The organism is Streptococcus agalactiae ATCC 13813, from assembly GCF_000186445.1.
Lineage (GTDB): Bacteria > Bacillota > Bacilli > Lactobacillales > Streptococcaceae > Streptococcus > Streptococcus agalactiae.
On sequence record NZ_GL636070.1, the window covers coordinates 1,134,337 to 1,192,007 of the forward strand.

General features: G+C 34.1%; 53 protein-coding genes and 3 pseudogenes (1 of these 56 running past the window's edge). 46 read left to right on the forward strand and 10 right to left on the reverse strand.

Annotation, left to right across the window (positions count from 1 at the left end; genetic code table 11):
* The first annotated feature begins 298 nt into the window (after positions 1-298).
* From HMPREF9171_RS107735 to HMPREF9171_RS107530, 43 genes and pseudogenes are all read left to right on the forward strand, one after another.
* Positions 299-832 carry a hypothetical protein gene (locus HMPREF9171_RS107735; protein WP_001872272.1) on the forward strand — a complete coding sequence of 178 codons (534 nt, stop codon included), beginning with the start codon at positions 299-301 and terminating at the stop codon, positions 830-832.
* 347 nt (positions 833-1,179) lie between these two features.
* Positions 1,180-1,503 (forward strand): hypothetical protein, encoded by a 324-nt coding sequence (locus HMPREF9171_RS107730; RefSeq protein WP_001057652.1) that lies wholly within the window; start codon positions 1,180-1,182, stop codon positions 1,501-1,503.
* A gap of 85 nt (positions 1,504-1,588) precedes the next feature.
* Complete coding sequence (locus HMPREF9171_RS107725) at positions 1,589-2,272, forward strand: lipoprotein (protein ID WP_000814338.1); 684 nt, start codon at positions 1,589-1,591, stop codon at positions 2,270-2,272.
* A 239-nt stretch (positions 2,273-2,511) separates the two neighbouring features.
* A pseudogene (locus HMPREF9171_RS1000000113475) lies at positions 2,512-2,692 on the forward strand (DUF4176 domain-containing protein); the annotation flags it as partial.
* Positions 2,693-3,159: 467 nt separating this feature from the next.
* Positions 3,160-3,282, forward strand: a complete 123-nt coding sequence (locus tag HMPREF9171_RS1000000113480; RefSeq protein WP_000472358.1) for a lipoprotein — start codon at positions 3,160-3,162, stop codon at positions 3,280-3,282.
* Between the two features lie 536 nt (positions 3,283-3,818).
* On the forward strand, positions 3,819-5,558 hold the full coding sequence (locus HMPREF9171_RS107720; protein ID WP_000171911.1) for a sensor histidine kinase: 1,740 nt from the start codon (positions 3,819-3,821) through the stop codon (positions 5,556-5,558).
* Between the two features lie 11 nt (positions 5,559-5,569).
* Positions 5,570-6,304 carry a response regulator transcription factor LtdR gene (ltdR, locus tag HMPREF9171_RS107715; protein WP_000866961.1) on the forward strand — a complete coding sequence of 245 codons (735 nt, stop codon included), beginning with the start codon at positions 5,570-5,572 and terminating at the stop codon, positions 6,302-6,304.
* Positions 6,305-6,458: 154 nt separating this feature from the next.
* A complete protein-coding gene (locus tag HMPREF9171_RS107710; RefSeq protein ID WP_000256021.1) occupies positions 6,459-7,943 on the forward strand; it encodes a carbon starvation CstA family protein in 1,485 nt (494 codons plus the stop codon).
* 200 nt (positions 7,944-8,143) lie between these two features.
* Complete coding sequence (locus HMPREF9171_RS107705) at positions 8,144-8,716, forward strand: L,D-transpeptidase (RefSeq protein WP_001231650.1); 573 nt, start codon at positions 8,144-8,146, stop codon at positions 8,714-8,716.
* Between the two features lie 275 nt (positions 8,717-8,991).
* On the forward strand, positions 8,992-9,843 hold the full coding sequence (gene ylqF / locus HMPREF9171_RS107700; protein ID WP_000201277.1) for a ribosome biogenesis GTPase YlqF: 852 nt from the start codon (positions 8,992-8,994) through the stop codon (positions 9,841-9,843).
* Complete coding sequence (rnhB, locus tag HMPREF9171_RS107695) at positions 9,830-10,591, forward strand: ribonuclease HII (RefSeq protein ID WP_000201088.1); 762 nt, start codon at positions 9,830-9,832, stop codon at positions 10,589-10,591. The genes ylqF and rnhB overlap by 14 nt, the downstream gene beginning before the upstream one ends.
* A 20-nt stretch (positions 10,592-10,611) precedes the next feature.
* Positions 10,612-11,160: a sugar O-acetyltransferase gene (locus HMPREF9171_RS107690; protein WP_000136510.1), complete on the forward strand. Its 549-nt coding sequence runs from the start codon at positions 10,612-10,614 to the stop codon at positions 11,158-11,160.
* A gap of 239 nt (positions 11,161-11,399) precedes the next feature.
* Positions 11,400-12,362: an ABC transporter permease gene (locus HMPREF9171_RS107685; RefSeq protein ID WP_000735587.1), complete on the forward strand. Its 963-nt coding sequence runs from the start codon at positions 11,400-11,402 to the stop codon at positions 12,360-12,362.
* Positions 12,359-13,332, forward strand: a pseudogene (locus HMPREF9171_RS107680) (iron chelate uptake ABC transporter family permease subunit). The gene HMPREF9171_RS107685 and the pseudogene HMPREF9171_RS107680 overlap by 4 nt, the downstream one beginning before the upstream one ends.
* Positions 13,329-14,090: an iron ABC transporter ATP-binding protein gene (locus tag HMPREF9171_RS107670; RefSeq protein ID WP_000614753.1), complete on the forward strand. Its 762-nt coding sequence runs from the start codon at positions 13,329-13,331 to the stop codon at positions 14,088-14,090. The pseudogene HMPREF9171_RS107680 and the gene HMPREF9171_RS107670 overlap by 4 nt, the downstream one beginning before the upstream one ends.
* Positions 14,091-14,150: 60 nt before the next feature.
* Positions 14,151-15,179 carry a siderophore ABC transporter substrate-binding protein gene (locus tag HMPREF9171_RS107665; RefSeq protein ID WP_000162769.1) on the forward strand — a complete coding sequence of 343 codons (1,029 nt, stop codon included), beginning with the start codon at positions 14,151-14,153 and terminating at the stop codon, positions 15,177-15,179.
* A gap of 136 nt (positions 15,180-15,315) precedes the next feature.
* A complete protein-coding gene (gene dprA / locus HMPREF9171_RS107660; RefSeq protein WP_001015247.1) occupies positions 15,316-16,158 on the forward strand; it encodes a DNA-processing protein DprA in 843 nt (280 codons plus the stop codon).
* Positions 16,159-16,252: 94 nt separating this feature from the next.
* Positions 16,253-18,373 carry a type I DNA topoisomerase gene (gene topA, locus HMPREF9171_RS107655; protein ID WP_000246607.1) on the forward strand — a complete coding sequence of 707 codons (2,121 nt, stop codon included), beginning with the start codon at positions 16,253-16,255 and terminating at the stop codon, positions 18,371-18,373.
* Between the two features lie 136 nt (positions 18,374-18,509).
* Positions 18,510-19,211, forward strand: a complete 702-nt coding sequence (locus tag HMPREF9171_RS107650) for an ABC transporter ATP-binding protein (RefSeq protein ID WP_000120351.1) — start codon at positions 18,510-18,512, stop codon at positions 19,209-19,211.
* Positions 19,212-19,222: 11 nt separating this feature from the next.
* Entirely contained in the window at positions 19,223-21,853 is a 2,631-nt protein-coding gene (locus tag HMPREF9171_RS107645; RefSeq protein WP_000520607.1) for an ABC transporter permease, read from the forward strand.
* 105 nt (positions 21,854-21,958) lie between these two features.
* Complete coding sequence (locus HMPREF9171_RS107640; protein WP_001232128.1) at positions 21,959-22,837, forward strand: CPBP family intramembrane glutamic endopeptidase; 879 nt, start codon at positions 21,959-21,961, stop codon at positions 22,835-22,837.
* Positions 22,838-22,943: 106 nt separating this feature from the next.
* Positions 22,944-23,534: a restriction endonuclease subunit S gene (locus HMPREF9171_RS107635; protein ID WP_001135929.1), complete on the forward strand. Its 591-nt coding sequence runs from the start codon at positions 22,944-22,946 to the stop codon at positions 23,532-23,534.
* 33 nt (positions 23,535-23,567) lie between these two features.
* Positions 23,568-24,839 carry a DUF2130 domain-containing protein gene (locus HMPREF9171_RS107630; protein ID WP_001002583.1) on the forward strand — a complete coding sequence of 424 codons (1,272 nt, stop codon included), beginning with the start codon at positions 23,568-23,570 and terminating at the stop codon, positions 24,837-24,839.
* Between the two features lie 12 nt (positions 24,840-24,851).
* Positions 24,852-25,283: a GNAT family N-acetyltransferase gene (locus HMPREF9171_RS107625; protein WP_000702701.1), complete on the forward strand. Its 432-nt coding sequence runs from the start codon at positions 24,852-24,854 to the stop codon at positions 25,281-25,283.
* 91 nt (positions 25,284-25,374) lie between these two features.
* Positions 25,375-26,259 carry a tRNA pseudouridine(55) synthase TruB gene (gene truB / locus HMPREF9171_RS107620; protein WP_001872285.1) on the forward strand — a complete coding sequence of 295 codons (885 nt, stop codon included), beginning with the start codon at positions 25,375-25,377 and terminating at the stop codon, positions 26,257-26,259.
* 12 nt (positions 26,260-26,271) lie between these two features.
* On the forward strand, positions 26,272-27,204 hold the full coding sequence (locus HMPREF9171_RS107615) for a bifunctional riboflavin kinase/FAD synthetase (protein WP_000690921.1): 933 nt from the start codon (positions 26,272-26,274) through the stop codon (positions 27,202-27,204).
* Positions 27,205-27,246: 42 nt separating this feature from the next.
* Positions 27,247-27,660, forward strand: coding sequence for a Spx/MgsR family RNA polymerase-binding regulatory protein (locus HMPREF9171_RS107610; protein ID WP_000631264.1), 414 nt, complete (start codon positions 27,247-27,249; stop codon positions 27,658-27,660).
* Positions 27,653-27,934: a UPF0223 family protein gene (locus HMPREF9171_RS107605; RefSeq protein ID WP_000625901.1), complete on the forward strand. Its 282-nt coding sequence runs from the start codon at positions 27,653-27,655 to the stop codon at positions 27,932-27,934. The genes HMPREF9171_RS107610 and HMPREF9171_RS107605 overlap by 8 nt, the downstream gene beginning before the upstream one ends.
* Positions 27,924-28,688, forward strand: a complete 765-nt coding sequence (locus HMPREF9171_RS107600) for an inositol monophosphatase family protein (RefSeq protein WP_000338948.1) — start codon at positions 27,924-27,926, stop codon at positions 28,686-28,688. The genes HMPREF9171_RS107605 and HMPREF9171_RS107600 overlap by 11 nt, the downstream gene beginning before the upstream one ends.
* A gap of 67 nt (positions 28,689-28,755) precedes the next feature.
* A complete protein-coding gene (locus tag HMPREF9171_RS107595) occupies positions 28,756-30,066 on the forward strand; it encodes an RsmF rRNA methyltransferase first C-terminal domain-containing protein (protein WP_000775407.1) in 1,311 nt (436 codons plus the stop codon).
* A gap of 178 nt (positions 30,067-30,244) precedes the next feature.
* Entirely contained in the window at positions 30,245-31,111 is an 867-nt protein-coding gene (locus tag HMPREF9171_RS107590; RefSeq protein WP_001872286.1) for a phosphate ABC transporter substrate-binding protein PstS family protein, read from the forward strand.
* 45 nt (positions 31,112-31,156) lie between these two features.
* Positions 31,157-32,074: a phosphate ABC transporter permease subunit PstC gene (pstC, locus tag HMPREF9171_RS107585; RefSeq protein ID WP_000795717.1), complete on the forward strand. Its 918-nt coding sequence runs from the start codon at positions 31,157-31,159 to the stop codon at positions 32,072-32,074.
* Positions 32,064-32,951 (forward strand): phosphate ABC transporter permease PstA, encoded by an 888-nt coding sequence (gene pstA, locus HMPREF9171_RS107580; RefSeq protein ID WP_000992187.1) that lies wholly within the window; start codon positions 32,064-32,066, stop codon positions 32,949-32,951. The genes pstC and pstA overlap by 11 nt, the downstream gene beginning before the upstream one ends.
* 11 nt (positions 32,952-32,962) lie before the next feature.
* Positions 32,963-33,766 (forward strand): phosphate ABC transporter ATP-binding protein PstB, encoded by an 804-nt coding sequence (gene pstB, locus HMPREF9171_RS107575; RefSeq protein WP_000852850.1) that lies wholly within the window; start codon positions 32,963-32,965, stop codon positions 33,764-33,766.
* An 11-nt stretch (positions 33,767-33,777) separates the two neighbouring features.
* On the forward strand, positions 33,778-34,536 hold the full coding sequence (gene pstB / locus HMPREF9171_RS107570; protein ID WP_000193363.1) for a phosphate ABC transporter ATP-binding protein PstB: 759 nt from the start codon (positions 33,778-33,780) through the stop codon (positions 34,534-34,536).
* 33 nt (positions 34,537-34,569) lie between these two features.
* Positions 34,570-35,223, forward strand: coding sequence for a phosphate signaling complex protein PhoU (gene phoU, locus HMPREF9171_RS107565; protein WP_000946330.1), 654 nt, complete (start codon positions 34,570-34,572; stop codon positions 35,221-35,223).
* Positions 35,224-35,368: 145 nt separating this feature from the next.
* Entirely contained in the window at positions 35,369-37,918 is a 2,550-nt protein-coding gene (locus tag HMPREF9171_RS107560; protein ID WP_000859376.1) for a M1 family metallopeptidase, read from the forward strand.
* A gap of 161 nt (positions 37,919-38,079) precedes the next feature.
* Positions 38,080-38,760 (forward strand): response regulator transcription factor, encoded by a 681-nt coding sequence (locus HMPREF9171_RS107555; RefSeq protein WP_000590620.1) that lies wholly within the window; start codon positions 38,080-38,082, stop codon positions 38,758-38,760.
* Complete coding sequence (locus HMPREF9171_RS107550) at positions 38,744-40,057, forward strand: sensor histidine kinase (RefSeq protein ID WP_000042576.1); 1,314 nt, start codon at positions 38,744-38,746, stop codon at positions 40,055-40,057. The genes HMPREF9171_RS107555 and HMPREF9171_RS107550 overlap by 17 nt, the downstream gene beginning before the upstream one ends.
* An 89-nt stretch (positions 40,058-40,146) precedes the next feature.
* On the forward strand, positions 40,147-40,479 hold the full coding sequence (locus tag HMPREF9171_RS107545; RefSeq protein ID WP_000402075.1) for a putative DNA-binding protein: 333 nt from the start codon (positions 40,147-40,149) through the stop codon (positions 40,477-40,479).
* A 17-nt stretch (positions 40,480-40,496) separates the two neighbouring features.
* Positions 40,497-42,062 carry a signal recognition particle protein gene (gene ffh / locus HMPREF9171_RS107540; RefSeq protein WP_000863593.1) on the forward strand — a complete coding sequence of 522 codons (1,566 nt, stop codon included), beginning with the start codon at positions 40,497-40,499 and terminating at the stop codon, positions 42,060-42,062.
* Positions 42,063-42,128: 66 nt separating this feature from the next.
* On the forward strand, positions 42,129-42,815 hold the full coding sequence (locus tag HMPREF9171_RS107535; protein WP_000280308.1) for a SatD family protein: 687 nt from the start codon (positions 42,129-42,131) through the stop codon (positions 42,813-42,815).
* Positions 42,805-43,578: a DUF3307 domain-containing protein gene (locus HMPREF9171_RS107530; protein WP_000622398.1), complete on the forward strand. Its 774-nt coding sequence runs from the start codon at positions 42,805-42,807 to the stop codon at positions 43,576-43,578. The genes HMPREF9171_RS107535 and HMPREF9171_RS107530 overlap by 11 nt, the downstream gene beginning before the upstream one ends.
* A gap of 32 nt (positions 43,579-43,610) precedes the next feature.
* Here the strand turns inward: HMPREF9171_RS107530 and HMPREF9171_RS107525 are convergent, their stop codons facing one another.
* Positions 43,611-45,272, reverse strand: a complete 1,662-nt coding sequence (locus HMPREF9171_RS107525) for a peptide ABC transporter substrate-binding protein (protein ID WP_000093973.1) — start codon at positions 45,270-45,272, stop codon at positions 43,611-43,613.
* 458 nt (positions 45,273-45,730) lie between these two features.
* Here HMPREF9171_RS107525 and xerS point away from each other — a divergent pair, with 458 nt between their 5' ends.
* A complete protein-coding gene (gene xerS / locus HMPREF9171_RS107520) occupies positions 45,731-46,801 on the forward strand; it encodes a tyrosine recombinase XerS (RefSeq protein ID WP_000817924.1) in 1,071 nt (356 codons plus the stop codon).
* Positions 46,802-46,843: 42 nt separating this feature from the next.
* Here the strand turns inward: xerS and HMPREF9171_RS107515 are convergent.
* From HMPREF9171_RS107515 to HMPREF9171_RS107495, 5 genes and pseudogenes are all read right to left on the reverse strand, one after another.
* A pseudogene (locus HMPREF9171_RS107515) lies at positions 46,844-47,672 on the reverse strand (sensor histidine kinase).
* Entirely contained in the window at positions 47,669-48,337 is a 669-nt protein-coding gene (locus HMPREF9171_RS107510; RefSeq protein ID WP_000076365.1) for a response regulator transcription factor, read from the reverse strand. The pseudogene HMPREF9171_RS107515 and the gene HMPREF9171_RS107510 overlap by 4 nt, the downstream one beginning before the upstream one ends.
* A 109-nt stretch (positions 48,338-48,446) precedes the next feature.
* Positions 48,447-50,402 carry an FtsX-like permease family protein gene (locus HMPREF9171_RS107505; protein ID WP_000499554.1) on the reverse strand — a complete coding sequence of 652 codons (1,956 nt, stop codon included), beginning with the start codon at positions 50,400-50,402 and terminating at the stop codon, positions 48,447-48,449.
* A 1-nt stretch (position 50,403) separates the two neighbouring features.
* Positions 50,404-51,156, reverse strand: coding sequence for an ABC transporter ATP-binding protein (locus HMPREF9171_RS107500; protein WP_000923535.1), 753 nt, complete (start codon positions 51,154-51,156; stop codon positions 50,404-50,406).
* 25 nt (positions 51,157-51,181) lie between these two features.
* Complete coding sequence (locus HMPREF9171_RS107495) at positions 51,182-52,144, reverse strand: S41 family peptidase (RefSeq protein WP_001253130.1); 963 nt, start codon at positions 52,142-52,144, stop codon at positions 51,182-51,184.
* Positions 52,145-52,309: 165 nt separating this feature from the next.
* On the opposite strand from HMPREF9171_RS107495, the gene HMPREF9171_RS107490 reads away from it, so the two are divergent.
* The gene (locus tag HMPREF9171_RS107490) at positions 52,310-52,798 is read left to right on the forward strand and encodes a PASTA domain-containing protein (RefSeq protein WP_001140791.1); all 489 of its coding nucleotides are present in this window, start codon (positions 52,310-52,312) and stop codon (positions 52,796-52,798) included.
* A 31-nt stretch (positions 52,799-52,829) separates the two neighbouring features.
* Here HMPREF9171_RS107490 and HMPREF9171_RS107485 read toward each other — a convergent pair whose 3' ends face one another.
* The 4 genes from HMPREF9171_RS107485 to HMPREF9171_RS107470 form a co-directional block, all read right to left on the reverse strand.
* On the reverse strand, positions 52,830-53,678 hold the full coding sequence (locus tag HMPREF9171_RS107485; RefSeq protein WP_000694284.1) for a MetQ/NlpA family ABC transporter substrate-binding protein: 849 nt from the start codon (positions 53,676-53,678) through the stop codon (positions 52,830-52,832).
* A 132-nt stretch (positions 53,679-53,810) separates the two neighbouring features.
* A complete protein-coding gene (locus tag HMPREF9171_RS107480) occupies positions 53,811-54,554 on the reverse strand; it encodes a GNAT family N-acetyltransferase (protein WP_000559004.1) in 744 nt (247 codons plus the stop codon).
* 77 nt (positions 54,555-54,631) lie between these two features.
* Positions 54,632-55,966 (reverse strand): methylenetetrahydrofolate--tRNA-(uracil(54)-C(5))-methyltransferase (FADH(2)-oxidizing) TrmFO, encoded by a 1,335-nt coding sequence (trmFO, locus tag HMPREF9171_RS107475; protein WP_000083746.1) that lies wholly within the window; start codon positions 55,964-55,966, stop codon positions 54,632-54,634.
* Between the two features lie 113 nt (positions 55,967-56,079).
* Positions 56,080-56,778, reverse strand: coding sequence for a GntR family transcriptional regulator (locus HMPREF9171_RS107470; protein ID WP_000936162.1), 699 nt, complete (start codon positions 56,776-56,778; stop codon positions 56,080-56,082).
* 212 nt (positions 56,779-56,990) lie between these two features.
* Here HMPREF9171_RS107470 and guaA point away from each other — a divergent pair, with 212 nt between their 5' ends.
* Positions 56,991-57,671, forward strand: partial view of a glutamine-hydrolyzing GMP synthase gene (gene guaA / locus HMPREF9171_RS107465; RefSeq protein WP_000129869.1) — the 5' end (the start) only. It continues 882 nt past the right edge of the window; the window shows 681 of its 1,563 coding nt (coding positions 1-681); the start codon lies at positions 56,991-56,993; the stop codon falls past the right edge of the window.

Consider the following 57,671-nt stretch of genomic DNA (forward strand, 5'->3'; position numbering starts at 1 on the left):
ATTTGATGACTTTATTATCGGAGCAATGGATACTAAAGAATTAAAAAATTAAAAGTAAAAAGTTATTTATTAAAACATCCGGAAACTGAGTTGAAAGATATAACATATGAATTGCCGACACAGTCGAAGCTTATTAAAAAATGAGAGATAAATTTAAAATATCTGATATTAAGGAAGCAGATATTACTTTTACAAAAAGTGGAAAAAATAATTTTGACTATACACTAAGGATAAAAACTAAAAACAAGAGATACTATTTGGGTGAGACCTATAGTTTTAGAAAATAAACGGAGAAGTTATGGGAAATGATAATGTAACTATAAAACTAGAACATCGGGTTAAAACATCAGCAGATTTATCACATTATGTATACAAATATGAGAGGGCTTATACAGATGCTTTAAATAATGGTGATGACATAAAAGAAGCAAGTGAAAGTACTAAAAAAGAGTTAAATCAACTAATTGATAGAACTGATTTAACTTATAGTGACGGTATGTATGACAAAGAGACTGGTATTGCAGCTATTGCTGTAAAAGATAAAAATACTGGTGAGACTTATATAGCTTATGCGGGTACTAATAAGGATGCTGATGGGGCAACCGACTTTATTTCAGATGCAAATATCGGTGCTAATAACTCTGCTTATTTAAAACGATTAGGAGACAAAGCTACTAGCTTTTATGATCGTGTTCAAAGTAATGGCGATAATATTACTGTCACAACAGGTCATTCTTATGGTGACTTTCTCGCTTCTAGAGTGGCAATTGAGCTAATTCCATTCTTTATTAACTTTAGAAAAGTTAATGATTCATTTCACTTTTGTTATTAGCTTGTGATCACTTATAAAGTGACAGCTAGTTCATGAAATCTCTTAGGAGTTTTCTGGCATTAAAGGTAACCTATGATTTAAAAAATATCTCATGGAATTCAATGCGGAATCCTCAACAGTCTTTTGTGGACTAACAGAAGTTCAGGATGTCGTTTCGGCAGGCCTTAACTATTCTCAGAAGGTTTTGGAAATTTCAATGGTACATTTGATACCTCAGGTAAGGGATTAGAATGGACAAAAACAATTCAAACAGGTATGAAAAAACGAGAAGAAGATGCTAAACAGTTGAGAAAAAAGCTTTAGAAGATTCAAATAAGCTCAGAAAAATTGCGTCAAAAGGAGTTACTTTGAATAATGCAGCAATAAAATCCCTTAAAAATGAAGTCCTTGAATTAAATCCCCAAAATGCTTTTAAAGGATGGGGAAAATTAGGAAGAATTGCTAAAGCTGGTAAAGTATTAGGTTGGACTGGGAAAATAGTCAATATAGAAACTAATGCCAAAAAAGACTTTTTTGATGATAAGACTTCTACACTAGATCAAAAAATCAAAAACTTTGCTATAGATTCAGGTGTAGATGCATTGTCCGGTGCAGCAATAGGAACTTTGGTAGGAGGACCTGTGGGAACCGTTGTTGGAGCAGTGCAGGGCTGGCATTTGATTTTGCTTTGAATTTTAAAGTTAAGGAGTTGGGTAATGAATCAATTACAGGTTTTGCTAAAAAAGGATTAAAAGATTTATTTGGAGGGTAAAATTTTTGAAACAGAGCAACCATAGATATCATGGACCGTTAATTGAGTTTGAAATAGAATATTCATATATTAAAATTTTTCCATGGATTGGACTATTTATATCTTGCATAGGGTTATATGCAAGTAATTTTGGTGATCCTTTAGGTTTTATAAAATTCATATTTTCTGTATGCATTTTTGTTAATTTGGTCTCAATAATTATTTCGCTTTTTTTTAAAAAAATATCTAATTTTTTAAAAAAAATTTCTTATATTTTATTATCATTAGTATTCCTAACACTTATTATAGGTTTTGATTTTATAGGCTTGGCAATGTTTTTAAATAATAGAAATTTTGGACATGTTCAATCAATTTATTATACTGAGATGGCAAAAATGTATATTATGATAATGTTAATTATTTTTATTGTATTTTCTGGAATATATTATTTCTATTATTTACCAAAAAATCAGGGGAAAAAATGGAAATTTAATCAGTGGAAATTACAAAAAGGAAAAAAGGAACAATTAAAAATTAATTATGGAATTATTTTTGGTTTAGTGATGCTTTCTCCAGTCTTTCTTGTAGGTAGTATTGAAAATATTTTTGGTTTGATTGGAGGTGTATTATTTACGGCAACTTTTCCAGCTCTGATTGTCGATTCCCTTTATGCAGCATATTATATTCATAAGCATCCCGAATATGAGTGATAAATTAATTAATTTAAGGTAGGAGCAATAAATATCTAGAAAAAATGAAGTAGGTAGAATAGTCTCTACGCTTGCTGAGAGTGTTTTTGTAGTAATCATAACAGCTCCAATTTGTACCAGTAGTAGCAGTTGTTATAGGTACTTTGGCCATTGTGGAGTAAAAGCACTCTATGAAAATGTTAAAGATGTAAGAAATTTTGTGGAGCCATTTCATGAGCAAATATTATTGATCAAGATGATATTTTGATTATCTGGCAGGATTTTTTCCAGAGAGCTCAATTTAGAACAAGTATATTATTTCAATGAGGAAGATATTGATGAAGTAATTTTTGGAGGTACCATGACGAAGAGAAAGAAAGAGTAGCTCGTGTCATTGAAAATTGGAAAAATATTTCTAAGGGTAAGACTAGTGTAGAATAGAAATAATACACAAAAAGGGAAATTAAATCTCATGAAATTAAGGGAAATAGTAAAAATATTTTTTGATTTTTTATCGTTATGTTTTATAAATACTCTGGTGATATTGATTTTTTTAACAGATAATAGAATTCATATTCAGTTTCTAATACCAAAACCTATGCCATGCTTCAAGCGCGATGATGCCATTAATTGATGGAATGACCCTCTGTAGGATTTAAAGTACTTTGTTTAACTATTGATACGAAGGAGTGGGAAGAAAGAATCAGTCTAGAAAAAGTAGAAGAAGGTTTTTTTGTGAAATCAAAAATAGCTAATCCTGAATATCATACAAATAATATGAATTTAAAAATCTTGATTCTTACATTGATATGTATACCATAACTATATTGCATTGAGTTGGTTGTTTGCGATAGCAACGTCAAGACAGCAATAAAATTGAAAAAATCAATAAGATAAGAGGAAAAGTGATGTTTAAAGGATTTAAAAAATTGATTATTATTATGGGAGGGATAAGCTTAATGATGATTTTAACAGCATGTGACTTAGTAAAAAAAATCACCAATGGGTTCAAGAACATTGAAAATACTTAGAAGCTGGATCAAAAGTTATCAAAGAAGTCAGCCAAAACATTCAACCAGTTATTTCTGATCTGAATAGCTATCTCAATGGAGCGGCAAGTGCTTTTGAGCAATCGGATTCGAGTGCAGCTACTCATATTAAAAATAACACCATCGCCCAATTTTAAAAAGCAGTACCAAATCGTGTGAGAAATTACCAGGCTAATTGTGAGTGAGAATCTATTGTTCTCACTTTTTTATTATCAAAACGCTTAAATTCTTTACTTAGACCTCACCTACACACTTCAGATAATGGGTGTTACCATATTAATTAATAAATATGTAAAAAATAATATTTGATATGCTATAATAATAATATATTTGATTAATCAAAATTTTTTAGTGAAAGTATCTATCATCCTTAAGTAGTTGTTTTCATAATAGTTGTTGATGGATATCCCCTTAATTGTCTTGAGAATACTTGATAGAGAGACATTTTAAATGAGTAATGAAATGAATCATTTTATACCTATGTTATAACGGACTAATTAATACTTTGGAGAGATTTAATGACACTCTTTTTAATTATGATGGAGCGAGCGGGGTTAATCATATTATTAGCCTATGCCTTTGTGCATATCCCCTTTATAAAACAAACTTTGAAGCAACCCGAATTAAAAAAACACCAGTATATTCTGCTTATCTTATTTAGCTTATTTGCTATTATTTCTAATTTTACAGGGGTAGAAATTCAGTCAGATTTATCTATCATTCCACAAACTCTTAATCATATAGCAGATCAATCATCGGTTGCCAATACACGTGTTTTAACCATTGGTGTATCAGGTCTAATCGGTGGCCCCATAGTCGGTATTATAGTTGGTCTCTTATCTGTATTCGTTAGGTATTTGCAAGGAGGATTAGCCCCTCATATTTATGTCATTTCTTCCTTACTAATTGGTTTATGCTCTGGATTATCAGGCAATTATCTTCGTAAAAATTATAATAAAATTCGTGTTTTAGATGCAATGGTTGTTGGTTTCGGTATGGAAATTCTACAAATGATCTGTATCCTCATTTTTAGTGTTGACTTTAATCAGGCGCTTCGCTTAGTATCTTTTATCAGCATGCCAATGATTTTAAGTAATACTTTAGGTTTAGGTATATTTATATCCATTATTTCATCTACTCAAAAATTAGAAGAATATGCTAAAGCATTTCAAACCCATCAAGTACTTGAATTAGCAAATTTAACCCTTCCTTACCTTAGAAAGGGACTGACAACAGAATCTTGTCAACCAGTAGCTGAAATTATTCATAAACATATGGATGTGAGTGCTGTTAGCCTGACTAGTCAATCAGCCATTTTAGCCTATGTAGGAGATGGAGCTGACCATCATCTTCCTAATACTCAAATATTAACAAAGCTTGCTAAAAGAGCAATAGATACTGGTAAAGTTAGTGTCGCAACTGATAAAAGTGAAATCGAATGCGACCATAACAATTGCCCACTTAGTTCAGCAATTGTTATTCCATTACACATCCACGATGTTATAGTGGGTACTTTGAAATTATATTTTTCAGACGCACAACATATGACTTACGTTGACCGTCAATTAGCTGAAGGATTAGGCAATATCTTTTCCACTCAGTTAGCTTTGGGACAAGCTGAGGAAGCAACAAGGTTACTACAGGATGCGGAAATGAAGTCTCTCCAAGCGCAGGTTAATCCGCATTTTCTTTTTAATGCACTTAATACTATTTATGGTTTAATTCGCATGGATAGCGAAAAAGCAAGAAAGCTCGTCCAAGATTTTAGCAAGGTTATTCGTGCTAATCTTCAACGGGCAAAGCAAAATTTAATTCCTCTTCATGATGAATTGGAACAGGTTAACGCCTATTTAGCCCTTGAAGAAGCAAGATTTCCCAACATGGTGGCCTTTAATTTAGACAACCAAACAAATTCAGATGACAACTTAATGATTCCTCCCTTTACATTGCAGGTCTTGATTGAAAACTCTTATAAACACGCTTTTAAGCATGTTAATAAAAATAACCAGCTAAAGGTTACTATTGCAAGAAATAATGATAGGCTTCATATCATTGTCCAAGACAATGGTATTGGGATTCCAAAAGAAAAATTAATAACGCTTGGAAAAAAAACTCAAATTTCAAAACAAGGTTCTGGTACAGCTATTGAGAATCTCGTTCGTCGCTTGAATATTATTTATGATGGACAAGCAAGTTTAAAATTTGAATCAAATGATTCAGGAACTTGTGCTATTGTTAATATCCCCATTAAAAATTAGAAAGGTATTGTATGAAAGTTTTAGTAGTTGATGATGAACCAGTTGCACGTAACGAATTAATTTACCTTCTTAATAAGTATGATTCTAACCTCGTTATAGCAGAGGCGCATGATATGGCTACTGCATTAGCTATTTTACTTAGAGAAACTTTTGATGTAGCACTGTTAGATATCCATCTCAGAGATGATTCTGGGTTGCAATTAGCAGAGTATATCAATAAAATGCCCAAACCACCATTATTGATATTTGCGACTGCTTATGATCAATACGCTATTCAGGCTTTTGAGCATGATGCGCGTGATTATTTGTTAAAACCCTATGAGTTTGATAGGCTAAAGCAAGCTATGGATAGAGTAAAAGGAGCGCTAAGTACATCTACAATTATAGAGAGCGTAACTTCCGGTCTTCTCTTCAAGCAACAGTATCCATTGACAGTAGAAGATCGAATCTATCTGGTGTCGGCGGATGATATCCTTTTGATTGAAGCTATGCAAGGAAAACTGATTATACAAACACCTGATAAAAATTATGAAATTGATGGCTCTCTACAACAATGGCAAGATAAACTACCATCATCTCAATTTGTACGGGTACATCGCTCTTACATTGTGAACATTAATGCTATTAAAACGATTGAACCTTGGTTTAACCAAACACTTCAGTTACACCTTTGTAATAAAATAACAGTTCCTGTTAGCAGAGCAAATGTAAAACCCCTAAAACAAATGTTAGGCATATCTACCTAACTAGTGAAAAGTTATTCATCATAAAACTTAGACTATTCATTTCTAAAAAACAACCATTCATCTTGAAAATAGGAAATTTCAATTTTTCAATGCTATACTAAAGTCATGAAAACGCTTAATAAAATTAAGCAAAAAATTTTTAGGAGGCAGTGATATGGTAACATTTTTAGGAGGGGTAGCCCTTTTAATTGTTGGTTATTTCACGTACGGTAGATACATTGAAAAGAATTTTCAAATTGATGAAAATCGCCAAACACCTGCAGAAGCATTAAGGGATGGATATGATTTTGTTCCTATGCCAAAATGGAAGAATGGGATGATCGAGTTATTGAACATCGCAGGAACCGGACCTATCTTTGGACCTATTTTAGGAGCACTCTATGGTCCAGTTGCTTATATCTGGATAGTCTTAGGATGTATTTTTGCAGGGGCTGTTCATGATTATATGATTGGAATGATTTCTCTTAGAAATAATGGTGCATATCTTCCTGAATTAGCTAGTCGCTATCTTGGAAAGTCAATGAAGCATGTGATCAACATTTTTTCAATGCTATTACTTATTTTAGTTGCAACCGTATTTGTGGTAACTCCAGCTAATCTTATCCTAAGTATTTTACCAGCTGGGACACTATCTTTACCTTGGATAATCGGTCTTATTTTCGTTTATTACCTTATTTCTACAGTCTTACCTATTGATAAAGCACTTGGTAAAGTTTATCCTGTATTCTGCGTCATCTTAATGGTTAGTACGGCAGCAGTTGGCTTCCGTTTATTAACTGGTGGCTTTGATATGCCAAACTTAACTTTTGAAACCTTTAAAAATATGCATCCAGCTGGGCTTGGGATATTCCCTGCTTTATTCTTTACCATTTCATGTGGAGCCATCTCTGGTTTCCATGCTACCCAAGCACCTATGGTCTCAAGAACAACTGTTAATGAGAGAGAAGGGCGTTTCACTTTCTACGGCATGATGATTGCAGAAGGAGTAATTGCAATGATTTGGGCAGGTGCTTCAATGAGCTTGTTCAAAGGTCAAAATCTCTATGAAATGATTGCTGCTGGGACACCTTCTGCAGTTGTCAATCAAGTAATGTTAATGTTACTCGGTAGTGTAATTGGAACTATCGCTATCATTGGTGTTATTGTTCTCCCTGTTTCATCTGGTTTATCAGCTTTCCGTAGCTTACGTACTATCGTTGCTGATTATATCCATGTCAAACAAGATACTCTTCCAAAAATCTTTGCTGTAACTATCCCATTATATGTTATTTCATTTGTCCTTACACACGTTGATTTTAATCTCCTATGGCGTTACTTTAACTGGGCAAATCAAGTAACTGCTGTTATTGGTTTATTAGTTGCTACAAGATATCTCATCCTAAAAAGACGAAATTATTGGGTAACATTTGTACCAGCTATGTTCATGTTGTATGCAGTAGTTGTTTATATTTTATCTCAACCAATTGGATTTAATATGGGCTTAGGCATCTTAACTTATTCACTTGCTTTAGTGTTAACAGGTATTCTTGTTGGACTTTTCTGGAAATCTGGTCAAAAACAATTAAAAACTGTTCATCCTGAAGCATTCCTGTTTAACGATCATAGACCAATTAATTATTACAGTAGTTTAGATTCTTAATATTATTTTGAAGCCATGTTATTAAGACTTACAGTTATCACAATAACCTCGAATGAAGTATCATTCGAGGTTATTTTTCTACTAAAAATTCCAGTAAATATTTCTGTTTGATTACAAATGTTACAAAAATATTTGACAACCTTCTTTCAGAAACTTATAATAGATTTGTCCATAACAGAGCAAAAGAGAGAGGATAGTACATGAGAAAACGTTTAATTTTGCCAATATTAGCTGTCTTATTTGTTTTCATGAGTATCTTTAGCGTATATTCTATTTTTCGTGGTGATAAAGCCAAAGAAAAAGCAAGTGTCATAAAACAAGCATCTCAAACAAGTCAAACTTCAAAAAAAGAGGTCTTACAAAAGAAGACTTATCCAAATCTAAATAAATATTCAAATCTAGAAATTCATGTTTCATCTACGAGGCAAACAATGACAATAACCTCGAATGACAAGGTCATCTTTAAAACGATTGTTTCAACAGGAGCAAAAGAGAGCCCTACCCCAAAAGGAACTTTTGTCATAGAACCGGAACGAGGAGATTTTTTCTATAACGCCTCATCAAAAGAAGGAGCCTATTATTGGGTCTCCTTTAAAGAACATGGTATTTATCTCTTTCATAGCGTTCCGACTGATCAACAAGGAAATGAGATTCCAGAAGAAGCAAAGCAATTAGGAAAAGCCGCCTCACATGGCTGTGTGCGTATGTCAAGGGCGGATGCAAAATGGTTCTATGAAAATATTCCTCAAGGAACGACTGTTACCATCAAATAGTCTTAATGTGGTAAAAATCATGTTATTAAAAGCTCGGAGTAAACTTCCAGAGCTTTTTCGTATATCCCTTAAACTCAATTAGTAAACGAAACCTATCAGCGGAATAATTGTATAAAGTATTTCGATATCATTAAAAAAATGATAGAATAATAGTGTTAATCGAATATTTTATCGACCTTTATATGCGGTTGAAAAAGAATAAAACTAAAAAATTAGACCTCTAACAAATAGATGTAGACTTTTAAGGTAGTCTATACATAAGGAGAATTTATTTCATGGCTACTATTCAATGGTTCCCAGGACACATGTCCAAAGCTCGCCGTCAAGTTCAAGAAAATATTAAGCATGTTGATTTTGTTACAATTTTAGTGGATGCAAGGTTACCTCTTTCTAGTCAAAATCCAATGCTAACCAAAATCGTCGGAGACAAACCCAAACTAATGATCCTCAATAAAGCTGATCTAGCAGATCCTATTCGAACTAAAGAATGGAGAGATTTTTATGAATCTCAAGGTTTAAAGACATTAGCTATTAATTCTAAAGAACAATCAATAGTTAAAAAAGTAACCGACATCGCTAAAATATTAATGTCCGATAAAATTGCTAAGCTACGGGGACGTGGTATTCAAAAAGAGACACTTCGTACGATGATTATTGGAATTCCGAATGCAGGTAAATCGACTCTAATGAATCGCCTAGCAGGTAAAAAAATTGCAGTGGTTGGTAATAAACCAGGTGTCACAAAAGGTCAGCAATGGCTCAAATCTAATAAGGAACTGGAAATTTTGGACACTCCTGGTATCTTGTGGCCCAAATTTGAAGATGAATTAGTTGGATTAAAGCTAGCATTAACAGGGGCAATCAAAGATCAATTATTGCCTATGGATGAGGTAACAATATTTGGATTGAATTACTTTAAAACCTATTATCCTGATCGTCTCAAAGAGCGTTTTAAAAGCATTAATTTAGAGGATGAAGCTCCTGAAATCATCATGGCCTTAACACAAAAATTAGGTTATCGTGACGATTACGATCGCTTTTATAATTTATTTGTCAAAGAAGTTCGCGATGGTAAATTAGGACGCTATACGTTAGATATCGTCGGAGAACATGATGGCAACAATTAAAGAAATCAAAGCAATTTTAGAGACTATTGTTGATTTAAAAGACAAACGTTGGCAAGAATATCAAACAGATTCACGCGCAGGTGTTCAAAAAGCAATCCTTCAACGAAAAAAAAATATTCAGTCAGATTTAGACGAAGAAGCGCGCTTAGAACAAATGTTGGTCTACGAAAAAAAACTTTACATTGAACATATAAACCTTATTGCAGGAATCGATGAAGTAGGTAGAGGTCCTTTAGCGGGACCAGTAGTAGCTGCTGCTGTTATTCTTCCACCAAACTGTAAAATAAAACATCTCAATGACTCCAAAAAAATTCCAAAGAAAAAGCATCAAGAAATCTATCAAAATATTTTAGATCAAGCGTTAGCAGTTGGTATTGGTATTCAAGACAGCCAATGTATTGATGATATCAACATTTATGAAGCTACAAAACATGCTATGATTGATGCAGTTTCTCATTTATCTGTGGCTCCTGAACATCTTTTAATTGATGCTATGGTTTTAGATCTATCAATTCCACAAACTAAAATTATCAAAGGTGATGCTAATTCACTCTCTATTGCAGCAGCTTCAATCGTAGCTAAAGTGACCAGAGATAAAATAATGTCTGATTATGATAGCACATATCCTGGATATGCATTTTCTAAAAATGCTGGCTATGGTACTAAAGAGCATTTAGAAGGTTTGCAAAAATACGGTATTACTCCGATACATCGTAAAAGTTTTGAACCTATAAAATCAATGTTGTAAATAATACGGAAGAGGAAAAGATGACCGAAAAAGAAAAAATGTTAGCAGGACAATATTATCGTCCATCAGCACCTGGACTACGCAAGGATAGAGAAGTTGCACTAAAAAATATGCAAGCCTTTAACAATGAAGATAATAGTAGCAAACGTAACGTCATTTTACAAAAATGGTTTGGTGCTACTGGGAAGAGTATCCATATGGAACAACGTTTTGTCTGCGATTATGGTTGTAATATTTATGTTGGTGAAAACTTCTACGCCAATTTTAACCAAACTTTCTTAGATGTTTGTGAAATTCGTATTGGCGATAACTGTATGTTTGGCCCAAACTGTCAACTCCTCACCCCACTCCATCCTCTAGATCCAATAGAAAGAAATTCAGGATTAGAATACGGTGCCCCAATCCAAATCGGGAATAATGTCTGGCTAGGTGGAGGAGTGACTATTTTACCAGGTGTTGTATTAGGAGATAATGTCGTCGTTGGCGCTGGAAGTGTCGTTACGAAATCATTTGAAAATAACGTTGTTATAGCAGGAAACCCTGCTAAGATAATCAAAAAATTAGCTTAAAATTAGAAAAAACCTTTAATTATAACGAAGATTTTTTCTAATTTCAAAAATAGGTAAAGTAAATATTCTGCTAATTTAATCTATCTTATTTATAATGATTTTAAATAGAAAAACCTTGATATAATAATGTTTTCTTAAGTATAAAATTCTTTAAAAAAGTAGATATTTTTCCAAAAAATTATGTTATTATAGATTTGTGCTCATTTTTGAACACTTTATCTTTCATTTTAAGGAGTTTTATGAAAAAGCTATTAACCACTCCTGTAATGGGTTGTACTTTGGTTATACTTTCTCTAACGTCCCTATTTGTTGGTGTGAAATCTATCCCACTGGAGCAAATAACACACCTTGATCAATCACAGGTAGATATTTTTTTAACGAGTCGCTTACCAAGAACCATTAGTATCCTAATATCTGGTGCAAGTTTGTCAGTCTGTGGCCTGCTGATGCAACAACTCACCCAAAACAAGTTCGTTTCACCGACAACTTCAGGGACTATGGATTGGGCGAAATTAGGAGTAGTTGTTACGCTGATTTTCTTTAAAAATACCTCTATTTTTATTCAACTATGTATAGCTTCAGGTTTTGCCATTTTAGGATCGCTTCTTTTTGTAACCATTTTAAAAATGATTACTTTTAAGGATAATATTTTTATACCTCTTATCGGACTGATGCTTGGACAAATTGTAGCAGCAGCAACAGTATTTTTAGGAACACATTTTCAAGTACTACAATCTGTCAACAGTTGGCTTCAAGGTAATTTTTCCATCATGACTAGCCATCGCTACGAAATTCTTTACTTAGCATTACCATGTTTGTTTTTAGTATATTTTTTTGCTCATCAGTTTACCATTGTTGGGCTTGGAGAAAGCTTCGCTAAGAATTTAGGGGTTGCTTATGAAAAGATGATTTACTTTGGTTTAGTTTTGGTTTCAATTATGACATCCCTAGTCATTATTATCGTAGGAGCTTTACCTTTCTTAGGTTTAATCGTACCTAATCTAATTAGCATAACTAAAGGAGATCATATGTCCTCAACTATCTTAGAGACATCGCTTTTAGGGGCTTGTATCGTCATGATATGTGATTTTTTTGGTCGCTTAGTTATTTTTCCTTATGAAGTCTCAATAGGAGTTACGCTAGGAGTATTGGGTAGTGCCTTTTTCCTGATTTCAATTATAAGAAATGAGGGAAAATCATGATTAAGGATTTAGAGATACCAAAATTACTTATTTTACTGATACTACTAATTGCTGCTATTATTTTGTTTTTAATTTATGGTATTCCAACTGACGCAAATGAATTTTTGATTATCTATATCCTAAAAACACGTTATCAAAAACTGATTGCATTAATTTTGGTTGGTATCTGCATTGGTAGTTCTAGTCTTATTTTTCAAACTCTAACCAATAACCGACTTTTAACTCCGTCCATTATTGGTTTAGATAGCTTATATATCCTTATCCAAACAGGATTAATGTATTTAATCGGAGCTCAGCGTGTCATAAAATTTTCATCTTTTAGTAGCTTCCTCCTTTCATTATTATTAATGGTTGGATTTGCTTACTTATTATTTACGATACTTTTTCGAAATAAAAAACAGTCTTTGTATTTTGTTCTATTAGCTGGACTCATATTTAATACATTATTTTCTTCTATCTCATCCTTTATTCAAGTCATTATGGACCCCAACGATTTTATGATTTTACAAAATCAGCTCTCTGCTAGTTTCAATGCTATTAACACCAAGATCCTTTGGATTTCTTTCATTATCATTGTCGTTAGCTTTGTCATTAATTGGCCTTTTATAAAGGAATTGGATGTCTTACTATTGGGTAAAGAAAATGCGATATCACTCGGCATCTCATATCAAAAGCTTACTACTAGATTTTTTTATGGTTAGCATTGATGGTAGCTATAGCAACAGCATTAGTTGGGCCGATTACTTTTTTAGGCTTACTTGTAGCACATATTACCTATCACAGTTTTCATACCTTTAGACATCAAATATTAGTTCCTATAGCCATTGTTATCTGTATCTTTACACTTGTCTTAGGGCAGCATCTCGTTCAAAATCTATTACACCTCACTGTTCAACTAAGTGTTCTCCTCAACCTTATCGGGGGAAGTTATTTTATATTCACCTTAATCAAAGGAAGGAAAAACTTATGATTCAAATAAACAATTTACATAAGTTCTATGGCCAAAAGGAAATATTAAAAGACATTAATATTTCGATTCCTAAAGGAAAAGTAACAGCTATTTTAGGTCCAAATGGATCTGGAAAGAGTACATTGCTGAGTTGTATCAGTCGACTTGAACCTTATGATAATGGTGAAATTTTCCTTGATAAGGTACCATTAGCCCACTACAGTTCAAATGACTTAGCCAAAACATTAGCCATATTAAGACAATCCAATCACTTAACACTCAAGATAAAGGTGAGAGATTTGATAGGATTCGGTAGATTTCCTTATAGTAAAGGACGGTTAAGTCAAAAAGATAAAGCTGTCATAGAATCAGTCATATCTTATATGGATTTAAACGATATAGCTGACGAGTTCATTAATAACCTCAGCGGAGGTCAAATTCAAAGAGCTTTTATCGCAATGACAATGGCACAAGATACTCAATATATTTGCTTAGATGAGCCACTCAACAATTTAGATATGAAATATGCTGTTCAAATGATGGAACTTATCAAACGATATGCGTATGAGTTTAATAAAACTATAGTGATTATTATTCACGACATCAATTTTGCAACCCACTACGCTGACAATGTTGTCGCTTTAAAAGAAGGACAAGTAGTGTCTTGTGGAACTGTCGAAGATGTTATGCAAGAAAAAATCCTTTCTCATTTATTTGATATGCCTATCCGTATCGAAACTGTTGATGGTAAACCAATTATCCTTTTTTGTACAACGTAATAAAGAGATTTATGTAGGATAACATTTTTAGTTTTTATCTATTTTAGGAGATTTTATTTAATGACAAAAAAACTTATTATTGCTATATTAGCACTATGCACTATCTTAACCACTTCTCAAGCTGTTTTAGCTAAAGAAAAATCACAAACTGTTACCATAAAAAACAACTATTCGGTCTATATTAAAAAAGAAAAAAGAGACAAGCCGGATAATAAAAAGCAAATCAGCGAGACACTTAAAGTTCCTTTAAAACCCAAAAAAGTAGTTGTTTTTGATATGGGAGCTTTGGATACTATCACAGCTTTAGGAGCTGAAAAATCTGTTATTGGTATCCCGAAGGCTAAAAATGCTCTAAGTTTATTGCCTAATAACGTCAAATCTGTTTATAAAGCTAAGAGATACCAAGACGTAGGAAGTCTCTTCGAACCAAACTTTGAAGCTATTGCTCGTATGCAACCTGATGTGGTTTTCCTAGGAGCACGTATGGCTTCTATTGATAATATTGAAAAATTAAAGGAGGCTGCACCTAAAGCAGCATTAGTATATGCTGGAGTCGACTCAAAAAAAGTATTTGACAAAGGAGTTGCTGAGCGTGTCACAATGTTAGGGAAAATCTTCGACCAAAATAAAAAGGCAAAAACCTTTAATAAAGATATCGCACAAGCTGTTCTTAAATTGCAGAAAACTATTGAGAAAAAAGGTAAACCTACAGCTCTATTTGTAATGGCAAACAGCGGTGAACTTTTAACTCAATCACCTTCTGGTCGTTTTGGTTGGATTTTCTCTGTAGGTGGATTTAAAGCAGTCAATGAAAATGAAAAACTAAGTTCACATGGTACTCCCGTATCTTATGAATACATCGCTGAAAAAAATCCTAACTATCTCTTTGTTTTAGATCGTGGAGCGACTATTGGACAAGGAGCTTCATCAAAAGAACTTTTTAATAACGATGTTATTAAAGCAACTGATGCTGTCAAAAACAAACGTGTTCATGAGGTAGATGGAAAAGATTGGTATATCAATTCAGGCGGGAGCCGAGTAACACTCCGTATGATTAAAGATGTACAGAACTTTGTTGATAATCGTTAATTTTTTGTCAAAGGCTAGGAAAAATCCTAGTCTTATTTTTTGAAAAAATAGCTATTATCAATGCTTCAGAGTATAGATTGATTTTATCACTTTATTTTGTCTATTATTTTCGAATATAGTCAATGGAGGTAACCTTATGAATCATTTTGAACTATTTAAGCTAAAAAAAGCTGGACTAACAAATCTTAATATCAACAATATTATCAACTATCTCAAAAAGAATAGTTTAACTTCTCTATCTGTTCGCAATATGGCCGTAGTGTCAAAATGTAAAAATCCTACTTTCTTTATAGAAAATTATAAACAGCTAGACCTTAAAAAACTTCGACAAGAATTCAAAAAATTTCCAGTTCTATCGATTTTGGATTCTAACTATCCTTTAGAGTTAAAAGAAATATATAATCCACCAGTTCTACTTTTTTATCAGGGTAATATTGAACTTCTATCTAAACCTAAATTAGCTGTAGTGGGAGCAAGACAGGCATCTCAGATAGGTTGTCAGTCTGTTAAAAAGATTATCAAGGAGACTAACAATCAATTTGTTATCGTAAGTGGTTTAGCGCGTGGCATTGATACAGCAGCACATGTTAGTGCTTTAAAAAACGGCGGCAGTAGTATAGCTGTTATCGGGAGTGGTTTAGATGTTTATTATCCAACGGAGAATAAGAAACTTCAAGAATATATGTCATATAATCATCTCGTATTATCAGAATATTTCGCCGGAGAACAACCCTTGAAATTTCATTTCCCCGAACGTAACCGTATTATTGCAGGGCTGTGCCAAGGTATTGTGGTTGCCGAAGCTAAGATGAGATCTGGAAGTTTAATTACCTGTGAAAGAGCATTAGAAGAGGGACGAGAAGTTTTTGCCATTCCCGGAAATATTATCGATGGCAAATCAGATGGATGCCACCATCTTATCCAAGAAGGAGCTAAATGCATTATTTCAGGAAAAGATATCCTTTCTGAATATCAGTAGTGTTTTGCTTTCTACTATAGGAGAAGTTTTCTATTGACAGTTTAAGAAAAGTGAGTTATTATGCTATAAGTTTACGATATAGAAAGTGATACCTATGGCAACTACGACAAAAACGTCGACCAAAAAAACAAGTAAAAAAAAATCAGCTACTGCTAAAAAAAATCTAGTTATTGTGGAGTCTCCTGCAAAAGCAAAGACTATCGAAAAATACTTAGGACGTAACTATAAAGTTGTAGCCTCAGTAGGTCATATCCGTGATTTAAAAAAGTCAAGTATGTCCATTGATTTTGAGAATAATTACGAACCACAATATATTAATATTCGTGGTAAAGGACCTCTCATTAATGATTTAAAAAAAGAAGCTAAAAAGGCTAAAAAAGTTTACCTCGCGAGTGACCCGGACCGTGAAGGAGAAGCTATTTCCTGGCATTTAGCGCATATTTTAGATTTAGACAAAGAAGACAGAAACCGTGTTGTTTTCAATGAAATCACAAAAGATGCTGTTAAAAATGCTTTTGTGGAACCTCGTCAGATTAACATGGATCTCGTTGATGCTCAGCAAGCACGACGTGTTTTAGATCGCATTGTTGGTTATTCTATCTCACCTATTTTATGGAAAAAAGTAAAAAAAGGGCTATCAGCTGGACGTGTACAATCAGTTGCTCTTAAACTAATCATTGATCGTGAAAATGAGATTAAGGCTTTCCAACCGGAGGAGTATTGGACTATTGACGGTTCCTTTAAAAAAGGAACACGTAAATTCAATGCCACTTTCTACGGTTTAGACGGAAAGAAATTCAAATTATCGAATAATGAAGACGTCAAAACAGTTCTAAAACGTATTAAAACTGATGAATTCTTAGTTGAAAAAGTTGAAAAAAAAGAGCGTCGTCGTAATGCACCATTACCGTATACAACTTCTTCATTGCAACAGGATGCAGCTAACAAAATCAATTTTCGAACTCGTAAAACCATGATGATTGCGCAACAGCTGTACGAAGGACTTAGCTTAGGCACAGCAGGTCATCAAGGTCTGATTACCTATATGCGTACTGATTCTACACGTATTAGTCCGTTAGCACAAAATGAAGCAGCAGAATTTATTACTAACCGTTTTGGTGCAAATTATTCTAAACATGGGAATAAAGTTAAAAATGCTTCTGGAGCACAAGATGCTCACGAAGCTATTCGTCCGTCTAGTGTTAATCATACACCCGAAAGTATTGCTAAGTTTTTAGACAAAGATCAACTAAAACTTTATACTCTTATCTGGAACCGTTTTATTGCAAGCCAAATGACAGCAGCAGTCTTTGACACAATGAAAGTTAATTTAACGCAAAATGGTGTTACTTTTATTGCTAATGGTAGCCAAGTCAAGTTTGATGGTTACATGGCTGTTTATAACGATACTGACAAAAATAAAATGTTACCAGATATGGAGGAAGGAGAAAGTGTTAAAAAGGTTAATACGAATCCTGAACAACACTTCACTCAACCTCCTGCAAGGTTTTCAGAAGCAAGTCTCATTAAAACACTTGAAGAAAACGGTGTAGGTCGTCCTTCAACTTATGCCCCAACGCTTGAGACTATTCAAAAACGTTATTATGTTAAGCTTGCAGCTAAACGCTTCGAACCAACTGAACTTGGTGAAATTGTTAATAGCCTTATTGTAGAATTTTTCCCAGATATTGTTGATGTTACCTTCACTGCCGAAATGGAAGGGAAACTAGACGAAGTTGAGATTGGCAAAGAGCAGTGGCAAAAGATTATCGATGAATTTTATAAACCATTTGAAAAAGAACTTGCAAAAGCAGAAACTGAAATGGAGAAAATTCAAATAAAGGATGAACCTGCTGGATTTGATTGCGAGCTATGTGGATCACCAATGGTAATAAAACTAGGACGTTATGGAAAGTTTTATGCGTGTAGCAATTTCCCTGAATGTCATAACACAAAAGCTATCACTAAGGAAATAGGTGTTATTTGTCCTATCTGTCAAAAAGGACAAGTTATTGAGCGAAAAACAAAACGCAATCGTATCTTTTATGGCTGTGACCGCTACCCAGAATGTGAGTTTACATCTTGGGACAAACCTATTGGACGAACTTGCCCCAAATCAAATGATTTCTTAGTGGAGAAAAAAGTACGCGGTGGTGGTAAACAAGTTGTTTGCTCAAATGAAAAATGCGACTACCAAGAAGAGAAAATTAAATAAAGTGGAATCTGAGTGTTTAGCTCAGATTTTAAAAAAAATTATTATTTTACATAACTTAATTTATGTATTTTATTTTATGGGAGAATTAATAAAAAAGTGCTATAATATAGGTGTATTCATAGTGTGAGGTGCCGTTATGTCCTATATTGAAATGAAGCATTCCTATAAGCGTTATCAAACAGGTGAAACCGAAATTATTGCTAACAATGATATTAGTTTCAGTATTGAGAGAGGTGAGTTGGTGGTTATTCTTGGTGCATCCGGCGCTGGCAAATCTACTGTTCTCAATATACTAGGAGGGATGGATAGTAATAGTGAAGGTGAAGTTTTAATTGATGGTAAGAATATTGCTAATTATACCATCAGGGAATTGACTCGTTACCGTAGATATGATGTCGGGTTTGTTTTTCAATTCTATAACTTAGTCCCTAATCTAACAGCACTAGAGAATGTAGAATTTGCTTCAGAAATTGTTCCAAAGGCATTAGATGCCCAAAAGGCATTAGAAAACGTAGGTTTGGGACACCGTATCAATCATTTTCCAGCACAGCTTTCCGGTGGCGAACAGCAACGCGTTGCAATAGCACGAGCTATTGCCAAAAAACCTAAACTGTTACTTTGTGATGAACCTACTGGTGCTTTAGATTACCAAACCGGAAAACAAGTACTAGCTATCCTGCAAAAGATGGCGCAATCAAAAGAAACAACTGTGATCATTGTTACTCATAATACTGCCTTAGCGCCAATTGCAAATCGCGTGATCCATATGCATGATTCAAAAATCAGTGATATTGTAATAAACGAGAATCCAAGTGATATTCAGAACATAGAATATTAGAGGTTATACAAATGGGAAAGACATTTTGGAAAGATATCTATCGATCAATTACGACTTCAAAAGGTAGATTTTCATCAATCCTCTTACTTATGATGTTAGGCTCATTTGCTTTTATAGGACTGAAGGTCGCATCACCTAATATGCAAAGAACAGCACAAAATTACCTTGCTCATCATCATGTTATGGATATTACCGTTTTCAATTCTTGGGGACTTGACAAACATGATCAAACTGTTTTAGAAAGCTTAAAAGGATCACAAGTTGAGTTTTCTTACTTTATAGATACAACTCCTCAACAGAATAGTAAATCTTATCGATTGTATTCCAATACCAAAACAATATCAACCTTTGATCTTGTTAAGGGACGTCTCCCTTTAAATAAATCAGAAATTGCTCTCTCATTTCAGGAACGAAAAAAATATGCAATAGGTGATAAAATTAATTTTAAACAAGATAAAAACAAACTGTTTTCAAATACAGGTCCTCTAACTATTGTAGGTTTTGTTAATTCTACTGAGGTTTGGTCTAAGACAAATCTTGGTAGTTCTCAAACAGGGGACGGCGACTTAGATAGTTATGGCGTATTAGATAAGACAGCATTTCACTCTCCAGTATATACAATGGCAAGGGTAACTTTTAAAGATCTTAGGTTGATTAACCCTTTCTCAATAAGTTACAAAGAAAAAGTAGCGAAATACCAAGAAAAGGTATCGCGAAAGTTAAATATTCACAATAAAATAAGATATACCAAAACAAAAAAAGAGAGTCTACGTAAAATCGATGAGGAGGAAAAAAGCCTACTAAAAGCTCAAAAACAAATCAATCGGTTAGATAATGATAGCCTAGCGATGCCACTATCTCAAAGACAAGCTATTCAAATGAAAATTAAACAAGACCGACTATCTCTTTTGAAACGAACAAAAGAGCTTTTAAAATTGAGACATAACACCCAAATAATGGAATCGCCTCAAATTATTGTCTACAACCGTGCTACCTTTCCTGGAGGACAAGGATATAACACTTTTGACTCCAGTACAAATAGTACTTCTAAAATCAGTAATCTTTTTCCCATTATTTTATATTTAGTCGCAGCATTAGTAACCTTAACAACAATGACTAGGTTCGTCGAGGAAGAAAGAACCAACGCAGGCATATTAAAAGCACTAGGCTATAGTGACCGCCAAGTTATCTTTAAATTTATTATTTATGGTTTTATAGCAGGAACATTAGGGACTACTTTAGGTATCATTGGAGGGCATTATCTTTTACCTCGTATTATTTCTGATATCATTTCCAAAGACCTGACTATTCCAAACACACAGTATCATCTTTTCTTAAATTACAGTTTACTAGCCTTTGTTTTTTCATTATTAAGCATTGTTCTTCCAGTTTTTGTTATCACTCGACGTGAGTTGAAAGAAAAAGCAGCATTTTTATTATTACCAAAACCACCAGCTAAAGGATCTAAAATAGCTTTAGAGTATATCAATTGGATTTGGAAAAAACTGTCCTTCACACAAAAAGTAACTGCTAGAAATATTTTTCGTTACAAACAAAGGATGATTATGACCATATTTGGAGTTGCTGGATCAGTAGCGCTCTTATTTTCAGGTCTAGGAATACAATCCTCCTTAAAGCAAACCGTCAATGAACATTTCGGTCGTATTATGCCCTATGATATATTGCTAACATATAACACAAATGCTTCTCCCCAAAAAATACTTAAACTACTTTCAAAAGATTCAAAAACAGACAAATACCAACCAATACACCTTGAAAATCTTGACGAATCCATTCCTGGACAAATTAATAAACAGTCAATTTCTCTATTCATAACAGACAAAAAACAATTACTACCTTTTATTTATTTACAAGAAGCAACAACTAGCAAGTCATTGCACTTGAATAATAAAGGGATTATTATTTCTAAAAAATTAGCTCAATTTTATCATGTTAATACTGGTGATTTTATCCATTTATCTCATTCACAAACACTTCCTTCTAGAAAATTAAAAATAGCAGGAGTTGTCAATGCGAATGTTGGTCACTATATTTTTATGACAAAACAGTACTATCGAACTATTTTTAAGAAAGAAGCTAAAGATAACGCTTTTTTGGTTAAGTTAACCAAACATAAAATCGCAAATAACTTAGCAGAAAAACTTTTAGAAATTAATGGAGTTGAGTCTCTTACGCAAAATGCTCTTCAGATGGCTAGTGTAGAAGCCGTTGTGCGTTCTTTAGATGGCTCTATGACTATTTTAGTTGTCGTATCTTTATTGTTAGCCATTGTAATTCTTTATAATCTCACTAATATCAATTTAGCAGAACGTAAGCGGGAGCTATCAACTATAAAGGTATTAGGTTTTTATAATGAAGAAGTAACTTTATACATTTACCGCGAAACCATTATTTTATCAACCATCGGTGTGATTCTAGGCACCATTAGCGGTACTTATTTACACCGTCAAATGATGTCGCTAATTGGTTCAGATCAAATACTTTTTGGTGAAAAAGTATCACCAACTACATTTATAATACCAATAAGCGTAATAGTCATCATTCTAATAAGTCTAGGTTTTATAGTTAACCATCAATTAAAAAAACTCAATATGTTAGATGCCTTGAAATCAGTAGATTAGTTTATAAAAAAGATTATCTTTTCTAATCTTTTCGATAACGATTGACAGTAAGTGATCTTAATTGTATAATATAACAGTATAATGTTAGATAAAAGTGAGATATTTATGAGAAAGTCTATTTTTGAGGAAACTGCAAAAGGTAAAGTATCAAGGCATATCCTTTTAACTATATTATTGGCTTTGATATTACTATTTACAGCAGATTTCCTTACCTATATTATTATTGAATTGATTATCTCGCTTGATTTTTGGAAACTAGAGTGGGATAGCGATATCGTCCAGTTAATCATTTTACTAGCAACTTCAATTAGTACGGTAATGTTATTTATGTGGGTGAAATTTAAAGAGAAGCGTCCAATTAGTTCTCTAGGGCTATTTAAAGAAGGAGCCCTAACAGAATTATCTAGAGGATGGTTAGTCGGGAGCGTTCTCTTTGGAGCCTGCTTAATATTAACAATAATTTCAGGCTCTGGAGTTATCGAAACTGTTCGTTTTACAGCTGATAAATTGATTTGGTTTCTTATTTTTGCTGTTGGATGGCAGGTACAAGGCGTCTCTGTTGAAATATTGTGTCGTGGATGGTTACTTCCGGTGAGTGCCACAAAGTATAGTAAGATAGTTTCTGTCAGTATCAGTTCGATCTTTTTCGGTCTTCTGCATAGCGCTAATAATCATGTAAGCTTTATCTCGATTTTCAATCTGTGTCTCTTTGGACTATTTCTATCGCTCTATGTTATTTTAAAAGGTAACATCTGGGGGACGTGTGGTATTCATGGCGCTTGGAACTGTGTACAAGGGAGTGTCTTTGGAATCGAAGTTAGTGGAGAGCCAATGTTGTCTAACTCCCTAGTCCATGTTAAAACCTATGGTGCTGACTGGATTAGCGGTGGAAAATTTGGTGTGGAAGGAAGTATGATTACTAGTATTGTTCTTATCGTAGCTTGTTATTGGCTTTATCAAAAATCGAATTTTCCTTACGACTAATAGATTTAATCTAAATAAGCTTCTCTTACTGAAAGCTTATTTTTTATTTTAGTATTAAAAAACTATGTTTTGTGATATAATATTTCAAAGACGAAAGGAGTCTATTGTGCCACAAAATCCAACAAGTAACCCAGAGAAAAAAACTTATTTATTATCTGAATTGGTAGACTGCTTTAAAGGTAAAGCTGTGCCTTCAAAAGCAGAAGCAGGCGATATCCGTATTATTAATTTGAGTGATATGTCTCCTTTAGGAATTGACTACCATAACTTAAAAACATTCCAAGATGAACAACGCTCACTTTTAAAATATCTACTTCAGGAAGGCGATGTTTTAATCGCTTCAAAAGGAACTGTCAAGAAAGTTGCTATTTTTGAAGAGCAAGATTACCCTGTCGTTGCCTCTGCTAATATTACAATACTAAGACCTACACAACACATTAGAGGGTACTACTTAAAGCTTTTTTTTGATTCAGAAGAAGGTCAACAGGCACTTGAGAATGCTAACAAAGGAAAAGCTGTGATGAATATTAGCACAAAGGAACTGTTAAATATTGCAATACCAAGTATCCCGCTTTTTAGACAGGATTATCTTATCCAACGTTATAAACAGGGGCTCAACGATTACGAACGTAAGATAGCACGTGCAGAGCAGGAGTGGGAACGTATCCAAAATGACATCAGACAACAACTTAGCTAGAACCGAATACAAAACATCATAGGAAGAGTTATCATGAACGAAATCAAATGCCCTCATTGTGGAACAGCTTTTGCCATCAACGAGTCTGAATACCATCAATTACTAGAACAAATTCGTGGAGATGCTTTTGACAAAGAAGTAAGTGAACGGTTGGAAAAAGAACGTCTAATATTAGGGGAGCAAGCAAAAAATCAATTACAGGAAGTTGTTGTAGAAAAAGACAAGGAGATAGCTAAACTTCAGTACAAAGTCAAACAATTTCTTATAGAAAAAGACAATCTTCTCAAAGACAATGAGTACCAACTCGCTGAGCAATTAAATCAAAAAGACATGATGCTTCGCGACCTTGAAAACCAAATCGATAGACTACGTTTAGAGCATGAAAATAGCTTGCAAGAGGCGCTAACAAAAGTCGAACGAGAAAGAGATGCAATACAAAATCAGTTGCACATTCAAGAAAAAGAAAAAGATTTAGCTTTAGCTTCAGTAAAAAGTGATTATGAAGTACAACTAAAGGCAGCCAATGAACAAGTAGAATTCTATAAAAACTTCAAAGCTCAACAGTCTACTAAAGCAGTAGGAGAAAGTTTAGAACATTATGCTGAAACAGAATTTAATAAAGTGCGACATTTGGCCTTTCCTAATGCTTATTTTGAGAAGGACAATACATTATCAAGTCGTGGCTCAAAGGGGGACTTTATCTATCGAGAAAAGGATGAAAATGACCTTGAGTTTTTAAGTATCATGTTTGAAATGAAAAATGAGTCTGATGATACTATCAAGAAGCATAAAAATGAAGATTTTTTCAAAGAATTAGATAAAGATCGTCGTGAAAAATCTTGCGAATACGCAGTTTTAGTAACTATGCTTGAAGCAGACAATGACTATTATAATACTGGAATTGTTGATGTTAGTCACAAATACCCTAAAATGTACGTTATACGTCCACAATTTTTTATCCAATTAATTGGTATTCTAAGAAATGCAGCACTCAATACCTTAAAATATAAACAAGAGCTTGCTTTGATGAAAGAACAAAATATTGACATCACACATTTTGAAGAAGATTTAGATATTTTCAAAAATGCATTTGCTAAAAATTATAATTCTGCAAGCAAAAATTTCCAGAAAGCAATCGATGAAATAGATAAATCTATTAAACGTATGGAAGCTGTTAAGGCTGCTTTAACCACGTCTGAAAATCAACTACGTCTTGCAAATAATAAATTAGACGATGTTTCTGTCAAGAAATTAACGAGAAAAAATCCAACAATGAAAGCAAAATTCGATGCTCTAAAAGACTAAGAGGTTATGATTATGAAGATTAGAACTGCAACACTAGACGATAGTGAAAAATTAGTCCCTTTGTATCAAGAATTAGGATACGCAATATCATTATCAGAGATTCAATCTATTTTAAAGGTTATTCTTACTCATTCAGATTATGGCTTTTTGATAGCTGAGGATAATGGCAAACTACTCGCCTTCGTTGGATATCATAAACTTTACTTTTTTGAAAAAAGTGGGACTTACTATCGGATTTTAGCACTAGTAGTTAATGAAGAACACCGTCGTAAAGGTATCGCTAGCCAACTTATTAATCACGTTAAACAGCTAGCTAAAACAGATGGAAGTGAAGTACTGGCTTTAAATAGCAGTTTAAAAGAATATCGTCAGGAAGCTTATCATTTTTATGAAAACCTAGGGTTCAAGAAGGTTAGTACAGGCTTTTCATACTATTTAGATTAGGTATAAATCCTTATAGCACTATACCAAAAGAGCGTAAGTTTTTACGCTCCTTTCTTTGTGTTACCGTTTATTTACTGATATAATATAAAACATGATTACAGGAATAATTAATTTAAAGAAAGAAGCTGGAATGACATCACACGATGCTGTATTCAAGCTTCGAAAGATACTACATACAAAAAAAATAGGACACGGCGGAACTCTTGATCCAGATGTTGTTGGGGTTTTACCAATTGCGGTTGGAAAAGCCACTCGTGTTATTGAATATATGACAGAAAGTGGCAAAATTTATGAAGGAGAAATCACTTTAGGATATGCCACAAGTACAGAAGATTCTAGTGGAGAGGTCATTTCAAGAACTCCACTAACTCAATCCGATCTTAGCGAGGATGTTGTGGATCATGCGATGAAAAGTTTTATCGGTCCAATTACACAAGTTCCTCCTATGTATTCAGCAGTTAAAGTAAACGGTAAAAAGCTCTATGAATATGCCCGTTCAGGAGAAGAAGTAGAGCGACCTAAACGACAAATAACAATTTCTGAATTTAGACGCACAAGCCCATTGTACTTCGAAAAAGGCATCTGCCGTTTTAGTTTCTATGTCTCATGCAGTAAAGGTACCTATGTTAGGACGTTAGCTGTTGATCTAGGAATAAAACTAGGATATGCTAGCCATATGTCTTTCCTAAAAAGAACCTCATCTGCAGGATTATCCATTACACAATCATTAACGCTTGAAGAAATTAATGAAAAATATAAGCAAGAAGATTTTTCATTTTTACTTCCAATTGAATATGGTGTTTTAGATCTCCCAAAAGTTAACCTAACTGAGGAAGATAAAATTGAAATCTCATACGGACGTCGTATCTTATTAGAAAATGAAGCAGATACCTTAGCAGCTTTTTATGAAAATAGAGTTATCGCTATACTAGAAAAACGTGGCAATGAATTTAAACCACACAAAGTATTGTTATAAAGAAAGTCAATCATGAAAATCCATTACATTAATGATTATAAAGATATTCAAGCTAAAGAAGATTGCGTCTTAGTTTTGGGCTATTTTGATGGCTTACATCTGGGACATAAAGCCCTCTTTGATAAAGCTAAAAAAATCGCGACCGAAAAAAATTTGAAAATTGTCGTCTTAACGTTTAATGAGACACCTCGTCTAACCTTCGCTCGCTTCCAACCTGAATTATTGCTACATCTTACCTCTCCAGAAAAACGTTCTGAAAAATTTCAAGAGTATGGCGTCGATGAGTTATATTTAATGAATTTTACCAGTCATTTTTCAAAAGTATCTTCTGACCTTTTTATTAAGAAATATATTTATGGTCTCAGAGCAAAAGCTGCTGTTGTCGGTTTTGATTATAAGTTCGGTCATAATCGTACCAGTGGTGATTATCTAGCGCGTAATTTCAAGGGACCAGTCTATATCATTGATGAAATTTCTGAAGGTGGTGAAAAAATCTCTTCTACACGTATTCGTCAATTGATTACAGAAGGTAATGTTGAGAAAGCTAACCAACTTTTGGGTTATGAGTTTTCAACCTGTGGCATGGTAGTACATGGCGATGCTAGAGGACGAACTATAGGGTTCCCAACTGCTAATCTAGCTCCCATTAATCGCACTTACTTACCTGCAGACGGTGTTTATATTTCCAATGTTCTGATTAATGGAAAATATTATAGAGCGATGACGAGCATTGGAAAAAATATCACTTTTGGTGGTACAGAACTTCGTTTAGAAGCTAATATCTTTGATTTTGATGGCGACATTTATGGAGAAACTATTGAAATTTTCTGGTTAAAAAGAATCAGAGAAATGGTAAAGTTTAATGGTATTGACGATCTTGTAAAACAACTAAAAAAAGATAAAGAAATTGCTTTAAATTGGAAAAAAGATAGTCAAACTCTTTAATTTTTTGTATAATAGTCTCTAGTAAATACAAGAGGCGGTTATATGATTACCTTATTTTTATCACCCAGCTGTACTAGTTGCCGAAAAGCGCGTGCTTGGCTAAGTAAGCATGAGGTTGCTTTTGAAGAGCATAACATTATTACAAGTCCACTCAATAAAGAAGAACTATTACAAATTCTATCGTTTACAGAAAATGGTACAGAAGACATTATTTCCACACGTTCAAAAGTCTTTCAAAAACTTGCTATTGATGTAGACGAATTATCAACATCTTCATTAATGGAATTAATTTCAGAAAATCCAAGTCTTTTACGACGCCCAATTATTTTAGACAAAAAACGTATGCAGATTGGTTTTAATGAGGATGAAATTCGTGCCTTCTTACCGCGTGACTATCGTAAACAAGAACTGAAACAGGCCACTATTCGTGCTGAAATTGAGGGAAAACATGATTAGTAGTAATTATAGTTATCCTCTTGATCCTTCATGGAATATGGAAGATATTACTAAGGTACTTCGCTTTTTAAATCAAGTTGAACACGCCTATGAAAATAGTGTTAAAGTTGATAATTTGCTAGATAGCTATAAAGAATTTAAAAAAGTTGTTAAATCCAAGGCGCAGGAAAAACAAATTGACCGTGAATTCCAGAGAACTAGCGGTTATTCCACTTATCAAGCTGTTAAAGCAGCACAACAACAAGCGAAAGGATTTATTTCACTTGGACGCTAAATTTGATTTCGCTAAACAATTAGTGTATAAAGCTGGTCAATTCATTAAATCTGAGATGCAAAATACTTTTGATGTTGAGGAAAAGTCTCGATTTGATGATTTAGTGACAAGTCTTGATAAAAAAACACAAAAATTATTAATTCAAGAAATTATTCAACATTACCCAGATGATAATATACTTGCCGAAGAAGATGATGTGCGCTCACCCATTGCTCAAGGTAATGTTTGGGTTTTAGACCCTATTGATGGAACCGTTAATTTTATTGTTCAAAAAGATAACTTTGCTGTTATGTTAGCTTATTACGAAGAAGGCGTTGGACAATTTGGTATCATCTACGACGTTATGGCTGATATTCTTTACAGTGGGGGAGGACATTTTGATGTCTATGCTAACGATAAAAAAATTGTTCCTTTTCAAGAGTGTCCTTTAGAACGTTGCTTACTTGGAGTAAATTCTGCTATGTATGCAGAAAATGATTGCGGTATTGCCCATTTAGCTTCTGAAACTTTAGGTGTTCGTATCTATGGTGGTGCTGGAATTAGCATGGCAAAAGTCATGCAGGGCAAATTATTAGCTTATTTTTCGTATATTCAACCTTGGGATTATGCTGCAGCAAAAATCATGGGGGAGACATTAGGATTTACCTTATTAACGCTTGACGGGGAAGAACCCAACTATTCAACAAGACAAAAAGTAATGTTCCTACCAAAGTCGAAATTAAATCTTATCCAATCCTACCTTACCAAAAAATAAACTTAAAACCTTCTAATTAAATAGAAGGTTTTTTTGCACGACCGTGATTATATAGTATAATAGAAACATGAAATTACCGAATGAATTTATTGAAAAATATCAGACTATACTTAAAGATGAAGCAGAAGCTTTTTTTGACAGTTTTGAACAAAAACCCATATCGGCATATCGCACCAATCCTCTCAAAGAAAAGCAACTTGATTTTCCAAATGCCATCCCAAGTACCCCTTGGGGGCATTATGGGAAAATATCAGGAAAATCAATAGAACACACAACTGGCCTTGTTTATTCTCAAGAACCTGCTGCTCAGATAGTGGCTCAGATTGCTGAACCACAAGAAGGAATGAAAGTGCTAGATTTAGCAGCTGCACCTGGTGGAAAAACAACACACCTTCTATCATATTTAAACAATACTGGTCTATTAGTTAGTAATGAAATTTCAAATAAACGTAGTAAAATTTTAGTCGAAAATGTCGAACGTTTTGGTGCTAGAAATGTTATCGTGACTAATGAAAGCTCCCAACGACTAGCCAAATGTTTTAATTCTTTTTTTGATCTTATTGTTTTTGACGGTCCGTGTTCTGGTGAGGGAATGTTCCGCAAAGACCCTCAAGCAATACAATATTGGCACAAAGATTACCCCACAGAATGTGCACAGTTACAAAGAGATATTTTAAAAGAAGCAATCAAAATGCTAGCTCGTGGTGGTATACTTGTATACTCTACTTGTACATGGTCACCAGAAGAGAACGAAGAAGTGGTTAATTGGCTCCTTCAAGAGTATGATTACTTAGAACTTGTTGATATCCCTAAACTAAATGGGATGGTTGAAGGGATTAATGTACCACAAGTTGCAAGGATGTACCCTCATCATTTTCAAGGTGAAGGACAATTCGTTGCAAAACTGAGAGATACTAGACCTAAGGAAGCACAGAAAATTAAGCCAAAAGCACAGAAAATTAATAAAATGCAGTTACAATTGTGGCAACAATTTGCACAAGACCATTTAAAGATAGACTTGAACGGTGTTTTAGACGTTTTCGGCGACCAACTCTATCTTCTACCTAATGGTTTCCCTGATTTGTCTAAATTAAAAATAGCACGCAATGGTCTCCATCTAGGCACTTTCAAGAAGAATCGTTTTGAGCCATCGTTTGCTTTAGGAATGGCACTTAGCGAACATGACCTAGTACAGTCTATTGAAATTGATATAGAACAGTTTGAGGTGTACGTATCTGGAAATGTAGTCAAACTAGACAAGGCTGTTCCAAATGGTTGGTATCAAATTCTTGTAAAAGGCAATGGATTAGGTTTTGCAAAAGTGACAAATAATACTCTTAAAAATTATTACCCTAAAGGACTACGATTTCAGACATAACTGTTATTGAATACTTTTAATAAAAAAGGAAAAAGAAATACTTTTCAAACCCTAGAAACTTATGGTACTATGGGACAGTGATGTGTGTTTTTACTATTTGTAAATCATTAAACACTCAATGATTTTAGTAATATATATCAACTACTAAATATCAAAATTTATTCAAAAGAATAGGAAAATGAAAATGAAAAAAAACATTTTTTTGTTAACCTTGCTAGCCACCGTCTTATTGACGCTGTCTGGTTGTGCTAGTTGGATTGATAAAGGTCAATCAATCACCAGCGTTGGTTCAACCGCCTTACAGCCACTTGTAGAAGCTGCAGCAGATGAGTTTGGTAAGACAAACCTCGGTAAGACTATCAATGTCCAAGGAGGAGGCTCAGGAACAGGCTTATCACAAGTACAGTCTGGAGCTGTTCAAATTGGTAATAGCGACTTATTTGCAGAAGAAAAAGATGGTATTGATGCTAAGAAATTGAAAGACCATCAAGTAGCAGTAGCTGGATTAGCTGTTATTGTTAATAAAAAAGTTAATGTTAAAAATCTAACCACCCACCAACTTCGTGATATTTTTGCAGGAAAAATCAAGAATTGGAAAGAAGTGGGAGGACAAGATTTAGATATTTCCATCATCAATCGAGCAGCAAGTTCTGGATCCCGTGCAACCTTCGATAATACTATTATGGGAAATGTTGCTCCTATTCAAAGCCAAGAACAAGATTCAAATGGTATGGTGAAATCAATTGTTTCTCAAACACCTGGTGCGATTTCATACCTCGCTTTTGCATACGTTGATAAATCTGTCGAAACATTAAAACTAAATGGTTTTGCGCCAACAGCTAAAAATGTTACTACCGACAACTGGAAACTTTGGTCATATGAACATATGTATACAAAAGGTAATGAAACAGGTCTAACAAAAGAATTCTTAGACTACATGAAAAGTGATAAAGTTCAAAGTAGTATCGTACAACATATGGGATACATCTCTATTAACGACATGAAAGTTGTTAAAGATGCCAAAGGTAAAGTAACCCCAAAATAAAACTTAATCACATCTGGATAAAGCATCTTGATCCTAGGAGGAATTATGAAAAATCAAGAATTAGCTAAAAAATTAACATCTCCTTCAAAAAACTCTCGATTAGAAAAATTTGGTAAAGGAATAACTTTTCTTTCGCTTGCCCTAATCGTCTTCATTGTTGCGATGATTTTGATTTTTGTTGCTCAAAAAGGACTATCTACATTTTTTGTTGATGGCGTTAAATTAACAGACTTCTTATTTAATACAAAATGGGAACCAAGTGCTAAGTCATTTGGTGCTCTTCCAATGATAGCTGGATCATTTATTGTTACTATTCTATCAGCTATCATTGCTACACCATTTGCTATCGGGGCTGCCGTATTTATGACTGAAATCTCACCTAAATATGGTTCTAAAATTTTACAACCTGCAGTTGAATTACTAGTTGGGATTCCTTCTGTTGTTTACGGTTTTATTGGTTTACAGATTATTGTTCCCTTCGTTCGCTCTATTTTTGGGGGAACAGGTTTTGGCATTTTATCTGGGGTCTGTGTCCTCTTCGTCATGATTCTACCAACTGTTACTTTCATGACAGTAGATAGCCTTAGAGCTGTGCCACGTCACTATAAAGAAGCAAGTTTAGCCATGGGGGCAACTCGTTGGCAAACAATTTGGCGTGTTATATTAAACGCTGCACGTCCAGGAATTTTCACTGCAATTGTTTTTGGTATGGCACGTGCATTTGGTGAAGCTCTAGCAATTCAGATGGTTGTCGGAAACTCTGCAATTTTACCAACATCATTGACAACACCAGCAGCAACATTAACGTCTGTTCTAACAATGGGTATTGGTAATACTGTAATGGGAACTGTACAAAACAATGTTCTCTGGTCGCTAGCCTTAGTACTTTTAATTATGAGTTTAGCATTTAATACAGTTATTAAGTTAATTACAAGGGAAGGAAAGAAAAACTATGAACGCTAAAAAGGCTGACAAATTAGCAACTGCAATACTCTATAGTATTGCAGCTATCATCGTTACAATCCTCGCCTCTCTTTTAATTTTTATTCTTGTTCGCGGATTGCCACACGTATCTTGGTCATTTTTAACTGGGAAATCATCATCATATGAAGCTGGAGGCGGTATTGGAATACAATTATACAATTCCTTTTTCCTACTCATTGTTACTCTGATTATTTCTATTCCTCTATCTTTAGGAGCTGGAATATACCTCTCAGAATATGCTAAAAAAGGACGTTTAACAAACTTTGTTAGAACATGTATCGAAATTTTATCATCTCTTCCTTCTGTTGTAGTTGGTCTGTTTGGTTACCTAATCTTCGTTGTTCAATTTCAATATGGCTTCTCAATTATCTCAGGTGCCTTAGCACTTACTGTTTTTAACTTACCCCAAATGACACGTAGTGTTGAAGATAGCCTTCAAAATGTACACCACACACAGCGTGAAGCAGGATTGGCCCTAGGTATTTCTCGTTGGGAAACGGTCATTTACGTCGTTGTCCCTGAAGCTCTGCCAAGTATTGTAACTGGTGTTGTGTTAGCTTCAGGACGTATTTTCGGTGAGGCAGCAGCACTTATTTATACAGCTGGTCAATCTGCTCCAGCACTTGATTGGTCAAATTGGAACGTCCTTAGTGTTACAAGTCCAATCTCAATTTTCCGTCAAGCAGAAACTTTAGCTGTTCATATTTGGAAAGTTAATAGCGAAGGGACAATCCCTGATGCAACACAAGTATCTGCCGGTAGCGCTGCAGTCTTATTGGTTGTTATTCTTATTTTCAACCTTTCAGCTCGCTCGATCGGTAAGAAACTTCATTCGAAATTAACCTCGTCTAATTAAAAGGAGTAGTAATGGCAGAATATAATTGGGACGAACGCCATATCATTACCTTCCCTGAAGAAAATTCAGCTCTCACCACAAAAGATTTACACGTTTACTACGGTGAGAAAGAAGCTATCAAGGGAATTGATATGCAATTTGAAAAAAATAAAATTACAGCCTTAATCGGCCCATCTGGATGTGGAAAATCAACGTATCTTCGTAGCTTAAATCGTATGAACGATACGATTGATATTGCACGCGTGACTGGACAAATCATGTATGAAGGAATTGATGTTAACGCTCAAGATATCAATGTTTACGAGATGCGAAAACATATCGGAATGGTTTTCCAACATCCAAACCCGTTTGCAAAATCAATTTATAAAAACATTACCTTTGCATATGAGCGTGCTGGTGTAAGAGATAAAAAATTCTTAGATGAAGTTGTCGAAACCTCACTAAAACAAGCTGCTCTATGGGATCAAGTAAAAGATGACCTTCATAAATCGGCATTCACTTTATCTGGCGGTCAACAGCAGCGATTATGTATTGCACGTGCTATCGCAGTTAAACCAGAAATTCTCTTAATGGATGAACCTGCTTCAGCACTCGATCCGATTGCAACTATGCAACTAGAAGAGACAATGTTTGAACTCAAGAAAAATTACACTATAATTATCGTAACACATAATATGCAACAAGCAGCACGTGCTAGTGATTATACTGCATTTTTCTATCTTGGAGACTTAATCGAATACGATAAAACGAATAACATTTTCCAAAATGCTAAATGTCAATCTACTAGCGATTATGTTTCTGGTCGATTTGGATAGTGAGGTAAAAGATGACACAACCTATTTTACAAGTCAGTGATTTGTCTGTTTACTATAATAAGAAAAAAGCTTTAAAAGAAGTCTCAATGGACTTCTATCCTAATGAGATTACAGCCTTAATTGGTCCGTCTGGTTCTGGAAAGTCAACACTCTTACGAGCTATTAACCGTATGGGAGACTTAAATCCTGAAGTCACTCTAACAGGAGCAGTGATGTATAACGGACATAATGTTTATAGCCCACGCACTGATACCGTAGAACTTCGTAAAGAAATTGGGATGGTTTTTCAGCAGCCTAATCCATTTCCTATGTCAGTATTTGAAAATGTTGTTTATGGTCTTAGACTCAAAGGAATAAAAGACAAAGCTACGTTAGATGAAGCTGTAGAGACTTCATTGAAGGGCGCGTCTATCTGGGACGAGGTCAAAGATAGATTACACGACTCTGCTCTTGGTTTATCTGGTGGTCAACAACAACGTGTTTGTATTGCCAGAACCCTTGCTACCAAGCCTAAAATTATCCTTCTAGATGAGCCAACCTCTGCACTTGACCCAATTTCTGCTGGTAAAATTGAAGAGACTTTACATGGTCTAAAAGATCAATATACCATGTTACTTGTTACACGTTCTATGCAGCAAGCCTCACGTATTTCTGATCGTACAGGTTTCTTCTTAGACGGTAACTTAATTGAATATGGCAATACAAAAGAAATGTTTATGAATCCTAAACATAAAGAAACTGAAGATTACATTACAGGTAAATTCGGTTAATACCATATAATAAGATCAGAAAGAGAATACAATATGTTAAGATCAAAATTTGATGAAGAATTAGATAAACTGCATAACCAATTCTATGCAATGGGAATTGAAGCTATCGGACAAATCAAAAAAACAGTTCGTGCTTTTGTCAGTCATGATCGAGAGTTAGCTAAAGAAGTGATAGAAGATGATGTAACGCTTAACAACTTTGAAACGAAGTTAGAGAAAAAATCATTGGAAATTATTGCACTCCAGCAGCCTGTATCACAAGACTTACGCACCGTTATTACCGTTTTAAAAGCTACTAGTGATGTTGAGCGTATGGGAGACCATGCAGCAGCAGTTGCAAAAGCAACCATCCGTATGAAGGGCGAGGAAAGAATACCAGCAGTAGAACTAGAAATCAATAATATGGGAAAAGCAGTTAAAAACATGCTTGAAGAAGCCTTAACAGCTTATATCAATGGTGATGATGAAAAAGCTTACGAAGTAGCAGCAATGGATGAAATAGTTGATGATTACTTCCGTGATATCCAAAAAATGGTAGTTGAAACAATTCAAAAGCATCCTGACGTAGCATTTGCCGCCAAAGAATACTTCCAAGTCTTGATGCACTTGGAGCGAATTGGGGATTATGGCAAAAATATCTGTGAATGGATTGTTTATTTAAAAACTGGAAAAATTATCGAGTTATGATATAATTATTGCTTGTAGAGTGGTAATTGTAAGTATAGTTCGTGCGATAGAAAAGCTGTAACTATCTTGTTACAGCTTTTCTATCTTTTCTAGCCCATACAGGACTAGTAATGTTTCAAATGTTTCTGAATTAGTTAGGAGTTATATGAAAACTGTAGAACATTTTGTTACCAAATTTGTCCCTGAAAACTATAACCTTTTCTTGGATATTAATCGTCAAACTAAAACCTTTTCAGGTAACGTTGCTGTGTCTGGCGAAGCCTTAGATAACAATATCTCTTTTCACCAAAAAGGGTTAACCATTAAATCTGTCCTATTAGATAATCAACCATTAGATTTCCAATTAGATGAAGACAATGAAGCTATGCATATTCAATTGCATGAAACTGGTAGCATGGTATTAGTTTTTGAATTCAGCGGTCACATTACCGATAATATGACAGGTATGTATCCATCTTACTATACAGTTAATGGCATCAAAAAAGAGGTTATCTCCACACAATTTGAAAGCCATTTTGCTCGTGAAGTATTCCCAAGTATTGACGAACCAGAAGCAAAAGCAACCTTTGATTTGAGCCTAAAATTCGATCAAAAAGAAGGAGAGATTGCTCTTTCAAATATGCCGGAAATCAATGCTGAACAACGTCAAGAAACAGGTTTATGGACATTTGACACCACACCTAAAATGTCATCATATTTATTAGCTTTTGCCTTAGGGGAATTGCATGGTAAAACAACACATACCAAAAACGGCACTCTTGTTGGCTCATATGCTACAAAAGCCCATCAGTTAAATGAATTAGATTTTTCTTTAGATATCGCTGTGCGTGTTATTGAGTTTTATGAGGACTACTTTGGTGTACGTTATCCTATTCCTCAGTCACTCCATGTTGCTCTACCTGATTTTTCTGCTGGAGCTATGGAAAATTGGGGATTAGTAACATATCGTGAAGTCTATCTTTTAGTAGATGAGAACTCTAGTGTTTCCAGCCGTCAGCAAGTAGCATTAGTTGTAGCACATGAAATAGCTCACCAGTGGTTTGGTAACCTCGTTACTATGAAATGGTGGGATGATTTATGGTTAAATGAATCATTTGCTAATATGATGGAATATGTCTCAATTGATTATATTGAACCAAAACTTAATATATTTGAAGACTTTCAAACAGGTGGTCTACCATTAGCTCTTAAGCGTGATGCCACAGATGGCGTCCAATCTGTTCACGTTGAGGTCAATCATCCTGATGAAATTAACACACTTTTTGATCCAGCTATCGTTTATGCAAAAGGTAGCCGCCTCATGCACATGTTACGTCGCTGGTTAGGCGATACAGATTTTGCCGCAGGACTAAAAATTTATTTTGAAAAACATCAATATCAAAATACTATTGGTCGTGACCTTTGGAATGCACTTTCTCAAACCTCAGGAAAAGATGTTGCAGCTTTCATGGATTCTTGGTTAGAGCAACCAGGATACCCTGTGATGGCAGCCAAAATAGAAGAAGATGACCTCATTTTAACTCAAAAACAATTCTTTATTGGTGAACACGAAGATAAGTCTCGCTTGTGGCAAATTCCTCTTAATAGTAATTGGGAAGGAATCCCAGAGATATTAACCGAGGAAACGGTAGTAATCCCCAATTTTAGTCAGTTAGCTGAAAAGAACAAAGAAAATGGTGCACTGCGTTTCAATACTGAAAATACTGCACATTATATTACTAACTATCAAGGTCAACTCTTAGAGCATATCATTTCTGATCTTCCTCTTATGGATAACATTTCTAAACTACAAATTGTACAAGAACGTCATTTACTTGCTGAAAGTGGTATGATTTCATACAGCAGTTTAATACCTTTAGTATCTCTTTTGAGTCAAGAGACATCATATCTTGTTAACTCTGCTATTAAGAGTGTTATTGATGGTTTATCCTTATTCGTCCAGGAAGATAGCCAAGATGAATTCGACTTTAAAGAATTTGTTAATAAATTATCAGCATTTAATTTTAATAGACTTGGCTTTGAAAAAAGAGAAGGAGAAGGAGATGATAGCGAAATGGTCCGTCATCTATCCCTAAGCCTTGCTCTCTACTCAGATAATGAACATGCTATTGAAGAAGCTCACCATATTTTTAAAGCCCACAAAAATAATATCGCTGCTATACCAGCTGCAATTCGCCTGTTAGTTCTTACCAATGAAATGAAGCATTTCGAATCCAAAGAACTTAGCCACTTGTTATTAGAGACTTATAGTACTACTACCGATGGGAATTTCAAACGACAACTAGCGAGTGCTTTATCTCATACTACAGATAGCAAGACACTCAAGAAATTATTGTCAGATTGGAAAAATAAAGATATTGTGAAACCACAAGACTTAGCTATGAGTTGGTATGCTACTTTCCTTAAAAATTCTTTTACACAAGAAAGTGTCTGGGAGTGGGCCCAAGAAAACTGGGAATGGATCAAAGCAACTCTAGGTGGTGATATGAGTTTTGATAAATTCGTGATTTATCCCTCAAGTAGTTTCAAAACAGAAGAACGCCTTGAACAATATAAAAACTTTTTCGAGCCTCAATTAAGCGATATGGCGATTAGCCGTAATATTTCAATGGGAATTAAAGAAATTTCTGCTCGTGTCCTTTTAATCACGAAGCAAAAAGAAGAAGTTATCAATACTATCAAAAAATATATCTAATAAACTCAAATAGAGATTGATGGATTATTCAATCTCTATTTCTTTGTCTGTGTCATGAAATTAGTTGACATAAAACATACTTTATTTAGGATTTATTAAGCAAAGTTTGGTATTCTAATATTAATAGTTCAGATATAATATGTACATCGAAAGGATATACTATGATAAAAATTTTATTAATTGAAGATGACTTGAGCCTTTCCAATTCCGTTTTTGATTTCCTTGATGACTTTGCCGATGTCATGCAAATTTTTGATGGAGAAGAGGGTCTTTACGAAGCCGAAAGTGGAGTCTATGATCTGATTCTTCTAGATCTCATGTTACCTGAAAAAAACGGCTTCCAAGTGTTGAAAGAGCTACGTGAAAAAGGTATTACAACCCCTGTATTAATAATGACCGCTAAAGAAAGCATTGATGATAAGGGACAAGGTTTCGACTTAGGTGCTGATGATTATCTAACAAAACCTTTTTACCTAGAAGAACTAAAAATGCGAATTCAGGCTCTTTTAAAGCGTTCTGGAAAATTTAATGATAACAGCCTAATTTATGGTGATATTCGCGTAGACATGTCTACTAACTCAACCTTTGTTAATCAAACAGAAGTTGAGCTCTTAGGTAAAGAGTTTGATCTTTTAGTCTATTTCCTTCAAAATCAAAATGTTATCTTACCGAAATCTCAAATCTTTGATCGTATTTGGGGATTTGATAGTGATACAACGATTTCAGTTGTAGAAGTCTATGTCTCTAAGGTTCGGAAAAAATTAAAAGGAACACTTTTTTCAGAAAACCTTCAAACTTTGCGTAGTGTAGGATATATTTTAAAGCATGTCGAAACCGATTAAGATAAGTAAATTCAAAAAAAATGTCTCAGATAGTCATTTTATCCATTTTTTCACAGTTTTTAGTGGTATTTTTCTGGTTATGACTGTTATCATCCTCCAAGTCATGCGCTATGGTGTTTATTCTTCTGTTGATAGTAGTTTAAAGTATATCAGTACCCATCCTAAAAATTACATCAATATGGTTATGTCACGTACTGCTGCCTACCTAGATAACTCCAATATCGCAAGTGTCAAGTTAAAACCCGGCGGTCAGACAGTAGCTAATACTGATATTATTCTTTTTACATCAGAAGAAGAAGTCATTAACTATTTTGACGCATTTTCAAACTATCAGTTTTTAAAACCTAATAAAAAAAATCTAGGTGGCATTAGTGAATTAACTTTAACCAACATTTTTGGTCAAGATGAGACATATCATGCTGTCACCGTAAAAGTTAATAACCCTGCTTATCCTAATGTGACTTACATGACAGCTATTGTTAATATTGATCAATTAGTAAATGCTAAAGAACGCTATGAAAAAATTATTATATTTGTCATGACTACTTTTTGGATTATTTCAATTGGAGCAAGTATCTACTTAGCTAAATGGGCACAAAAACCGATTATAGAAAACTACGAAAGACAGAAGGCTTTTGTCGAAAATGCTAGCCACGAGCTGCGTACTCCCCTAGCTGTCTTACAAAATCGCCTAGAAACGCTATTCAGAAAACCGAATGCCACCATTTTAGAAAATAGTGAAAATATCGCTTCAAGTCTAGATGAAGTACGAAATATGCGTATTTTAACCACTAATCTTTTAAACTTAGCAAGACGTGATGATGGAATCAAACCAGAATTAGCTGTTATTAAGCCTACACTTTTTGATAGTATCTTTGAGAATTATGATCTAATCGCCCAAGAGAATGGTAAAAATTTTACTGGACATAATATGATTCAAGATAGTTTCAAAACAGATAAGACACTGCTAAAACAACTCATGACTATTTTATTTGATAATGCTATAAAATATACTGACAATGATGGTAGCATTGACTTTACCATATCTGAAACTGATAAGTATCTCTTTTTAGAAATCGCTGATAATGGACCAGGAATTTCAGAGGAGGATAAAGTCAGAATTTTTGATCGTTTTTACCGTGTTGACAAAGCAAGAACACGACAACAAGGAGGATTTGGCCTCGGCCTTTCTTTAGCTCAACAAATCGTTAACTCACTGCGAGGTAATATTACAGTAATTGATAATAAACCTAGAGGCAGTATTTTTAAGATAAAACTACCAAAAGTAAAAGGTTAGGACTAAAATGGCCTAACCCTTTTAAATTTTAAAGTGGTCTTGCATACTTGATATAGCAAGCTGATAGGAAATTTGGTATAATAAAAGTTATGGAAATTGAAAAAACAAATCGTATGAATGCCCTTTTTGAGTTTTATGCGGCATTATTAACAGATAAACAAATGAATTATATCGAGTTATACTACGCCGATGACTACAGCCTTGCTGAAATAGCTGAAGAATCCGGTGTTAGCCGACAAGCTGTCTATGATAATATCAAACGAACTGAAAAAATTCTTGAGGCGTACGAAATGAAACTACATATGTATTCAGATTATATTGTCCGTAGTCAGATTTTTGATGACATTCTAGAAAAATATACCGATGATGCCTTTTTACAAGAAAAAATTTCCATTCTAAGTAGCATTGATAATAGAGATTAAATGAGGAGAAATAATTTATGGCTTTCGAAAGTTTAACAGAGCGCCTGCAAGGAGTTTTTAAAAATATTCGTGGTAAGAAAAAGTTATCTGAAAAAGATGTGCAAGAAGTCACCAAAGAGATTCGTCTAGCTCTTTTAGAAGCTGACGTTGCTCTTCCAGTTGTTAAAACCTTTATTAAACATGTTCGTGAACGTGCTGTTGGACATGAAATCATTGATACACTAGATCCTACGCAACAAATTGTTAAGATTGTCAATGAAGAGCTAACAGATTTATTAGGGTCTGAGACCTCTGAAATTGAAAAATCCCCTAAAATTCCAACAATCATTATGATGGTTGGTCTACAAGGTGCTGGTAAAACAACTTTTGCCGGTAAGTTAGCAAACAAACTAATCAAAGAAGACAATGCTCGTCCTATGATGATAGCAGCTGATATTTATCGACCAGCTGCTATTGATCAGTTAAAAACCCTTGGTAGCCAGATTAATGTTCCTGTCTTTGATATGGGAACTAACCATTCAGCAGTTGAGATTGTCACTAAAGGTTTAGAACAGGCTCGTGAAAATCGTAATGACTATGTTCTTATTGATACAGCCGGACGCCTACAAATTGATGCAACTCTTATGCAGGAATTGCATGATGTCAAAGCCATAGCTCAACCTAATGAAATACTCCTTGTCGTTGACAGCATGATTGGACAGGAAGCTGCAAATGTCGCTGAAGAATTTAACCGTCAGCTCAGCATTAGTGGTGTTGTTCTGACAAAGATTGACGGTGATACACGCGGTGGTGCTGCCCTTTCAGTACGCGAAATTACTGGAAAACCAATTAAATTTACAGGGACAGGGGAAAAAATCACTGATATTGAAACTTTCCATCCCGATCGTATGGCAAGCCGTATATTGGGGATGGGAGACCTGCTAACACTTATTGAGCGCGCTAGTCAAGAATACGACGAAAAACGTTCAATGGAATTAGCGGAGAAAATGCGTGAAAACACCTTTGACTTCAACGATTTTATTGATCAATTAGATCAAGTTCAAAATATGGGGCCAATGGAAGATCTCCTTAAAATGCTTCCAGGAATGGCTAACAATCCAGCAATGAAAAACTTCAAAGTGGATGAAAACGAAATTGCTCGCAAAAGAGCCATTGTATCATCAATGACTCCAGAAGAGAGAGAAAATCCAAATCTCCTCAATCCAAGTCGTAGACGTCGTATTGCTGCTGGATCAGGTAATACTTTCGTTGATGTTAATAAATTCATTAAAGATTTTAACCAGGCAAAACAAATGATGCAAGGCGTGATGTCCGGTGATATGAATAAAATGATGAAAAAAATGGGAATTGATCCTAATAACCTCCCTAAAGATATGCCTGGAATGGACGGAATGGATATGTCTAATTTAGAAGGTATGATGGGGCAAAATGGCATGCCTGACTTATCTAGTTTAGGTGGCGATATGGACTTCAGCCAAATGTTTGGTGGTGGCTTAAAAGGAAAAGTAGGAGCCTTTGCAGCTAAACAATCAATGAAACGTATGGCTAATAAAATGAAGAAAGCTAAGAAGAAACGCAAATAAAAATGTCTATTTAAATAGACATTTTTATTTTTGTCTGCTATAATAGACAAAAAGGTGGTGATATTTATGTATTTAGCATTAATCGGTGATATCATTAATTCAAAACAGATACTTGAACGTGAAACTTTCCAACAGTCTTTTCAGCAACTAATGACCGAACTATCTGATGTATATGGTGAAGAGCTGATTTCTCCATTCACTATTACAGCTGGTGATGAATTTCAAGCTTTATTGAAACCATCAAAAAAGGTATTTCAAATTATTGACCATATTCAACTAGCTCTAAAACCTGTTAATGTAAGGTTCGGCCTCGGTACAGGAAACATTATAACATCCATCAATTCAAATGAAAGTATCGGTGCTGATGGTCCTGCCTACTGGCATGCTCGCTCAGCTATTAATCATATACATGATAAAAATGATTATGGAACAGTTCAAGTAGCTATTTGCCTTGATGATGAAGACCAAAACCTTGAATTAACACTAAATAGTCTCATTTCAGCTGGTGATTTTATCAAGTCAAAATGGACTACTAACCATTTTCAAATGCTTGAGCACTTAATACTTCAAGATAATTATCAAGAACAATTTCAACATCAAAAGTTAGCCCAACTGGAAAATATTGAACCTAGTGCGCTGACTAAACGCCTTAAAGCAAGCGGTCTGAAGATTTACTTAAGAACGAGAACACAGGCAGCCGATCTATTAGTTAAAAGTTGCACTCAAACTAAAGGGGGGAGCTATGATTTCTGATTTTTTAAGGGATAATCCAATCCTAACTTTATTATTTTGCGCACATTTTTTAGCTGACTTTCAGTGGCAAAGTCAATCCTTAGCAGATAGTAAATCACATAGTTGGAGGGGACTCTGGAGACATCTCTTGATTGTTTTCCTCCCCCTAGCAGCTTTAATGATATTGATACCAGAAACTACTTTATTAAATTTAAGCATATGGGGAAGCCATATTGTTATTGATAGTATAAAGAAATTGAGTTACCCTTGGGTAGAGGAAGGGCATTTCCAAAAAGCAGCTTTTATTATAGACCAACTAGCCCACTATACTTGCATTATCGTTTTTTACCATGCGCTTCCTACATATTTACCGCCTAATCATTGGCTTTTGCCTATCAAGCACTTTATTGTCATAGCTCTGGTTTTTATCATTATCACCAAACCTATTAATATTGTGTTTAAAATTTTCTTTAATAAATTTCAAGCTAAAGAATTATCATCATTATTAACACAAGAAAAAACAAAAATAATGAAAGAAAAATCTGAAGATCATGAAGAAACAATTGAAGGAGCAGGAGCTATGATTGGTAATTTAGAGCGTCTAATTATGGCTATATTACTAATCTCAGGACAGTATGCTGCTATAGGTCTTGTTTTTACTGCAAAATCCATTGCACGTTACGATAAAATTTCTAAAAGTCAGGTTTTTGCCGAATATTATTTAATTGGATCATTATTCTCAATTATAAGTGTTTTGATAACTCATTGGTTACTTTTGGTATAGAAAAGCGCTAGAAATATCCTAACGCTTTTCTTTTATTCTGTCTTATAAGCATAAGTAAAATCAACATTCAAACCAGTTGAATTTCTTACCAACCCTTTTAATTTAGAATTTTGGAGCCCTTTTTTCCCTAGGTAATAAACTGGGTTATAATATGATTGATCAAATAAAGCTTTTTCAGCAGTTTTGTAATCATTAGCGGCATCTCCTGGTTTCAAGGCGTCAGTAGTAATTGCCTTTTGATAGGCATTGTCATACTCTTTAGAAGAAAATTTACCATAATTATACGCAGAATTAGTCGTGAATAACCCATAGAAAGTTGATCCTTCTGGATAATCTCCTCCCCATGAGAAGAGCACGACATCAAAATTTTCATTTTTTGCATCTTCAAGGCGTTGCTTGAAAGTAACGAATTTTTCTTCAACAGTTAGACCAGGCAAAGCACTCTCCCATGTAGATTTCACATAGTCAACAGCATTTTTAGCTGCTGGAGAGTCCGAATCGGCTGTGATTGTTAACTTGAGAGATGACTGACCAACCTCAGCAAGACCTTCTTTAAAAAGTTTTTGAGCTTTACTTGTATTATACGTATAACCTGGGGCAGTATACTTGGAAAGATCCTCACCATTAGGTAATTTAGCTAATTTTTTAGGGACCAGAGATTCAGCAGGAGTTGAACCTGTATCAACTGCCGCTTTAACAACACCTTTACGATCAGTCGCTAAATTCAAAGCTTGCCTAATTTTCTGATTTGTCAATGCTTTAACCGAACCAGTTTGGTTATAAATAATATATGTAGTACGTGCATCAGACGCATCTACTACATCTTTATTATTTTTATTAGCTTGATAAATAGCAGAAGTTCCTGATATTTCAGCAAAATCAATCTGACCTTGCTTGTACATTTGAACTGCAGTATCTGGTTTTTTGATAGTTTGAACTATGACACTATTTGTTTTAACATGTTTAGAATCCCAATAATATTTATTTTTGACTAATTTAAATTTACCATTTGAACCATTCCAATCCTTAACACGGTAAGGACCTGAGTAAATTTGATTTTTTGATGTTGTACCATAATCTTTACCAACTTTTTCAACATACGATTGTTTTTGAGGCATAAAATTAGAGAAGGCTAAATAATATTTAAATTGAGGGCATGGACTTGTCAATTTAAAGGTCACTTGATTGCCTTTAGCTGTTACACCAAGTTTATTTAAATCTTTAATATCTCCAGAATTAATCTTATCAGCATTTAAAAGGTGCGATTCTGTCGCCAAGTAAGCATATTCAGATGCAGTTTTAGGATCAACTATTCTCCGCCATGTGTAAACAAAATCTTCAGCGCTTAGTTTGCTTCCATCTGACCATTTTAAATTATCACGAAGTGTAGCAGTATAAGTAAGACCATCAGAAGAAACGGATACTTTTTTAGCTAAATCGGGTTTTGGTTTGCCCTCTTTATCAATTCTAAGTAAATTGCTGCCTGAATTACCTATAGCTAAGTTTGAATAAGCATCTGTATTCTTTGAAATGTCCAATGTACTGATTTCAGTAGGAACATACCAATTAATAACTTTATTATCTCCAGAGTTCTTTGACTCATTACCACAGGCAACCAGGGTAACTGTGGTGGCTGTTAGAGTCGCCAAAGATATACCCAAAAACTTAAGTTTTTTTCTATTAAAACTAGACATAATACCAGTCCTCCTAAACCTTCTATAAAGATATAGGACATATTATATCATAAAATTTCAAGAAAGAAAGGAATATTTCAAATTTTCTGATTTTTATAAGGCGTAGTAAATCTAATATTGAGAAAACCAGTATATTTTAAAGTAGAATCTAACTTTGGTTATTAACTTGCAAATATAATTAAATAATTGAGTACCCTTTATTACTTTTTCAGATACCGATAAAATCGATGAAATTATGAATCAGTTTTCTCAAAGCACTCTGTCTTTACTATAACAAACATGTTAAACGATAATAAGTAATTAAGTAATACTGATCATCATAAAGAATGGATATTTGTTGTACTTACCGAATGAATTCCTGTTTTTAACTTTTCAACTTTCCGAAAAACTATAATTTTCTTGAAAGTTATGCTAGGGTATGATATACTTCTATTTATAGATATAATGGAGATTTTATTATGAAACGTGAATTACTACTCGAAAAAATCGATGAACTAAAAGAAATTATGCCTTGGTATGTTCTAGAATATTATCAATCAAAGCTTTCTGTTCCTTATAGTTTCACAACACTCTACGAATATTTAAAAGAATATAGACGTTTTTTTGAATGGTTATTGGATTCTGGTGTTGCTAATTGTCATCATATTGCAGAAATTGAGCTTTCAGTTTTAGAAAACCTTACTAAGAAAGATATGGAAGCTTTTATACTATATTTACGAGAACGCCCTTTATTAAATGCTAACACAAGGCAAAATGGGGTGTCTCAAACCACCATTAACAGAACTCTAGCTGCCTTATCTAGTCTTTTCAAATACCTTACTGAAGAGGTTGAGAATGCTGACGGGGAGCCTTACTTTTATCGCAATGTCATGAAAAAAGTCTCAACCAAAAAGAAAAAGGAAACTTTAGCTTCTCGGGCAGAAAATATTAAACAAAAGTTATTTTTGGGCAATGAAACGATAGAATTCTTAGAGTATATAGATTGTGAATACCAAAACAAACTTTCCAAACGTGCTTTAGCTTTTTTCAACAAAAATAAAGAGAGAGATTTAGCTATTATTGCTTTGCTACTAGCTTCAGGAGTGCGTCTATCTGAGGCAGTAAACTTAGATTTAAAGGATATTAACCTTAATGTAATGGTTATTGATGTCACACGAAAAGGAGGGAAACGGGACTCTGTCAATGTCGCTAGCTTTGCGAAACCCTATCTTGCTAATTATTTAGACATCCGTAAAAATAGATACAAAGCAGAAAATCAGGACATTGCACTATTTTTATCAGAATACCGTGGGGTGCCAAATCGTATTGATGCTTCAAGTGTTGAGAAAATGGTCGCTAAATATTCCCAGGATTTTAAGGTTCGTGTAACACCTCATAAACTAAGGCATACTCTTGCTACTAGGCTATATGATGCTACAAAATCTCAAGTATTAGTTAGCCACCAATTAGGTCATGCTTCCACTCAAGTTACTGACCTATATACCCATATTGTTAACGATGAACAAAAGAACGCTTTAGACAAACTATAGTAACATAAATAAAGTTATGTAAAATAAAACATTTACATAACTTTATTTATGTATAAAAACAGCGGTCCCATAATTAATTTTGCTATCCACCGAAAGGGATATCTTCTTCGAGTATTCCGATACCGTAGTCTTGTATTCTAATACTCTCTTCTCCTATGCTTATTATTATCTTTGACTCAGGATTAGAATATTTTATGGCATTATCTAGCACCTGTGAAAGTGCAAAAGTTAACCACTTTTTGTCTGTTTTCCAGATATTATCGCCTTCAATTATGATAGATAAGCTTTTGGATAGACAAATGACCTTATACGATTTTATAATTTCTACTACTACTTCTCTAAGGCTAACAGCTTCAAAACGAAAATCGTCACGATATTGTCTAAATTTCAAAAATGCTAACAACGTTTCAAGATAATGTTGCAATTTCAATAATTGTTGTTCAACTTCCTTAGGATCGAGATGATTTGTCTGGGCCATTAATGAAATAGCTGCCAATGGAACTTTCATTTGGTGCGACCACATCTTTATCATAAGTGCAACATGATTGGTTTGTTCAATTGTTTCAGAAACTTTTTGCGCTTCTCTAGCTTCTAATTGTGTAATAATATTAAAATAAGCGTAATCACTCGGTTGAAGTTCGAAAGTGGGGTCCTGACTACTATTAAAATATTTGAGATGTAACATTTTTTTCCTGTAACGACTGTATTGCCAAATACTAATTCCTAGTAAAACAATAACATTTAAACCTAAGGAATTAAACAAATAGGGCATTGGTAAATGATATAGATAGAAACTAATAAAAAATAGGACAAACATCATGATATATAAAATATACCAAATCAAGTGTTCTCTTAAAAACTGGCGTATCATTGTAGTAAATACCCAACTCCTCTCACTGTATGAATGTAATCAAAACCTATTGGGACAATTTTTTTACGTAAGCGTGTCATATTAACATTAAGTGTATTTTGATCAATAAAACTATCATTTTCCCAAAGTTTCTCTAATAGAGACTCTTTTGAGACTACTTGTTTAGGATGCATGAGCAAGATAGATAGGATTTTATTTTCTGTTGGCGATAAAATAACCTCCTTATCTTGGCTAGACAATAACCCTTCTCTTGTCAACGTAAATCCTCCAAAAGTTAATTCCTGTTGGATAAATTGTTGACTTCTCCTTAAAATAGCAGTTAGCTTAGCATCTAATACAGCTAGAGAGAATGGTTTTGAAATAAAGTCATCACCCCCCATATTTAATGCCATAACCATATCCATTTCATCATTACTAGATGAAATGAAAATAATAGGAATTGTTAAAAACTTACGCAATTCTGCAGTCCAGTAAAAACCATTAAAATAGGGTAACGTAATATCCATTAGTATCAAATCGGGTTGAAATGCGATAATTTCTTGTTTCACATCACGAAAATTGCTGACACTAGAGACATGATAGCTAGCTGATAAATGGCCTTTTAAAAGTGACACAATCGTCATATCATCTTCTACAATATAAATTTTTCCTTGATCTTGTGACATATCCCCTCCTAAAATAGTACGAAATCTCTTTCTTTCATTTAGTATAACAAATTTTTTAGTCTATCGGTTTCTATTAATGCAAAAGGATTGGTAAAATAACCAATCCTTTTTAGCGTTCAATAATATGATAATAAGTTCGACTAGTTATACGGTAAATGATAAAGTAAATTATAGAAATCGCAAGTACTGTCAAACCACTTACTACATATACGATTGTTGAGTTAAGCACCCCAAATACCAAAAGCATCTGTTTTAGCATTGGAATAGCAACTCCAAAGTGAATAACTGCTACCACTAAAGGTTGGAAGAAGAAAATCATAATTTGAGAATTAATAGTCCGTTTAACTAATTTTTTGCTCATACCTACTTCTTGTAAGATACGATAAGATCTCTTATCCTCATGACCTTCTGAGTATTGCTTATAGTAAACAATTAGAGCTATACCTAGCAAAAAGCTTATACCTAATAGAAATCCAGTAAATAATAACCCACCAAACATTTGATAACCTTCTTTTAGAAAACTCTGTTTAGTGCTAATATTTCCAACATACTTACCATCTACCTCTATTATGTCGTTTTTAGAAATTGAATTTATCTCTTGACTATTCAAATCCAAATATGCCTTAAAGGTTTTTGGAAAAGTATTGATGTTCTTAGTATAAGGTAAATATGCTTTTCTAATATTGTCAATTTGTTTGTTGTTTGCAAATATAATTAAACCCGGGTTATAAGTATTTGTAGTCTCTGGGACATAAGCCTCTTTTAAATTTTTTACAACGTCAAATTTATTTCCCAATAGATTTATTTTTTTCAAACGACTATCACCTTTTTGAACAAAGTAAGCCACTTGGTTATCTTTTAATTTTGGTAATCGGTGACCTAAACGACGGAAATCATTCTGAGTAATTAGGTACATAAAACCCGTTTTTGTGATATCAACATGTTTGACGTTTTTAGATGTGATATTAAGTTCACTTGATTGACTAACTGGCATTGAAATCATTGTCTGATTATAAGTGATAGCTTCCTTAGATGACTTACCTAGTTTCTTCAAAATCTTTTCTTCAAATATATTTTTCGCGTCACCTTTTGAATTATCTATTGATAAACTTACTGATTTTGGAAATAGTCCGGTAACAACATTTTGTGTATTTGAATAGAGTGAGACTGTTGTAGCAATAGTAACTAGAGCCATAACAGCTAATAAAGTGATACTTGCTAACCCTACTGCATTTTGCTTCATTCGAAAAATCATTTGCGAAGTTGATACAAAATGCTCAGATTTATAATAATAATGCTTGTTTTGACGCAACCTTTTTAAGTACCATGTCATAAAACTAATATAAAAAAGATAAGTACCAGCAATAACTAAAAGTACTGCAAAGAAGAAACGATAGATAACAGCTAATGCAGGTGCTTTACCTGAAGTAAGAGCCATTGTATAAGCGATGGCGATAGCTACTAACGCTAAAATTGCAAGTATAAGATTACCTTTTGGTTCTTTTTCTCCCTGTTGTTTCTTCCTAAAGAGACTTAATGGGGATGATAAATGAACATGTCGAATAACTGGAACTTCTAAAGTCAGAAAAATGCCTGTAAATATAACAATACAAATAATAAATGGCCATAAACTTAAACTAAGATTTAGTGCATGATAGTTAATAATGTTGACAAAAATTAAATAAATAAATTTAGCAAAAAAAGCACTAAACAGACTTCCTATAGAAATAAGAAATATATAAATAATAAACAGCTCTAGACTAGCTACACGCGCAACTTGACGTTTATTCATCCCCAAAATGTTATACAGTCCAAATTCACTACTACGCTGTTTCATCAAGATATTGTAGCTATAATGTTCCATGACTACCGCAAAGATTGACAAAACAATCACTCCAAGAAAAAGAACCGTTGCCGCTGTCCCCATATCTCTTCCAACAGCACTCATTAAGATTAGTAGCGTAGAACAAGTCAATGAATAAAGTAATAAACTGGCTAAGAGGAATGGTATGTACTGGTCTATAGAATGTTTTAAATTATGCCAGGCTATTTTGAGATAAAACATATTATTCACCCCCTAATATGGCAGACATTGTTAAAGAAATATCTTTATTGAATTCGCTATTATTCTTATTACCACGATAAAGTTGGTGAAAAATACGTCCATCTTTGATAAATAAAACGCGTTTGGCATGACTAGCAGCATTTGCTGAATGGGTTACCATCAAAATAGTTTGTCCATCCAAGTTAATAGTTTCAAATAAATTCAGCAAGTCTTCTGAATTACGGTAATCTAACGCTGCTGTTGGTTCATCTGCTAATAAAATTTGAGGGTTGGTTATCAAACTACGAGCAATCGCTACACGTTGCTTTTGACCACCAGAAAGCTCGAAAGGTCTCTTATCTAATAAGTCATCAATTCTCAGATGAGAAGATAATTCTGACAAACGATGATCCATTTCTTTGTAACGTTTACGATCAAGAACTAAAGGAAGATAGATATTATCTCTTACAGAGAGAGTATCCAAAAGGTTGAAGTCCTGAAAGACGAAACCAAGATTTTTCAAACGAAAACTCGCTAATTTTGCCTCTTTAATTTTCGTAATATCTTCCCCATTTAAAATCACTTGTCCATTTGTCGGTTTTTCTAAAGTAGCTAAAATATTTAGCAGAGTTGTTTTTCCCGAACCAGACTCTCCCATAATAGCAATGAATTCCCCTTGTTCAACTTTAAAATCGACGTCTTGTAGAGCCCTTGTCTCTTCTTTTGAAAAACGTGTACGAAAAACTTTTTCTAAGTGATTGATTTCTAATAACATATAATTCTCCTTTATTTATTATACCCTAATTTTGATTGATTCTACTCTTTAACCAAGACTGTGACTCTTGTAAAGGAAGGCTGGTTACTTGATCTGGTAAAATAGGGGTGTTCTCGTATTTATATCCTTGTCGATCACTAACTATTCCTGTAGTTAAAGCTAATCTAGCACCGTCGTAAAGCATGAAAGTTTCATTAACAGTCGTATATCCTGCTGTGGCTTGACCAAAGCTTTTAACATTAGGTAATCCTTTAAATGATAAAAAAGTCATTTCTGCCGAACTAGCAGTTTTATGATTAGTTATAATAGCGATTGGAACATGCTTAGTATTGATTGTTTTCCTAGATATTTTTAATGCTTCTAGCGGTATATTTTTCATCGTGATTGTTTTCTTATTTCCATACTTATCAGTATAATGAAATAGGGTATCATTTGGTAAAATAGAGGCTACCCCCCCAATCATAGGTATCATATTGCCGCCAGTATTATTCGATAAGTCTAAAATGAGTCCCTTATAACTTTTTTCCATCAATATATTTTGTAATTTACCACTATAACGGCTAATAGATCGTTTATCTAACTTACTTATAGAAGGAATAGTAATTAAGAGAATGTCTTCGTTTAATCTTCGATATTCTGGATATCGACTATCTAGGGTATCTCTTCGTACAGTCTCTTTGGATAATATTTGACTATGTTTACCGCCTCCATACCGTACTGCTTCCTGTACAATGTTGCGACTCTCTTGGTAAGATTTTGACGTTTTCAACTTTTTTTCTGATCGTTGTCTTATAATTTGCCATTGACGACCTTGCGAATACAAACCACGCTGTTCAACACGATCTAAAATAACACGTCCATAACGTTCGCTACTAGGAGGTAATAGATAAATATTTAATGCTGAACCATAATAATGAACTACCACTCCTAAAATTCCTAAAACTATAAGCATTGGAACTACAAAAAGTAAAACTATTTTTCGCCGCATCTCTTGCTCCCCCTTTCTCTTTAAGTCTATTATATGGCAAAATAGATTACTATAACCTTACATCTTAAGACCTATTTCTTACAAATTTGAAAGTTTTAAAAGCTTTATAAACTATAATTTTGATATAATATCTTACATAACAAATGGAAAGTACGGTGAAAATATATGGCCAAGACAAGTAAAAAATTGACAAAATCTTTAGGGCCTATTGGTAAATTAATTTCAATAATCCCTGACACAACTGAACTTATTGGAAAAGCAATTGATAATTCTCGTCCAATTATTGAAAAAGAACTTGATCGTCGTCATGAAAAAAAACAGACATATACTCAGCTTGATAATGTAGTACACCTTGATATCAATGATGCGCAAGTTTACTTAGAGCAACGCCATTTTAATGTATCAAGGATTGTTGCTGAACCAAATTCAAAGTGGGCAACCCTACATCCTAATCAAGTTGTGAATATGTCGCCTAAAGCTGGTAGGGTCAGAATCGGTTCATTAGTGAAGTTGTACTATATTACAGAGGATATCCTTGAAGAAAGTAAGACACTACTTTTATCTAAATCCGAAAAAAGTAAAGCACGACAACAACGGTTAACAGAAGTATTGAGTACCCCTAGTCAATTACTCAAAAAAAATCGAAATAAATAAGCATGATCGAATTGACCATGCTTATTTATTTTTACCAAACAGGTTGATCTAAACCTTGAGATGTTTTTTCGATAACTTTTTTAACTGCATCTGTATGGTAAGCTTTCACAACTTCTTTAATGGCTTTAGCTTTTGATTTGTCTTGCCAACCTTTTTGAGCAACTAAAAGGTTGTACCATTGTTTTGCATTTTTGCTTTTTGGTTCAATAAAAATAGCTGATTTAGGATTTATTCCTGCTTCTGTCACAAAATCATTATTAATAACTGCTGCATCTGTGGAATCCAAAGAACGTGCGGTCTGTGCTGCATCTACTTCTTTTAAATCTAAAGATTTAGGATTGGAAACAACATCTGACATTGTTGCTAATGTATCACCTGATACTTTCAATTTTAGCAAACCTGCTGATTGTAACAAGTAGAGAGAGCGACTTTCGTTAACTGCATCGTTGGGGATAGTAATAGTTGCTTTATTTGGAATTTCAGAAACTGTTTGGTATTTACCTTTACCGTTCTTAGTACCAGAGTATAATCTAAAGGAAGTAAAGTATGTCTCAGCAACGGAAACAAGATTGGTCTTATTTGCTTTATTCCAATTGTTTAAGTAATTATAATGCTGGAAAGCATTAATATCAATCTCATCACTTTCTAAAGCTTTATTAGGTTGTGTATAATCTGTGAATTCTGTAAATTTTAGCTTAACACCTTTTTTCTTAACTAATTCTTCAATTTTATCCCAACGAGCTTTTTCAGTTTTACTCTTTACCATTGTTCCAACTCTAACGACTTTGGCGTCTTCATTTTTAGACTGACCACAGGCTCCTAGAATAAGTGCTGAAATTACTACTGTTGTCGTTAATCCTAATAGCTTTTTGATTTTCATAATTTATTTCTCCTTTGATATGGTTGTATGATTAATCAACTGATACTAGTGTAACAAAAAGCTAATGGATTAAAAAATACTTATTATCAATCAAGAGATATAGCTTTTAACTATATCATTTCTTTTATAATTTTACTTTCGAGGGCTCCGTAAAGCGGTCCAATAATAGGCAACTTCCTCATAACCTTGGTGCTCATACATTTTTCTGTTTTCTTCTTCTGAAATTAAGATAACTTTCTTAAACCCCCTACTTGCATCAAATTGTAGGCGCGTACCAATTCCTTGTCCTCTGTAGGATTCTTGGACATAAAAATCATCTATTTCCACGTATTCACCATAGTCCCAAGCTGTTACATCTCCAATAATTTGATTATCTTTAATAGCTAGGTAAACTTTAGCATTATTATTTAAAAGATTAACACGATTATCATTATACATTTGCTTAGCGTAAGTTTCTCCGTAAACTATACTTTGTTTATATTTGAACTTTAGGTATTTTTCTAGGTAATTTTCATTAAGTTTAGTAAATGTGATGTCATCAAATTCTTTTTCAAAAAGTTTAAGATGATTTAATGAATTTGTAAATATGATATGTTTCTCTGATTCAAAGCCTTGTTGTGATAAAGTTCTCTGTAATTCACTGCTCAATTCAGCATTTTCCTCAAAAAATACAAAAGCAAAATCAGACTGATAATCTTTTTGTTCATCTGCTAAATAGATCATATCCTGTAAAAACTCACTTACTGTAGGCATTATTTTGTAGCTAATATAGTTTGAAAAATAACGCTCTGAAGTGATTATATTCTTAAAATGTTTATACCGATTAGTTTCCAAATAAGCTTTTTCGGATGACTCAAGTAATTCTTTATAGTGCATATTTACTCCATTCATACATTTTTTAAAATCAATATAGAAAATTTGACCTTGCTTGTTAGCAAAGTCAAATGAATATGTTAATAGTTGAGAAATTTTTCTAAATCTTTCAAAGCTCGTGTAGCAATAGCTTCATAACGCTCTTTCTTATCACGAATTCGTGGGCCTTCTAATTCTTTGATGATACCAAAGTTAACATTCATTGGTTGGAAATGTTTGCTGTCTGTATGTGTAATATAATGTGGCAGTGCACCAATAGCAGTAGTTTGTGGGAAAACTACTTCACTCTCCCCATTAAAGCGACGGGCAGCATTGATTCCCGCTACAAGACCACTTGCTGCCGATTCTACATAACCTTCAACACCGGTCATTTGTCCAGCAAAGAAAAGATTTGGGTTCTTACGTGTAGCAAAGGTTTGGTTTAAAAGATTTGGTGAATCCATATAAGAATTGCGATGCATAACACCATACCGGACAAATTCAGCATTTTCAAGACCAGGAATCATTTGAAATACACGTTTTTGTTCTCCCCACTTAAGATGAGTTTGGAAACCAACTATGTTATAAAGAGAGCCTGCAGCATTATCTTGACGTAATTGAACAACAGCATATGGTGTTTTAAATTCACCATCTCGCGGTCCTTTGTAGTCCTCAGGATACTCCAAACCAACTGGTTTCATTGGACCATAAAGCATCGTTTTAATACCACGCTTAGCCATCACTTCGATAGGCATACAACCTTCGAAGTATTTTTCTTTCTCAAAAGAATTTAGTGGTGCTTCCTCAGCTGTAGTTAAAGCTTCGTGAAATGCCATAAATTCTTCTTTGGTCATTGGACAATTTAGATAAGCTGCTTCACCTTTGTCATACCTAGACTTAAGGTAAACTTTATTCATGTCAATCGTATTTTTATCGACAATTGGAGCGGCGGCATCGTAAAAATAAAAACCGTCACCACCATTAAGTTCATGAATTTTAGCTGCCAGACTATCACTTGTTAATGGTCCTGTAGCGATAACTGTAATAGCATCTCCAGGGATATCTGTGATTTCATCACGAATTACTTCGATTAATGGATGTTTATGGATTTCCTCAGTAACAGCTTTAGAATAACCTTCTCTATCAACGGCCATGGCTCCACCTGCTGGAACTCGATGTGCCTCCCCATTTTTCATAATGATAGAATCCAAACGACGCATTTCTTCTTTTAAAAGACCAACTGCATTTGTTAGAGAATCACCGCGGAATGAATTGGAACATACTAATTCTGCAAAATTATCTGTTTTATGTTGAGGGGTTGATTTAACCCCACGCATTTCATAAAGCTTAACTGGTATTCCACGTTTAGCAATTTGATAAGCTGCTTCAGAACCAGCCAAACCAGCGCCGATAACATTAATGTAAGATTGAGACATGAACTAATACCTCTTGAAAGTAGTCAACTACTTCCTCAAATCTTTCTATATAATTTATTTTTCCATTATAACATACATAGCTACTTCTTCAAAAAACGTTATTCATTAAACTACTAGTTATTCTCTAAATAAAACTCAAAACGATCTCCAACATATTGCCCATGAACATATTCAAAAGGCTTACCATCAGTAAAGTATGAAACTTGTGTCAATGCCAAAATAGCATGGCCTGCGTTAACTTCTAAATGCGAAGCAACACGTTCACTAGCATTTCTAGCATATATAGTTTGTTGGCTTTTCCCAATTTCGTAGCCATTCTCTGTTAAGGTTTTAAAGAAATGTTCTGTAACCTCTGATTGTTCAAAGCCTTTAATTAAATTCTCTGGTATAGAGGCTACCTCATAAACCAACGGTACCTTATCAGCATAACGTACCCTTTCCATACGAACCACATAATCTGACTGTGATAAATTTAATTTTTGAATTTCGGTTTCATTTGCTAGTTTTCTTTGAAATGAGATTAGTTTACTGGATGGCTTACGCCCTTGAGAATTGACAATTTCTGTAAAACTAGTTGTTCCCCGCATTTTTTCTTGAACACGATGACTAGCAACATAGGTGCCACTACCAACTCGTCTCTCCAAAATACCTTCTTCAACTAACAATGTAATTGATTGGCGAAGTGTCATACGACTTACACTATAATCATCCGCTAAATCTCTTTCGCTAGGTAACCGCTGCCCAATCTTCCAAGTCCCTTTATCGATTTCCTTTTTAATAGCGTCGTGAATTTTAATATATGCTGGTAACAATATTCTCTCCTCCTAGAATCTACACTTCATTTTACCATACTTCTATATATTTCTAACTCTAAAATCGTGAAATAATTCAGAAAAATCATAAGCAATATTTCTTGATAAGAAAGCGTTTAATCAATTATTTTAATGATGTTAATTTATATAAAATATGCTAAAATGGTATAGGTACAGCTGTTTTTAAAATTAGCTACAAAGAAAGGGAAACAATGACTGATATTTCTATATTGAATGATATCCAAAAAATTATCGTTCTAGATTACGGTAGTCAATATAACCAGCTTATCGCACGTCGTATCCGTGAATTTGGTGTATTTTCTGAGTTAAAATCACATAAAATTACGGCTGATGAAATTCGCGATATTAATCCTATTGGTATCGTACTTTCAGGTGGTCCAAATTCCGTATACGCTGATGGCGCTTTTGGAATCGATGAAGAAATTTTTGAATTAGGAATTCCAATCTTAGGAATTTGTTATGGTATGCAACTGATTACCCATAAACTCGGTGGTAAGGTTCTTCCTGCGGGAGAAGCTGGTCATCGTGAGTATGGTCAATCAGCACTTCGCCTACGCTCAGAATCAGCACTCTTTGCTGGCACTCCTCAAGAACAACTTGTTTTGATGAGTCATGGTGATGCTGTTACTGAAATCCCTGAGGGTTTCCATCTCGTTGGTGACTCTATTGACTGTCCATTTGCTGCAATGGAAAATACTGAAAAACAATTTTATGGTATCCAATTCCACCCCGAAGTTCGTCACTCAGTATATGGTAATGATATCCTTAAAAATTTTGCTGTTAATATCTGTGGTGCACGTGGTGATTGGTCAATGGATAACTTCATTGATATGGAAATTGCAAAAATACGTGAAACTGTAGGCGATCGTAAA

Coding starts and splice junctions, on each gene's coding strand:
- HMPREF9171_RS107735 (WP_001872272.1), top strand. CDS start 299: ATGGGAAATGATAATGTAACTATAAAACTAGAACATCGGGTTAAAACA.
- HMPREF9171_RS1000000113480 (WP_000472358.1), top strand. CDS start 3,160: ATGTTTAAAGGATTTAAAAAATTGATTATTATTATGGGAGGGATAAGC.
- HMPREF9171_RS107720 (WP_000171911.1), top strand. CDS start 3,819: ATGACACTCTTTTTAATTATGATGGAGCGAGCGGGGTTAATCATATTA.
- ltdR (WP_000866961.1), top strand. CDS start 5,570: ATGAAAGTTTTAGTAGTTGATGATGAACCAGTTGCACGTAACGAATTA.
- HMPREF9171_RS107710 (WP_000256021.1), top strand. CDS start 6,459: ATGGTAACATTTTTAGGAGGGGTAGCCCTTTTAATTGTTGGTTATTTC.
- HMPREF9171_RS107705 (WP_001231650.1), top strand. CDS start 8,144: ATGAGAAAACGTTTAATTTTGCCAATATTAGCTGTCTTATTTGTTTTC.
- ylqF (WP_000201277.1), top strand. CDS start 8,992: ATGGCTACTATTCAATGGTTCCCAGGACACATGTCCAAAGCTCGCCGT.
- rnhB (WP_000201088.1), top strand. CDS start 9,830: ATGGCAACAATTAAAGAAATCAAAGCAATTTTAGAGACTATTGTTGAT.
- HMPREF9171_RS107690 (WP_000136510.1), top strand. CDS start 10,612: ATGACCGAAAAAGAAAAAATGTTAGCAGGACAATATTATCGTCCATCA.
- HMPREF9171_RS107685 (WP_000735587.1), top strand. CDS start 11,400: ATGAAAAAGCTATTAACCACTCCTGTAATGGGTTGTACTTTGGTTATA.
- HMPREF9171_RS107670 (WP_000614753.1), top strand. CDS start 13,329: ATGATTCAAATAAACAATTTACATAAGTTCTATGGCCAAAAGGAAATA.
- HMPREF9171_RS107665 (WP_000162769.1), top strand. CDS start 14,151: ATGACAAAAAAACTTATTATTGCTATATTAGCACTATGCACTATCTTA.
- dprA (WP_001015247.1), top strand. CDS start 15,316: ATGAATCATTTTGAACTATTTAAGCTAAAAAAAGCTGGACTAACAAAT.
- topA (WP_000246607.1), top strand. CDS start 16,253: ATGGCAACTACGACAAAAACGTCGACCAAAAAAACAAGTAAAAAAAAA.
- HMPREF9171_RS107650 (WP_000120351.1), top strand. CDS start 18,510: ATGTCCTATATTGAAATGAAGCATTCCTATAAGCGTTATCAAACAGGT.
- HMPREF9171_RS107645 (WP_000520607.1), top strand. CDS start 19,223: ATGGGAAAGACATTTTGGAAAGATATCTATCGATCAATTACGACTTCA.
- HMPREF9171_RS107640 (WP_001232128.1), top strand. CDS start 21,959: ATGAGAAAGTCTATTTTTGAGGAAACTGCAAAAGGTAAAGTATCAAGG.
- HMPREF9171_RS107630 (WP_001002583.1), top strand. CDS start 23,568: ATGAACGAAATCAAATGCCCTCATTGTGGAACAGCTTTTGCCATCAAC.
- HMPREF9171_RS107625 (WP_000702701.1), top strand. CDS start 24,852: ATGAAGATTAGAACTGCAACACTAGACGATAGTGAAAAATTAGTCCCT.
- truB (WP_001872285.1), top strand. CDS start 25,375: ATGATTACAGGAATAATTAATTTAAAGAAAGAAGCTGGAATGACATCA.
- HMPREF9171_RS107615 (WP_000690921.1), top strand. CDS start 26,272: ATGAAAATCCATTACATTAATGATTATAAAGATATTCAAGCTAAAGAA.
- HMPREF9171_RS107610 (WP_000631264.1), top strand. CDS start 27,247: ATGATTACCTTATTTTTATCACCCAGCTGTACTAGTTGCCGAAAAGCG.
- HMPREF9171_RS107605 (WP_000625901.1), top strand. CDS start 27,653: ATGATTAGTAGTAATTATAGTTATCCTCTTGATCCTTCATGGAATATG.
- HMPREF9171_RS107595 (WP_000775407.1), top strand. CDS start 28,756: ATGAAATTACCGAATGAATTTATTGAAAAATATCAGACTATACTTAAA.
- HMPREF9171_RS107590 (WP_001872286.1), top strand. CDS start 30,245: ATGAAAATGAAAAAAAACATTTTTTTGTTAACCTTGCTAGCCACCGTC.
- pstC (WP_000795717.1), top strand. CDS start 31,157: ATGAAAAATCAAGAATTAGCTAAAAAATTAACATCTCCTTCAAAAAAC.
- pstA (WP_000992187.1), top strand. CDS start 32,064: ATGAACGCTAAAAAGGCTGACAAATTAGCAACTGCAATACTCTATAGT.
- pstB (WP_000852850.1), top strand. CDS start 32,963: ATGGCAGAATATAATTGGGACGAACGCCATATCATTACCTTCCCTGAA.
- pstB (WP_000193363.1), top strand. CDS start 33,778: ATGACACAACCTATTTTACAAGTCAGTGATTTGTCTGTTTACTATAAT.
- phoU (WP_000946330.1), top strand. CDS start 34,570: ATGTTAAGATCAAAATTTGATGAAGAATTAGATAAACTGCATAACCAA.
- HMPREF9171_RS107560 (WP_000859376.1), top strand. CDS start 35,369: ATGAAAACTGTAGAACATTTTGTTACCAAATTTGTCCCTGAAAACTAT.
- HMPREF9171_RS107555 (WP_000590620.1), top strand. CDS start 38,080: ATGATAAAAATTTTATTAATTGAAGATGACTTGAGCCTTTCCAATTCC.
- HMPREF9171_RS107550 (WP_000042576.1), top strand. CDS start 38,744: ATGTCGAAACCGATTAAGATAAGTAAATTCAAAAAAAATGTCTCAGAT.
- HMPREF9171_RS107545 (WP_000402075.1), top strand. CDS start 40,147: ATGGAAATTGAAAAAACAAATCGTATGAATGCCCTTTTTGAGTTTTAT.
- ffh (WP_000863593.1), top strand. CDS start 40,497: ATGGCTTTCGAAAGTTTAACAGAGCGCCTGCAAGGAGTTTTTAAAAAT.
- HMPREF9171_RS107535 (WP_000280308.1), top strand. CDS start 42,129: ATGTATTTAGCATTAATCGGTGATATCATTAATTCAAAACAGATACTT.
- HMPREF9171_RS107530 (WP_000622398.1), top strand. CDS start 42,805: ATGATTTCTGATTTTTTAAGGGATAATCCAATCCTAACTTTATTATTT.
- HMPREF9171_RS107525 (WP_000093973.1), bottom strand. CDS start 45,272: ATGTCTAGTTTTAATAGAAAAAAACTTAAGTTTTTGGGTATATCTTTG.
- xerS (WP_000817924.1), top strand. CDS start 45,731: ATGAAACGTGAATTACTACTCGAAAAAATCGATGAACTAAAAGAAATT.
- HMPREF9171_RS107510 (WP_000076365.1), bottom strand. CDS start 48,337: ATGTCACAAGATCAAGGAAAAATTTATATTGTAGAAGATGATATGACG.
- HMPREF9171_RS107505 (WP_000499554.1), bottom strand. CDS start 50,402: ATGTTTTATCTCAAAATAGCCTGGCATAATTTAAAACATTCTATAGAC.
- HMPREF9171_RS107500 (WP_000923535.1), bottom strand. CDS start 51,156: ATGTTATTAGAAATCAATCACTTAGAAAAAGTTTTTCGTACACGTTTT.
- HMPREF9171_RS107495 (WP_001253130.1), bottom strand. CDS start 52,144: ATGCGGCGAAAAATAGTTTTACTTTTTGTAGTTCCAATGCTTATAGTT.
- HMPREF9171_RS107490 (WP_001140791.1), top strand. CDS start 52,310: ATGGCCAAGACAAGTAAAAAATTGACAAAATCTTTAGGGCCTATTGGT.
- HMPREF9171_RS107485 (WP_000694284.1), bottom strand. CDS start 53,678: ATGAAAATCAAAAAGCTATTAGGATTAACGACAACAGTAGTAATTTCA.
- HMPREF9171_RS107480 (WP_000559004.1), bottom strand. CDS start 54,554: ATGCACTATAAAGAATTACTTGAGTCATCCGAAAAAGCTTATTTGGAA.
- trmFO (WP_000083746.1), bottom strand. CDS start 55,966: ATGTCTCAATCTTACATTAATGTTATCGGCGCTGGTTTGGCTGGTTCT.